Source organism: Caballeronia sp. DA-9 (assembly GCF_051615025.1).
In the GTDB taxonomy this organism is placed as follows: Bacteria; Pseudomonadota; Gammaproteobacteria; order Burkholderiales; family Burkholderiaceae; genus Caballeronia; species Caballeronia sordidicola.
This window is the reverse complement of the sequence record NZ_CP195134.1, coordinates 115,343-171,668: the sequence shown is the minus strand read 5'-3', so window position 1 is coordinate 171,668 and position 56,326 is coordinate 115,343. Positions and strand designations below refer to the sequence as shown.

Annotated in this window: 57 protein-coding genes and 1 pseudogene (2 of these 58 cut by a window edge); 18 read left to right on the top strand and 40 right to left on the bottom strand. The window is 55.5% G+C overall.

Features of this window, described 5'->3' with window-relative positions:
• From ACRWA7_RS34155 to ACRWA7_RS34125, 7 genes are all read left to right on the top strand, one after another.
• A protein-coding gene (locus ACRWA7_RS34155; RefSeq protein WP_438396961.1) for an SMC family ATPase crosses the window boundary here: on the top strand, positions 1-681 show its 3' end. It extends 1,641 nt beyond the left edge of the window; only the last 681 of its 2,322 coding nucleotides appear in the window; its start codon lies off the left edge, out of view; the stop codon is at positions 679-681.
• Positions 682-751: 70 nt separating this feature from the next.
• Positions 752-919, top strand: a complete 168-nt coding sequence (locus tag ACRWA7_RS34150; RefSeq protein WP_438396960.1) for a hypothetical protein — start codon at positions 752-754, stop codon at positions 917-919.
• Between the two features lie 317 nt (positions 920-1,236).
• The gene (locus tag ACRWA7_RS34145) at positions 1,237-1,788 is read left to right on the top strand and encodes a phospholipase D family protein (RefSeq protein WP_438396959.1); all 552 of its coding nucleotides are present in this window, start codon (positions 1,237-1,239) and stop codon (positions 1,786-1,788) included.
• Positions 1,789-2,151: 363 nt separating this feature from the next.
• Entirely contained in the window at positions 2,152-2,895 is a 744-nt protein-coding gene (locus tag ACRWA7_RS34140; RefSeq protein WP_438396958.1) for a hypothetical protein, read from the top strand.
• A 391-nt stretch (positions 2,896-3,286) separates the two neighbouring features.
• Entirely contained in the window at positions 3,287-3,625 is a 339-nt protein-coding gene (locus ACRWA7_RS34135) for a hypothetical protein (RefSeq protein ID WP_438396957.1), read from the top strand.
• Between the two features lie 1,612 nt (positions 3,626-5,237).
• On the top strand, positions 5,238-5,525 hold the full coding sequence (locus ACRWA7_RS34130) for an H-NS histone family protein (protein ID WP_438396956.1): 288 nt from the start codon (positions 5,238-5,240) through the stop codon (positions 5,523-5,525).
• A gap of 96 nt (positions 5,526-5,621) precedes the next feature.
• A complete protein-coding gene (locus ACRWA7_RS34125; protein WP_438396954.1) occupies positions 5,622-6,233 on the top strand; it encodes a hypothetical protein in 612 nt (203 codons plus the stop codon).
• Positions 6,234-6,407: 174 nt separating this feature from the next.
• Here the strand turns inward: ACRWA7_RS34125 and ACRWA7_RS34120 are convergent, their stop codons facing one another.
• From ACRWA7_RS34120 to ACRWA7_RS34095, 6 genes are all read right to left on the bottom strand, one after another.
• Positions 6,408-7,874 carry a UvrD-helicase domain-containing protein gene (locus tag ACRWA7_RS34120; protein ID WP_438396953.1) on the bottom strand — a complete coding sequence of 489 codons (1,467 nt, stop codon included), beginning with the start codon at positions 7,872-7,874 and terminating at the stop codon, positions 6,408-6,410.
• A 99-nt stretch (positions 7,875-7,973) separates the two neighbouring features.
• Positions 7,974-8,372: a VOC family protein gene (locus ACRWA7_RS34115; RefSeq protein ID WP_438396951.1), complete on the bottom strand. Its 399-nt coding sequence runs from the start codon at positions 8,370-8,372 to the stop codon at positions 7,974-7,976.
• A gap of 342 nt (positions 8,373-8,714) precedes the next feature.
• On the bottom strand, positions 8,715-9,800 hold the full coding sequence (locus ACRWA7_RS34110; protein WP_438396950.1) for an IS630-like element ISBmu8 family transposase: 1,086 nt from the start codon (positions 9,798-9,800) through the stop codon (positions 8,715-8,717).
• A gap of 100 nt (positions 9,801-9,900) precedes the next feature.
• Positions 9,901-11,601: a DUF4435 domain-containing protein gene (locus ACRWA7_RS34105; RefSeq protein WP_438396948.1), complete on the bottom strand. Its 1,701-nt coding sequence runs from the start codon at positions 11,599-11,601 to the stop codon at positions 9,901-9,903.
• Between the two features lie 585 nt (positions 11,602-12,186).
• Positions 12,187-12,528 (bottom strand): hypothetical protein, encoded by a 342-nt coding sequence (locus ACRWA7_RS34100; protein WP_438396947.1) that lies wholly within the window; start codon positions 12,526-12,528, stop codon positions 12,187-12,189.
• A gap of 169 nt (positions 12,529-12,697) precedes the next feature.
• Complete coding sequence (locus tag ACRWA7_RS34095) at positions 12,698-13,039, bottom strand: hypothetical protein (RefSeq protein ID WP_438396945.1); 342 nt, start codon at positions 13,037-13,039, stop codon at positions 12,698-12,700.
• 371 nt (positions 13,040-13,410) lie between these two features.
• On the opposite strand from ACRWA7_RS34095, the gene flhD reads away from it, so the two are divergent.
• Together flhD and ACRWA7_RS34085 are read left to right on the top strand one after the other, a co-directional pair.
• Complete coding sequence (flhD, locus tag ACRWA7_RS34090) at positions 13,411-13,710, top strand: flagellar transcriptional regulator FlhD (protein ID WP_438397170.1); 300 nt, start codon at positions 13,411-13,413, stop codon at positions 13,708-13,710.
• Positions 13,711-13,775: 65 nt separating this feature from the next.
• Positions 13,776-13,982 carry a hypothetical protein gene (locus ACRWA7_RS34085; protein WP_438396944.1) on the top strand — a complete coding sequence of 69 codons (207 nt, stop codon included), beginning with the start codon at positions 13,776-13,778 and terminating at the stop codon, positions 13,980-13,982.
• A gap of 212 nt (positions 13,983-14,194) precedes the next feature.
• Here the strand turns inward: ACRWA7_RS34085 and ACRWA7_RS34080 are convergent, their stop codons facing one another.
• The 9 genes from ACRWA7_RS34080 to ACRWA7_RS34040 all read right to left on the bottom strand — a co-directional run bounded on the left by ACRWA7_RS34080 (position 14,195) and on the right by ACRWA7_RS34040 (position 21,305).
• Positions 14,195-14,587 (bottom strand): hypothetical protein, encoded by a 393-nt coding sequence (locus ACRWA7_RS34080; RefSeq protein WP_438396942.1) that lies wholly within the window; start codon positions 14,585-14,587, stop codon positions 14,195-14,197.
• 94 nt (positions 14,588-14,681) lie between these two features.
• Positions 14,682-15,137: a hypothetical protein gene (locus ACRWA7_RS34075; RefSeq protein WP_438396941.1), complete on the bottom strand. Its 456-nt coding sequence runs from the start codon at positions 15,135-15,137 to the stop codon at positions 14,682-14,684.
• A 192-nt stretch (positions 15,138-15,329) separates the two neighbouring features.
• Positions 15,330-16,145 (bottom strand): exodeoxyribonuclease III, encoded by an 816-nt coding sequence (locus ACRWA7_RS34070; RefSeq protein ID WP_438396940.1) that lies wholly within the window; start codon positions 16,143-16,145, stop codon positions 15,330-15,332.
• Positions 16,146-16,197: 52 nt separating this feature from the next.
• Complete coding sequence (locus tag ACRWA7_RS34065; protein ID WP_438396939.1) at positions 16,198-16,623, bottom strand: hypothetical protein; 426 nt, start codon at positions 16,621-16,623, stop codon at positions 16,198-16,200.
• A gap of 20 nt (positions 16,624-16,643) precedes the next feature.
• Complete coding sequence (gene ligD, locus ACRWA7_RS34060) at positions 16,644-18,614, bottom strand: DNA ligase D (protein ID WP_438396937.1); 1,971 nt, start codon at positions 18,612-18,614, stop codon at positions 16,644-16,646.
• A gap of 3 nt (positions 18,615-18,617) precedes the next feature.
• A complete protein-coding gene (locus ACRWA7_RS34055; protein WP_438396936.1) occupies positions 18,618-18,917 on the bottom strand; it encodes a hypothetical protein in 300 nt (99 codons plus the stop codon).
• A 69-nt stretch (positions 18,918-18,986) separates the two neighbouring features.
• Entirely contained in the window at positions 18,987-19,205 is a 219-nt protein-coding gene (locus ACRWA7_RS34050; RefSeq protein WP_438396934.1) for a hypothetical protein, read from the bottom strand.
• A gap of 388 nt (positions 19,206-19,593) precedes the next feature.
• Entirely contained in the window at positions 19,594-20,865 is a 1,272-nt protein-coding gene (locus ACRWA7_RS34045) for a Y-family DNA polymerase (RefSeq protein ID WP_438396932.1), read from the bottom strand.
• Positions 20,862-21,305: a LexA family protein gene (locus tag ACRWA7_RS34040; protein ID WP_438396931.1), complete on the bottom strand. Its 444-nt coding sequence runs from the start codon at positions 21,303-21,305 to the stop codon at positions 20,862-20,864. The genes ACRWA7_RS34045 and ACRWA7_RS34040 overlap by 4 nt, the downstream gene beginning before the upstream one ends.
• Positions 21,306-21,395: 90 nt before the next feature.
• Between ACRWA7_RS34040 and ACRWA7_RS34035 the strand changes: the two genes are divergently transcribed.
• On the top strand, positions 21,396-21,689 hold the full coding sequence (locus tag ACRWA7_RS34035) for a hypothetical protein (RefSeq protein ID WP_438396930.1): 294 nt from the start codon (positions 21,396-21,398) through the stop codon (positions 21,687-21,689).
• 299 nt (positions 21,690-21,988) lie between these two features.
• On the opposite strand, the gene ACRWA7_RS34030 is transcribed toward ACRWA7_RS34035, so the two are convergent.
• The 3 genes from ACRWA7_RS34030 to ACRWA7_RS34020 all read right to left on the bottom strand — a co-directional run bounded on the left by ACRWA7_RS34030 (position 21,989) and on the right by ACRWA7_RS34020 (position 28,435).
• The gene (locus tag ACRWA7_RS34030) at positions 21,989-26,137 is read right to left on the bottom strand and encodes a CheR family methyltransferase (protein ID WP_438396929.1); all 4,149 of its coding nucleotides are present in this window, start codon (positions 26,135-26,137) and stop codon (positions 21,989-21,991) included.
• A gap of 598 nt (positions 26,138-26,735) precedes the next feature.
• Positions 26,736-27,692, bottom strand: coding sequence for a tyrosine-type recombinase/integrase (locus ACRWA7_RS34025; RefSeq protein WP_438396928.1), 957 nt, complete (start codon positions 27,690-27,692; stop codon positions 26,736-26,738).
• A gap of 29 nt (positions 27,693-27,721) precedes the next feature.
• Positions 27,722-28,435: a nucleoside 2-deoxyribosyltransferase gene (locus ACRWA7_RS34020; RefSeq protein ID WP_438396927.1), complete on the bottom strand. Its 714-nt coding sequence runs from the start codon at positions 28,433-28,435 to the stop codon at positions 27,722-27,724.
• Positions 28,436-28,549: 114 nt separating this feature from the next.
• On the opposite strand from ACRWA7_RS34020, the gene ACRWA7_RS34015 reads away from it, so the two are divergent.
• Positions 28,550-28,951: a hypothetical protein gene (locus tag ACRWA7_RS34015; protein WP_438396926.1), complete on the top strand. Its 402-nt coding sequence runs from the start codon at positions 28,550-28,552 to the stop codon at positions 28,949-28,951.
• 94 nt (positions 28,952-29,045) lie between these two features.
• Here the strand turns inward: ACRWA7_RS34015 and ACRWA7_RS34010 are convergent, their stop codons facing one another.
• Both ACRWA7_RS34010 and imuA read right to left on the bottom strand, forming a co-directional pair.
• Positions 29,046-29,270 carry a DUF3717 domain-containing protein gene (locus tag ACRWA7_RS34010; RefSeq protein ID WP_438396925.1) on the bottom strand — a complete coding sequence of 75 codons (225 nt, stop codon included), beginning with the start codon at positions 29,268-29,270 and terminating at the stop codon, positions 29,046-29,048.
• A gap of 34 nt (positions 29,271-29,304) precedes the next feature.
• Complete coding sequence (gene imuA / locus ACRWA7_RS34005; protein ID WP_438396923.1) at positions 29,305-30,021, bottom strand: translesion DNA synthesis-associated protein ImuA; 717 nt, start codon at positions 30,019-30,021, stop codon at positions 29,305-29,307.
• 65 nt (positions 30,022-30,086) lie between these two features.
• Between imuA and ACRWA7_RS34000 the strand changes: the two genes are divergently transcribed.
• Positions 30,087-30,347: a hypothetical protein gene (locus tag ACRWA7_RS34000; RefSeq protein ID WP_438396922.1), complete on the top strand. Its 261-nt coding sequence runs from the start codon at positions 30,087-30,089 to the stop codon at positions 30,345-30,347.
• Between the two features lie 1,216 nt (positions 30,348-31,563).
• Here ACRWA7_RS34000 and ACRWA7_RS33995 read toward each other — a convergent pair.
• The 5 genes and pseudogenes from ACRWA7_RS33995 to pstS (ACRWA7_RS33975) form a co-directional block, all read right to left on the bottom strand.
• Positions 31,564-32,181: a hypothetical protein gene (locus ACRWA7_RS33995; protein WP_438396920.1), complete on the bottom strand. Its 618-nt coding sequence runs from the start codon at positions 32,179-32,181 to the stop codon at positions 31,564-31,566.
• 384 nt (positions 32,182-32,565) lie between these two features.
• On the bottom strand, positions 32,566-32,706 hold the full coding sequence (locus tag ACRWA7_RS33990) for a hypothetical protein (protein ID WP_438396919.1): 141 nt from the start codon (positions 32,704-32,706) through the stop codon (positions 32,566-32,568).
• Positions 32,707-32,715: 9 nt separating this feature from the next.
• A complete protein-coding gene (locus ACRWA7_RS33985) occupies positions 32,716-33,159 on the bottom strand; it encodes a hypothetical protein (RefSeq protein ID WP_438396918.1) in 444 nt (147 codons plus the stop codon).
• Between the two features lie 160 nt (positions 33,160-33,319).
• Entirely contained in the window at positions 33,320-33,598 is a 279-nt protein-coding gene (locus tag ACRWA7_RS33980) for a hypothetical protein (protein ID WP_438396916.1), read from the bottom strand.
• A 1,401-nt stretch (positions 33,599-34,999) separates the two neighbouring features.
• Positions 35,000-35,851: pseudogene (gene pstS, locus ACRWA7_RS33975) on the bottom strand (phosphate ABC transporter substrate-binding protein PstS); the annotation flags it as partial.
• An 84-nt stretch (positions 35,852-35,935) separates the two neighbouring features.
• Here pstS (ACRWA7_RS33975) and istA point away from each other — a divergent pair.
• Both istA and istB read left to right on the top strand, forming a co-directional pair.
• A complete protein-coding gene (gene istA, locus ACRWA7_RS33970; RefSeq protein WP_438391857.1) occupies positions 35,936-37,003 on the top strand; it encodes an IS21 family transposase in 1,068 nt (355 codons plus the stop codon).
• On the top strand, positions 37,000-37,839 hold the full coding sequence (gene istB, locus ACRWA7_RS33965) for an IS21-like element helper ATPase IstB (protein WP_438391858.1): 840 nt from the start codon (positions 37,000-37,002) through the stop codon (positions 37,837-37,839). The genes istA and istB overlap by 4 nt, the downstream gene beginning before the upstream one ends.
• Positions 37,840-37,890: 51 nt before the next feature.
• Here istB and ACRWA7_RS33960 read toward each other — a convergent pair whose 3' ends face one another.
• Positions 37,891-38,085 carry a hypothetical protein gene (locus ACRWA7_RS33960; protein ID WP_438396915.1) on the bottom strand — a complete coding sequence of 65 codons (195 nt, stop codon included), beginning with the start codon at positions 38,083-38,085 and terminating at the stop codon, positions 37,891-37,893.
• A 406-nt stretch (positions 38,086-38,491) separates the two neighbouring features.
• Here ACRWA7_RS33960 and ACRWA7_RS33955 point away from each other — a divergent pair, with 406 nt between their 5' ends.
• Positions 38,492-39,256, top strand: coding sequence for a metallophosphoesterase (locus tag ACRWA7_RS33955; RefSeq protein WP_438396914.1), 765 nt, complete (start codon positions 38,492-38,494; stop codon positions 39,254-39,256).
• An 87-nt stretch (positions 39,257-39,343) separates the two neighbouring features.
• On the opposite strand, the gene trxB is transcribed toward ACRWA7_RS33955, so the two are convergent.
• From trxB to ACRWA7_RS33935, 4 genes are all read right to left on the bottom strand, one after another.
• Positions 39,344-40,348 (bottom strand): thioredoxin-disulfide reductase, encoded by a 1,005-nt coding sequence (gene trxB, locus ACRWA7_RS33950; protein ID WP_438396912.1) that lies wholly within the window; start codon positions 40,346-40,348, stop codon positions 39,344-39,346.
• Between the two features lie 137 nt (positions 40,349-40,485).
• Positions 40,486-41,577: a phosphate ABC transporter substrate-binding protein PstS gene (gene pstS, locus ACRWA7_RS33945; RefSeq protein ID WP_438396910.1), complete on the bottom strand. Its 1,092-nt coding sequence runs from the start codon at positions 41,575-41,577 to the stop codon at positions 40,486-40,488.
• Between the two features lie 67 nt (positions 41,578-41,644).
• Entirely contained in the window at positions 41,645-43,090 is a 1,446-nt protein-coding gene (locus ACRWA7_RS33940) for an MFS transporter (protein ID WP_438396909.1), read from the bottom strand.
• 327 nt (positions 43,091-43,417) lie between these two features.
• Positions 43,418-44,980, bottom strand: coding sequence for an acid phosphatase (locus ACRWA7_RS33935; RefSeq protein WP_438396907.1), 1,563 nt, complete (start codon positions 44,978-44,980; stop codon positions 43,418-43,420).
• Between the two features lie 210 nt (positions 44,981-45,190).
• On the opposite strand from ACRWA7_RS33935, the gene ACRWA7_RS33930 reads away from it, so the two are divergent.
• A complete protein-coding gene (locus tag ACRWA7_RS33930; RefSeq protein ID WP_438396905.1) occupies positions 45,191-46,504 on the top strand; it encodes a cytochrome-c peroxidase in 1,314 nt (437 codons plus the stop codon).
• Positions 46,505-46,746: 242 nt separating this feature from the next.
• Here ACRWA7_RS33930 and ACRWA7_RS33925 read toward each other — a convergent pair whose 3' ends face one another.
• Positions 46,747-47,994: an MFS transporter gene (locus tag ACRWA7_RS33925; protein WP_438396904.1), complete on the bottom strand. Its 1,248-nt coding sequence runs from the start codon at positions 47,992-47,994 to the stop codon at positions 46,747-46,749.
• A complete protein-coding gene (locus ACRWA7_RS33920) occupies positions 47,991-48,464 on the bottom strand; it encodes a hypothetical protein (protein ID WP_438396902.1) in 474 nt (157 codons plus the stop codon). Before ACRWA7_RS33920 ends, ACRWA7_RS33925 begins: the two co-directional genes overlap by 4 nt.
• 417 nt (positions 48,465-48,881) lie before the next feature.
• On the opposite strand from ACRWA7_RS33920, the gene arsH reads away from it, so the two are divergent.
• Together arsH and ACRWA7_RS33910 are read left to right on the top strand one after the other, a co-directional pair.
• On the top strand, positions 48,882-49,619 hold the full coding sequence (arsH, locus tag ACRWA7_RS33915) for an arsenical resistance protein ArsH (protein ID WP_438397169.1): 738 nt from the start codon (positions 48,882-48,884) through the stop codon (positions 49,617-49,619).
• Positions 49,620-49,624: 5 nt separating this feature from the next.
• The gene (locus ACRWA7_RS33910) at positions 49,625-49,954 is read left to right on the top strand and encodes an ArsR/SmtB family transcription factor (protein WP_438396901.1); all 330 of its coding nucleotides are present in this window, start codon (positions 49,625-49,627) and stop codon (positions 49,952-49,954) included.
• Between the two features lie 80 nt (positions 49,955-50,034).
• On the opposite strand, the gene ACRWA7_RS33905 is transcribed toward ACRWA7_RS33910, so the two are convergent.
• From ACRWA7_RS33905 to pstS (ACRWA7_RS33870), 8 genes are all read right to left on the bottom strand, one after another.
• On the bottom strand, positions 50,035-50,376 hold the full coding sequence (locus ACRWA7_RS33905) for an ArsR/SmtB family transcription factor (protein WP_438397167.1): 342 nt from the start codon (positions 50,374-50,376) through the stop codon (positions 50,035-50,037).
• Between the two features lie 72 nt (positions 50,377-50,448).
• The gene (phoB, locus tag ACRWA7_RS33900) at positions 50,449-51,180 is read right to left on the bottom strand and encodes a phosphate regulon transcriptional regulator PhoB (RefSeq protein WP_438396899.1); all 732 of its coding nucleotides are present in this window, start codon (positions 51,178-51,180) and stop codon (positions 50,449-50,451) included.
• 17 nt (positions 51,181-51,197) lie between these two features.
• Complete coding sequence (phoU, locus tag ACRWA7_RS33895) at positions 51,198-51,902, bottom strand: phosphate signaling complex protein PhoU (RefSeq protein ID WP_438396897.1); 705 nt, start codon at positions 51,900-51,902, stop codon at positions 51,198-51,200.
• A 9-nt stretch (positions 51,903-51,911) separates the two neighbouring features.
• Complete coding sequence (gene pstB, locus ACRWA7_RS33890; RefSeq protein WP_438396895.1) at positions 51,912-52,706, bottom strand: phosphate ABC transporter ATP-binding protein PstB; 795 nt, start codon at positions 52,704-52,706, stop codon at positions 51,912-51,914.
• Entirely contained in the window at positions 52,699-53,487 is a 789-nt protein-coding gene (gene pstB / locus ACRWA7_RS33885; RefSeq protein ID WP_438396893.1) for a phosphate ABC transporter ATP-binding protein PstB, read from the bottom strand. The genes pstB (ACRWA7_RS33890) and pstB (ACRWA7_RS33885) overlap by 8 nt, the downstream gene beginning before the upstream one ends.
• Positions 53,474-54,331, bottom strand: a complete 858-nt coding sequence (gene pstA, locus ACRWA7_RS33880; protein ID WP_438397165.1) for a phosphate ABC transporter permease PstA — start codon at positions 54,329-54,331, stop codon at positions 53,474-53,476. Before pstA ends, pstB (ACRWA7_RS33885) begins: the two co-directional genes overlap by 14 nt.
• Positions 54,331-55,302, bottom strand: a complete 972-nt coding sequence (gene pstC, locus ACRWA7_RS33875) for a phosphate ABC transporter permease subunit PstC (RefSeq protein WP_438397163.1) — start codon at positions 55,300-55,302, stop codon at positions 54,331-54,333. The genes pstA and pstC overlap by 1 nt, the downstream gene beginning before the upstream one ends.
• Before the next feature lie 120 nt (positions 55,303-55,422).
• Positions 55,423-56,326, bottom strand: the 3' portion of a protein-coding gene (gene pstS / locus ACRWA7_RS33870; RefSeq protein WP_438396891.1) for a phosphate ABC transporter substrate-binding protein PstS. Its footprint extends 116 nt past the window's final position; the window shows 904 of its 1,020 coding nt (coding positions 117-1,020); its start codon lies off the right edge, out of view; its stop codon occupies positions 55,423-55,425.

The window sequence follows — 56,326 nt, the reverse complement described above, 5'->3', positions numbered from 1 at the left end:
GATATCGACCGCCAACTATCGGTCAATCGCGAAGGTGTCGTGGCGTTGGATGCCCGAATTGAGGATCTGATTCGGTCGCAAACGACGTTGCAAGCTGAATGCGAAAGACTGAAGACGGAATTGATCCCGTTTGTCGCGACAGAAGTCCGCGCCAGTCGTCTCTCCAATGAGATTGCACATTGGAAGCTGCTGGCAAAAGGTCTTGGCAACGATGGTGTTGTTGCTCTGACGATCGACGACGCGGGGCCGGCGCTGACGCATACCGTGAACGAGCTGCTGTTGGCGTGTTACGGCAGGCGCTTCACGGTTGAGATTCGTACGCAACGAGCGTTGGCCAGCGGTGAAATGCGCGAGGGGTTTCAAATCCTTGTGCACGACGCCGACAACGACAGCACCAAACTGGTCGAGGTGATGTCGGGTGGCCAGAAGGTATGGATTAACGAGTGTTTGACGCGTGGCATTGCGTTATACCTCGCCCAAAACACCGGGCAGCCGTACCAAACCCTCTTTAGCGATGAATCGGACGGCCCGCTTGATCCGCAACGAAAGCTGCAGTTCATGCGCATGAAGCGGGAAGTGTTGCAACAGGGCGGGTACCAGCGGGAGTTCTTTATCTCGCAAACATCCGATCTTGTTGCCGAGGCTGACGCGATTATCGACGTCCAGGCGCTTGCGGCCTGATCCATCTTCTTAACCCTCGCGGGGAGCTTCCCCGCATGGGGTGCTCCTCGTTTTCCTTAGGAGCACCCGCATGCAATCCCTTGAAGGCGACCGCAATCCGGAGCCGTCCCTTTCTAAAAAGGCTTCCGCCACCGAAACACCTTGCGTACGTGAGTACCGTTTGAACGGCTCTCTCCTGCGAGACGTGATGGTGCAAGGCCGATGGCTCACGGTCAGCGTGTTGTCGTTGCATAACTAACCGTCGGCGCATCGACGGCATAACCCTTCTGGCGCTCACTGAGCGCCATTTTTATTGGTGAAATCATGGCAAATCTTTTGATGCTGCTCTTGGCTGTGTCCAGTGGTCCCTCGCATTCGCATCCGCCGAAAGCGCCGCGTCCACCCGTTGTTTCGCCGCACTCGGATGCACGCGCGGCGGTACCGCTCCGACACACGCTGGAGCGTGCACATTCATTGGACATGCAGCGCCTTCGTCGCTGCTGAGATCTGCCGAAGCCCCGCGATCCATTTGGACGCGGGGCTTCGGCAGTAAACCTTCCACTTAAAGGAATTAATATGAAGAGCTTTCGTTCATTCTGCGTTGCTATCGCGCTTGCAGCCTGTGCGGTCTTTCCGGCTTCTGCGTTCGCGGGCGATGCGGATGTGCAGGTCGCCTTTTCTCCCGATGGCGGTGGCGAGGCACTTGTCCTTTCAACGATTCAAAGTGCGCGGCAATCAATTCGGTTACTTGCCTATTCGTTTACGGCAGCGCCCGTGGTTCGAGCACTTATCGCGGCTAAACGGCGAGGGGTCGATGTGGCCGTTACGGTCGACTATCGAAACAACATTCAAGAGGATCGCAGCGGCAAGGCGCGTGCTGCGCTCGGTGCACTGGCCAATGCCAGCATTCCAGTGACGGTGGTGAGCGCATACCCCGCTCAGCACAGCAAATTTCTGACCGTCGACCGCGCTGTGATTCAGACAGGTTCGTATAACTACAGTCAGCAGGCAGCTTTGTACAACTCGGAAAACGTGATGGTGCTTCGTGGCCGGCCAGACATCGTGCGTGCTTATCTCTCGAACTGGAACGATGTAACCGCTCGAGGACAGCGGTACAGCGCGCAGTAGATCAACCATACACCTTTTGACCCAGCGGGTTCGCAGCCCGTTGGGGCTGCTCCGCTTCTTTCATGGAGCAACAATGGCTTACTCGTGCAGTGATTTCGCTGATGACGTCCTCAACACGCTCATCAGCCTAGGCTTGGTTGATCGTGATGCGATCGCAGACAACGACCCGCGGGCGCAGGCGGAAGTCGCGCTGAGGGCGATCGCCGAGCTGGCTCGTAGGTCTGCAGGCGCAGATCGGATTCTTGACGCAGCGGGCAAGGAAGTTCCGCAAGGGGTCCCGCGGCTATGACAATCGAGCACTCTGTTCCGCAATGGCTTGGGCCCTACGCACGCGGTGAAAAAGCAGGCTGGTCGCAAAATCACATGGCGTACGCTGATTATGGAGTTGATGGATCGGCCGACGATGGCGAGTGCGATGAACGCATTGTGATGCATCGCCCGCCCATAGTGGGCTATGCGAGCCGTACGGGAACCAGACGGAACCTCAATGCGTTGCGCGATGCCGGATGGCGCCTTCTCGTTTCCGCCAAAGGCGAACTGCGCACCGAGGGCATGCGGTACGCGCTTGACAATGGCGCGTGGTCGGCGTTTGTCCAGCAGCAGCCATTTGATGAGGACGCTTTTCTCCTCGCCGTAGATCGGCTTGGTGAGCGTGCAGATTGGATTGTGCTGCCGGACATCGTAGCGGGTGGTCTCGCGTCGTTGGAGTTTTCGTTGCGGTGGAAGGAAAAACTACGCGGCATGCCGACGAGGATGCTGCTCGCCGTGCAGAACGGGATGCAAATCGACGATGTTGCTAGCCTGCTGTCACCGGCTATCGGCATCTTTATTGGTGGCACGACCGAGTGGAAGGAAGCCACGGCGCAAGCCTGTGGTTCTGTTGCGCGACGGCGGCACTGTTACTTGCATGTTGGGCGGGTGAACTCGGCTCGTCGGATTTGCATTTGCGCGGCCGCCGGCGCTGATAGCTTTGACGGTTCTGGCGTTAGCAGGTACGCGAAGGCATTGCCGCGACTCGACCGTGCTACACGGCAAGGCGATCTGTTCGCCGCCGCGGACGATTCGCTTGAGGGAGCATGGCGAGCAACTGCTCAGCTGTTCTTGTAGCAACTTTCGACGATCCCCAAGGCGCTTGCTTTGGGAATTTTTTTGGACTGCCGTAGGTGCGCTGCATGTGCCTCCAGGTACTTTACAAGGTTGCTTGCGAGACGTGCCGGCAGTTAGGGCCGGATAACGGCGGCTTGTCACGTGACAGCCGCTGATCAGATTCGAATCGCAGCGTATTGAGACGACCATCCCCGGGAACGTTCGGGTTTGATCCGGCGCTATTGTTTGCCGCGTTATCTGATTAGGGTCTGCTCTCAAGATTTCGACTGGTATGCCGATATCACTTTGATACTTCGTCGGTAGATTTTAGTTGGGTCGCAGTAACGCCCGTGACGGTGCCGCTTCGAGGGTGGCAATAGTCAACGGTAAGTTTTAGGAAAGGAGAAGCAACATGAAAACTAAATATAGAACCGTCTCATTGGCGCAGGCCACCGCAATGTACTCAGGCAAGCTTATCAACGATTTTTCTATTAATCGGGTCCGTAGCGGGTGGGCGATTTTTTTGTTCATGGTAGGTAACGAAGAAATCACCGTTCTGCGCGACGACGAGCCGAACGCCGAAGAACCCGGAAAGATTTTCGACACTGCTGACGCGGCGCTGATTGCAGCCTACAAGATTGGGTTTGAGGTATTCTCGATTGGACAGTTTCGGCTAGGATTCGAATCAAACAAACATCTTCTAGAGTCGACTATGAATAGCCTCCGCAGAGCGGCTGGGAAAATAGAGTGATTGCGCCTAATTCGCTAGCGTAGCTTTAAACAGCGCATTCTTTAATGAAAAAACAAGGATACGCATGGCTCGCCGACGATATCAACGAAGAAGGCACCTCGCAGAAGCTATCAATCAGTCAAGTCCCGGAATGCAGAAAGTTTGGGCTGCGGTTATCGCTATCGCATTCGTGGTTGCGGTGGTCGCGATGGTCTCGCACTAAAACGGAAGAGACGTGGCGCGTTAGGAACTAACTGACGCTATGGATCATGCGTGGGATTAGCTTCGGGCGCTTCCAATAGCTTCGTCATCACATGTTGCGCAGCCTTGGCTTTCTGTTCTAAACGCGATCGCGGTGGTGCAAAAGACGCTTGATGATGCAACCCGCTTCATGCCTAGACGCCGAACCGAAGGTTCTTAGTACGGACATTCTCTTGCCTTATCATGCGGGAGATGAATCTAAATGGGTTCGTCATAGTCTTCACGACGCGGGTACGGACATTAACGATTGGTAGGAAAACCATCTTGGACAAGAGCGCACTGCAGCTGCTCACGGTCCGCCTTGGTCGCACAGCGGTCGGCGCCCCCACGGAGCACAACATGGGGGCCGCCGGTACCCTCGAGGCAGCAAGAGGGTTTTTGCAAGAACTTGATGTGCGCGGATTTCGCGTTAATACGAAAGAAGCTTTTTTGAGAATAAGCGACGCTAAAACGAACGACCTCGCTGCTCCGGTGCCACCTTCCACGCGGCACAAGACTTAGGAAGACGTATGTTACCAACGCTGTATCTCGTTGTTCGGCAGGAGCAATTCGAAGAGATAGCCCGGGGGGCGATAATGGAGGTATTACGCATAGTCGATCCATACTGGGACGTCCGGATCGCTCGAAAGAATTTCGCTAGGATCCTAGTTGCTTGTGGTGCCGACCGTGATAAGACATTGGAATTCCCCTGGCGCGGTTACGTTATCAAGCGAATCGGTCGGTCAGCGTTTATCGAGATGACTGAACTCACGCCGATGAGTAGCGCGAGCACGCTTAGAGTCTTCGCGATTCCCGTCGTTTCCACAATATCAACCGTACTGTGACCGCAAATCTGTAATAAGCGTGCGAGGATAAAGTTAGATTAGCCGTGTCCACAACTCAGCCGCCGCCGTTAGCTAATCTTCAGTGTCATAGATTAATAACCGTTTTAACCAATACATCGACGGGGATAACACGCACGCGCCCGGCCACGTTGGATGTGCCGCATCGGACTACGTTTGCTACGTTTGCCACGAAAAGGGAAGTGGCAAGGCCGTGCGTGTTTAGCTCCGCGAGAGTCTGAGCATGCATTGAGCGATAATCTGCGCTACGGGCGGAAATGAGCTGCTATGCACACGAGGTCATAGGGCGTCGCGTCAGTTATTGCAGGCTATGGTTTGGAACGGGCGAGAATTGCGAAGGGAGCAAGCAAAAATGAGAAAAGTCGGGTGTTGGTTAGCGTTTTTGTCGGTGGTCAGCCTGTTGATTTCGTTGACGGGTTGCAACACTATCGCTGGAGTGGGTGAGGATATATCCGGCTCCGCGAGGGCTGTTCAGCACTCACTTTAGATTTGTGCTGTGTCGTGAAATACTCATTGATTAAGGGTAACGATTGAACTACAAAGAATTGTTGGCTCAAGCTGCGGAACTAGAGCGTCAAATTGCTGAGGCTCGTGAAATCGAAGCGGAAGGCGCGTTGGCTGAAGTCAAAGCGAAGATCGCCGAATTTGGCTTTACTGCAGAGGATGTGTTCGCCGCAAAAAAACCGCGGAAACAGCGCGAATCACGCGGCCCCAAATATCGCGATCCTGAAACGGGCGCGACCTGGTCGGGCATGGGGCGGGAACCTCTGTGGATCAAGGGCAAAGACCGGACGGCTTTCACGGCAGAGAGCAACTGACAGTCGGCCGATAAGCGTATCGAGCTGTCTTCGCAATTGCCGTAAGTTGCCGGCGCCGAGCGCCGTTTGATAGATGGGGTCAGACGAGGGAGATACATGAGCCGGCAGAACGAGTTTCAAATCGTGTGCGGTTTGTGGCTATCTCCGGACTTCTCTGACGTGCTCGCGGGAGGGAAAGAACCACCGTGGGTCAATCATTCAAAGGTGGACTTTTCTACCCTGCATCGTTCCTTGTTAGAGTTGTTTCCTGCAGGTCCCCGCGTTGGGATTCAAGTTCCAAACGACGCCATTGCTCAAGTCGCCGTTTACGTCCGTCAAGTCGGCAAACCAGGGCGAACAATCCGCTGTGAGGACTTCGCCGCGACATTGCTGCAAGCTGCGAAGAGCGACGACAAGCGCATTATCGATGTGAGTACTTCTTGGTCGCTGCTGCACGCCCTTTCCGATCGCTCTAAGGCCCCTCCACCGGTAATTCTCCCATTTGTCGTAACGGCTTCAGACTTTGAAGATTCGATGGTCTGGATGGCGAGCGCCCGCCAGTTGCTGGGCCTGCCTGCTTTGTCCGACTTTGATAAACACGTGAAATACAGTGGAACATTGCCGGCGGGTTTCGTGCAACAAGTAAGCGCAATCTTTGGCTTACCGTATGAGCCGATGTGCGTTCTCGATTGCATGTGTATGGACGAACCATCCGCGACCACGTATTAGCAAAATATCGCGTGCTATAGAATGCTCCCGGTGAGGCGTAGGGCAGCCTCTAAGTCGGGCGCGCCCGTGCTTAAGGATGGCTCCAATATAGACCGTCCCCACAATCGCGCTTTTCCGGACAGATGCGGCGACCGTTTCGCGCACGCATATCCAATGCCAAGAGAACGGCGGCGGTCATCTACCAGACTTAAATATGCGAAGTAAATCGTCACGCAATTCAGAAACATCCATGACGTGCTGCGCGCGAGTCAGGGCTACATATAGCAGGCGCGTCTCGTCCTCCTCGAGCATGAGCCGTCCATCATTGTTTTTAAACCGGAAGTCGTTCGTTATCTTGACGCGCTTCCATTGGAGCCCCTTCGCGCGGTGCACGGTGGAGATGACATAGTCAGCTTTTGCCTCTGGCGTTACACGGGCTGCGAGTGATCGGAGATACGCCGTACCAAGTTCGTCGATAATCCTCACGATAGGCAGCAGATCGCGACCCACGGCGCTCCGTGCAAAAGATTGGACCTCCTTCCACGTTTCAAATAGTGCGAACGCTGCGGGCTTATAAGCTCTCCTTCCACTCAATAAAAGGTCAGCACCATCTGCAAAAGCGACGATCTCAGTGGGGTTCATACGAATTGCCGGCTTGTGACCTGCCTCGACGCCAGCCGCGAGCTGCCAGATTGCAGTGACATTTTTACGGCACAAAATTGCATCGACTGCTGGCGACACGCTCGGATCCTCTACCAAGATAGACCCGATCTTGTCTTGGCCACGTATCGGTGCCTTTTCGCCGAGGAGAGACAGGATACGGCTAGCCAGCACAGCGAACGTTTCTCCGAATCGGAAAGATTCGGTCAGGGCACGCTCCGTCGCATTTATCTGAGACATCGCGTTGACGGCGCCACGCCATTCATAGATCTGTTGATACGGATCGCCGACGTAAACAATCTGGGCATGATTTTGGATAGCAAGCGTGGCAAGCATGACTGCGTCGCTATCCTGGGCCTCGTCAAACAGAATAAAGTCTGAGTCGATCCGTGGTTTCGTTTCTGCCCACACTTTCAGATATACGTCAGGCACGATAGCGCTGCGGCCGCGAGGGTCGATACTTTCGTTCCATAAACGCACGACGCTTGGTAGCAAGAACACACGTAGCGAGTGCGCAGCATGTTCGTGGACTTTTTCATCAACGGGAATGTGAAATGGTTCCGGGTGCGGCTCTGATGACCGACAGAAGCGGCCAAGCCCGTCGGCGATCATTCTGCCGACCTCAAACGGAGTGATCTCGACCATCTTGCCGGTGATTAGCTCGGCTTCGATCGACCCGAGGCCATAGCGCTCAGCTAACTCGTGGGGCGGCTCCGCCGGTAGATTCACGCGCGCCGTAAGGCTTGATGGAACCGAAGAGTAGGCGAGAGAGTGAACAGTTCGCGCGCTGACATTTGACGGAAATGCATGGCGGGCGTGATCAGCGATCTCTCTGTTGAATGCGAGGTAGCTGCCGCGTCGGTCTGACAACTCCTGGGCAATCAACCTCAGGGTAGAGGTTTTGCCAGCGCCTGCATATGCTTTAACCTTTAGGTCGTCGCCCGCGCGAACCGCGTCAACAACAGCGACTTGTTCGTTGGTTGGCGTGAACAACGATGGCATGGATAGATGAGAGGGTTAGAAGGTTAGGACAGTGTGCATGATTTTAAGAGTTCGCTATCGGTATTGAGCACGTTGCCCCTCGCAATAACCCCGCTGTTGTCAGCCTTGGACGGTGTGACATACAACCTCCACACGATTACCAGCCGGATCGAAAAGGAACGCTGCGTAGTAGTTGCTATGGTAGTGAGGCCGAAGCCCTGGTTCACCATCCGAACGCCCCCCAGCAGCGAGGCCAGCCGAAAAGAATGCGTCCACTTGTTCGCGAGACACTGCCTTGAAGCACCAATGGCGCTTGTTCACATCGACCCTGCTTGAATCTTGGTGGACAGCTAGGCACGTCGATTCCGTGTCAACCGCTGTGCAGCGCTCTCCATAACCGAGGGCGTTGGAGCGGTCGTAGACCTTAGTTGCCCCCAGTGCCGTCATGATCGAATCGTAGAACGGACGTGCTGCCTCAAGGTCGGGAACGCCGATCGAAACATGATCGAGAAGCTGCATTGATTTTTGCTCCAGTCATAGTTTAGGCAGTTACCATAATACTTAGCAGAGCGATTATCTCGTACTGGTTGGCATCGGCCGACGTTCGAATGTCCGAACTTGTGAAAGGCAAATGGCCGGAGTAGATCGCGCGGCATCAGTTCGTGCATCAAAACCAACGTCAAAAACCGGTCAGTGGGTTTCGCTTCTCTGTAGCGGCCAGGCGTCAATGCGTACTTCCGACCCTGAGCAGCCAATGGCTCATCCACGAGTCGTGCGGCCGCTCACGAGTTAGTATGAGACGTCCGACTGCGCGTGTCGTCTCTACCTTCAGCCCGCGAGGACGCACGCTAGTGGTGTGCGTCAAACGGATTGCATCTTATTAAGTTTGGCCCTGGCACGTGTGACTTTCGCGAGGATGTCGGAGGCTTTTGCTGTCCAGATGAATGGTTTCGGATGACGATTGTGCTTCTGCACGTACTGTTCGATGGTGCTGACCAATTCGGGTACCGAATGGAACGCCGCACGTCGCAACTGGTTCACTGATAAGTCACGAAAGAAGCGTTCGACCATGTTGAGCCAAGAAGCACTGGTGGGCGTGAAATGCATGTGGAATCGCGGGTGCTTGGCAATCCATGCCTGTACTTCTGGGTGCTTATGGGTTGCATAGTTGTCAGCGATCAAATGCAACTCGCGGTCCTTGGGCGTGTTGCGATCGATCTTGCGCAAGAAGCTCAGCCACTCCTGGTGACGATGTTTAGTCTGGCACTGGCCAATGACACTGCCATCGAGCGTGTTCATCGCGGCAAACAGCGTCGTCACACCATGGCGCTTGTAATCGTGCGTCATCGTTTGAGCGCGACCTCGCTTGAGCGGCAAGCCCGGCTGGGTCCGATCAAGCGCCTGGATCTGGGACTTCTCATCGCAGCACAGGACCAAGGCGTGCTCCGGGGGATCGAGATACAGCCCGACGATGTCCTCGAGTTTCTCGGCAAAGTGCTTGTCGTTCGATACCTTGAAGCTCTCTAACCGATGCGGCTTGAGGCCATGCGCCTGCCAGATGCGTCGCACGCTCGCCTCGCTTATGCCGGCCACCGCTGCCATGCTGCGTGTGCTCCAATGCGTCGCGTTATCCGGACGTTGCTGCGTCGTCAGTGCCACAACGGTCTTGACCTTGCGCGCGGAGATCTGCGGCTTGCGCCCGGGTCGCGTCTCATCCCGCTCGATTCCCGTCACACCGTCAGCTATAAAGCGAGCGCGCCAGCGTGCTACTGTGCCTCGCCAGATAGCCAGGTCCGCACCGATCTCTTTGTCTGTCTTGCCCTGCGCTGCGAGCAAAATCATCTTGGCGCGCTCAGCCAGTCGAACCGGAATCGTCCGGCCAGTAGCCCACGTCTTCAACTGTTTGCGCTGTGCTTCACTTAGCTCAACTTTCGCCGCGATTCGCATGAGTTCTCCCTCCGTATCAAGGAGACTCGTAAATCGCGATTAAGTTGCATTATTTGTAACGCACTACACTAGTAGCGTCTGCCGAGCAGCGGGGGACCTGTCAGACGATAGTGCTCGCAGGCTCCGCGCCCGCAGCGTCTTCAGTCGGCTTCACAGGTATCTTGTGTTTAAAATCGCCGAAGTACGGTCGCACGGCTTCCCGAATCGCGTGCACGCCATCACCGGTCGCCATTCGCAGCACGAGCGCCGGAAGCTCCTTATTTGCAAGGCCAATCGTGGCTCCGATTTGCGAGGCCAACGATTTTCGATTGTAATATTTAAGTAGTCCGTTGTAGTCGTTTTGAGAAATCAACGAAACAAACAATCCCTCTGTTTCGGAATATAGAACGGAAACATCAATGTCCGCTACCGTCTGCTTGACCGCGTCGTCGAGGGCACCCGGACCCTTCGCCTTAACGTCGAAAAGATTCAAACGATATTTGATCTCGGCGGCAACGCGCATCGAAACCTGCGTCTCGAGCTCCGCGTTCAGACGTTCGAAGGCGAGTTTGGCGATCTTATCGAAATCAATCTGTGCATCTCTTGCCAAGCGCGTTGAGCAGAGCGCTAAGACTTCACGGGTGCAAAAGAGATTTTCGACTTCTGCCACGTCGAGCACATGGATGCCGTCCTTTCCAAGTGCCTGTATTTCTTCATCGCCTCGCCGGTCACGGTCTATAACGCCTACTATGTCGAGGTGATGAAATTGCTTGTTATCTCGAAGCGCACGGACGCCTGCGATAACGGCACTGCAACTGCCTCGTGGCATTACAAGGCACTCAGGTAGAAGCGCACGATACAGAGCAACGTCGTGGCTGCCGTTGTCGCCTTCGACGAACACGACCGGTTTGCGACTTCCCATGATTTCAAGTAGCAGGTCGTCCGGCATGTCGTCAACGTCGTCGATTGTGGCCCAATCCCAAGATGCGCCGTCGAAGCCTTTCAGCCAGAGCTTCGTTGCCGCAACCTGCGAAGCAGCAAAGTCAACGTCATGTGTTATGTAAACGAAAAGACAATCTGCCCGCAAGTTTTCAATCGCATTCCATAAGGGCGATTGCAGCGATTTATGCAGATGAACTTCCGGCTCGTCTACGATGATGATTCCGCTCTTTGGAGCTGCCAGACATTGACCAACCAAATAAAATAGAACGCGCTCGCCGTCGCTCATCTGAGAAGCTTTGTAGGGCGTGCCGTCAGAGTTTGCTACCTTGGTATGTAGTTCTGCTCCGCCGAGCACCAGTTCGCGATGGGGTAAAAGCGTCTCCCACAAATTTTTGATCTGTTCAAGCTTCGTAACTGGCGGGGGTATTCGTTTTTTAGATAGCCGTGAGTCAGCTAGGTACTTCGCGCTCACGTCGGCCTGCTCGGAAAACAGGTAAACCATCAATTTAGGGAAATCGTTGAGCATGTGAACCGGCCCACTGCTGCCCCAGCGGTTGACCGATTTGTATCCTGCGGGATTTTGGTCCTCCGTCGCCTTGCCATAGCCGTAGATTAAATCGGACTCTGCAATCGTGAGAGAAATAAGCTGCGAGCTATCGGGCATGGTCAACGATCTTTGTGCAGATACACGAAGCGTTGATTCCTTCTGCGGCGAATATAGATCGATCCACGTGCCTAAACGGGTCTTCCCGCTACCGTTCGCGCCTACAATCACCACCGACTTCTGTACGTCAAGGGCCGTGCACTTATCGGCAGGCCATTCACTGTTTTGGTCAAACGCCACACCGGCTTTCGGCAAGACGAACGTCCGCGATTGCATCCGTATCTCCTCTGTGCTGTTTCGCATGGGCAGGAAAACTCTGGGGCTTCAATTTAATTCCCTGTAACGGAGGCATCGTAACCTCTTACCGATGTCCCAATGGGATCAGCAAGTCGAGAAAGCTCCAAGAGGCGATTTTCCTCCAGCCCGGGGAATGAATGGCTGGTTTTTCAGAAGGAGCAGTCCACACGAGCGACCTAGCAACGGCGAAGGAACGACTGTTCGTGGCCGGGTTGAGGCTGTGCCCTCGGCATTTCGCTCGCCGCGAAGCGGCCGTTGAGCTAGAAACAGCGGTAGCTTGGCTGATCACACTGAACTCCGACCTTGACCGGCAGCTCCTGGTCGCCCGTGTGAGTTCGGCGACGGCTGCTTATTCAACCTGAGTTCGCGAAAGGTAGATTCGGCTGACATCCGATTCCAAGAAAGTCATCTGACGGGAGCAGGTTGATTTCTCGAATAACGGTACCCCAGAAAAAAGACGATAAAAGCGGCACCGCACACAGGTCAACGGGAAAAGTGTCAGTGCGGCATCGGCATTGGACCATTGAACCCATTTGTTGGGCACAAGCCGGTTAATCCAACTTACTAATATGAGCACGCTACAGCATGGCGTGCCGCAGCCGCTCCTCGAACAAAGTCGCGAATTTCGATCCACTCTTGTTCGTCAAAATAAGTATCGCGGTAACCAGCGATCTTCACTGCATATTCAGCGAAGTCAGCCGCATCCGGCGGTGCCTCCGCATCAAGAGCTGCCAATGAGGAAGGATCGATCCGCAATTGCTGCCAACCATCCCTATCGAGATCGCGCTGCACATCGAGCCATCGTGCTGCTAAGCGCATCACCAAGAATGAAGCCGACGCGCTATTCAAACAAACAGTCGGTATTCGAGTTACGTAAAGCTTGCAAGTGGCTTTTTGTTCGCTCATTTTGCTTCGCTAAGGCTGGGATGGGATCAAAGCATCAGGTGGTAGTTGATGCCGTCGACGATGTGGCAACGTAAAGGCGCTAGGCGAGACCGTCGAAAGGCTTAAAGGGAATTTCGTGCTCACGTCTTAAGGCGGTTGTGGACTCAGACTTCTCCTTTCTCGGTTAGCCTTAAGCGTCGACAAGTTCTGGATCGGTGTGATCATCATCGCCGTCGCGTTTCGTTGATTGTTGCGAGGTCGCCGGCATTAATCCTTGTAATGCGCCCTGACGCAGCCTTTGTCCGACCAGCAGCAATCGCACCTTTTCTAGGGCGACGAGCTTACCTAGCTTTTCGGTGCTCCAAACGCGCTGGATACTTTCGAAATAATCCTCGATGTCATGGATCACGCGGCGGCCATACTGAATCTCGAGGAGAAGCCGCTCGATGTCTTTTTCGCCGCGGTGTCGCCGCCACAGCGCCCGCATCTCTCCAAGCCCGACCGGTTCAAAAGGAGGAAGACGTGCGGGCATTGGAACAATCCTAAAAACACTGTATGTAGTATCACATGAGAGTTTCAACTTCCACGTCTTGTGACGGCCGAGAGGTTTCCCTCGGTCTCTTTCGTTGCCAAGGATCGAACAATGTCACAAAGTCGTGACACTTTGACACTTCGATGCTATGACGTTATGACGTCATGAAATCAAAATGGCTATTGGGGTTACGGGAATAAGTAAGGGATACCGAACTGCTGGTCAGGATCGAAATATAGTTGTCAGGCCCGTTGCGAAACAATCAGAAGAAACTGAAAATGGCATCGTGTTACTAGTTGTAACTTGATTCCGGTATCATTTGCCGGTCGCTTCGATTAGGTTTGGTTTGATTTGGTTTGATGGATAAGGCTATGACTTTCGCAAATGATTCCGCCGATTCGATCCGGGAAATTAATCTTTCATACGTTCTGCTTGCGCAGAAAATGCTCCGTTCCGACCGCGCAGTTGGCGAGGCTCGGCTCGGACTCTCTGGTCAGGTGGCCGACATCCTTATTGATCTGTCGATGGCGCAGGTCGTGAAGCTTGCAGCCGCGCCACATTTGCTTTGTGCTTTCCGGTTCGATGACCAGTCCATGCTGTCGTCATTGTCTCGCGAAGACGGTCATCGTAAGGCTGAGCCTGCGGAGTCATTGCTGTCCCTGACTCATTAACAGCAATTCACAACACGGGATTCCGTGTGAATAGTTTGCGGTGGCGGCCAAGAGGCGGGGATGGAATGGACAGTGAGTTGCCGTTGTTTGGTGATGCCGACCTAAGCGCAAAAGCGAGCGCTCTTGCTCAAACAGTCATTTCAATCCGCTCCGCACAGGGGAAAAGCCTGCCTCGAGATCTACTCCTCGGCTCACTTGAATGGGAGACCGCCGCGCTCGAATTTGTTAGGGATGTCGAGCGTGTCTTAGCAGGCGAGAGCGATCAAACCTAATATTGATCATAGTAGGCGGTAGCCCACCGCCGAGCACATTCCACCGCCTCGTCACAGGTCGAGAAGGTTCCTAAATCCGACGCATACTTTTCTTGCTCGACGTTCTCGTCTGGCTCAAGGCGCTTGAGCCGAGCACGGGCCCGAAAACCCGTCGCGGTTACTTGAGGCGAAGCTTCAACGCTGGCCATCTTGTACAAAAAGTTCACAGATCATTAAATGTCGTCGTTTTGGGGCTGCAAGCCTAGCGCCTGCAGCGCTTTCGCATAATAGCGGTCCTGCTCCTCGCACAGCCGGCTAACTTCTTGAGGCGTTGTTGCGCGTCTCAGCACTCCCGCATCAATCTGAAAATACTGTGCCATCGCTCTATAAGCGGGTCCAGCCGGAAAATATACAGCTAAATATCGATCTTCTCCCTGCAGGTTATTCCAGACGATAATCGCAAGGTCCCATTCGCAGACACCACAAATATTTTCGATCGCGCGCGAGTCTAGTGCGGCCGCTTCAATTTTTTCCTTCGCGATGGAATGCAGAAGGGTTTTTTCGAATACGCGCACAAGGCCCCGCTCTGCAGTCATGAGTTCGACCGTAACAACGCATTGCTTCATTGAGAATTGTCCTTCGTTGTAGAGCGGCGAGGCAAATCGCCGCTGGATGGCCGGCTTGATAGACGTCGCGCCGGTAGGCTCGCGCCGAGGACGATTAACGCAAAGCGTTCTCGACGGCCGCGCTCAAGGCGTGACGTTTTGTGGGCAGCGCGAAGAAGCGGACCGAACTGCCGACGACGTCTTTAGCATCAATGCTGACGGCCTGATTCTTACCGGAACCCTGAAGCGCAGACCGGTTGCCACGCTGATGAAATTCGTTCGCATCGAAGTCGATCGGATATTCGAATACGCCGTCATTTGCCTCAATGACCAGATGCACGTGATCGATGCGAACACCGATGAAATGAACGTCGATGATCCGGTTAAGGGCAGCGTCGATTGCTACATCGATTTCCTGAGGGGACAAAGCTGGGTTGGTGAAACGAGCAAGATGAATGACCGCGCGCATGTCGGTCCCGTCGTCGAAACTTGCGATCCGGTAGCGAGCGACAGCAGGAGTGCGGTCGATCTTAGGGTAGATCAGGTCGATGAAGTTTCCTTGATAGATCATGATTCGCCTTTCGGTAATGCGTAAGACCCAAATGTCAGACGCACAACCCAAGCTACTCATGGTCACGCGAAGTCAAGGCAGCGGAGCGGCGATCATCATGGCGTTTTCACGTCGTCCCAGTGGGAGGGAATGCCGTCGGCATGGATTGCTCAGGCTCCTCGACAGATGCTCCGCATCCCGTGAACGACGACTTTATTTTGGGATTTCCGTTTTCCGAGCCGCCTCATGCGACATGATTTCGATCCAGGTCGGACCGTGGTCGCTGGCGTTCGGAAGGTCGCGAACCCAAACGTCGACGGATGCGTCGGCAAGGCGCGGCGCGAGCGCCGGACTAAGCAAGAGATGATCGATCCTTAAACCGAAATTGGTCCCGCGGTGCCGGCGGACATAATCCCAGTACGTATAAACTCGCTCATCCCCGTGCACGCTGCGCAGCGCGTCGGTCCATCCTTGATCCACGAGGCGCTGAAAGCATTGCCGGCTCTCGGGTTGTAGCAAAGCATTCTCACGCCACGAGCGAGGGTTATAAATATCCTCGTCTGTGGGAACAACGTTGTAGTCGCCGGCGAGTACAACGGGGTGACCGCTATCCATCAGATACTGCGCGTATTCGATCAGCCGTTCGAACCACGCGAGCTTATAGTCGAACTTGGGGCCGGGGCGAGGATTGCCGTTTGGCAGATAAAGGCACCCGACAAGAACGCCTGACACCGCAGCCTCGATATAACGGCTTTGCTTGTCAGCGCGATGCCCAGGCAGGCCTCGGCGGCTTTCGATGGGATCTGAACCCTTGCTCAAGATTGCAACGCCATTCCAAGCGCTTTGCCCGTGCCATATTGCGCCGTAGCCGGCGTCGTTGATCGCCTTGATCGGAAACGCGGAATCGACAGCCTTCAATTCTTGCAGGCAGACGATGTCGGGCGACGCCTCGGCCAACCAAGTCAGCAACGACGGAAGGCGCGAACGAACTCCGTTGATGTTGAACGTAGCGATCTTCATTTTCGGCACGCTCCCTATCACCTCAAGCGGATCGTGACATCTCGGTCAACGGCCAACATGATCAATGCGCAGTGAGCGGAGATACCGCAACGCTTTGCCCGGACGGCTCCTCAGGTACCTGATCCAAACCGTCGGCAAACCATGGCACTTGCTGTCGGAGCTCAGAGACGTAGCTTTCCCAGCCGCTTTGGTTTCCGTGAAAGAGATCGTGCTGCACCAGGTTCGCGAGCAGCGGCCGGTTGATCGATTCATCAAGCAGCAGCTTCGGCCAGAGGAAAAATGCGCTCGCGGCTCGTTTCGCGAACTCGTACGGGGTGATTTCCGCATCGACCATACGCAGGATCAAAAAGCTCATCAGGGATTCTTCTTGCCCGAATGCCTCGCCCACGGTGTTGAAACCGTTTGCGCATTTCATCACGCACGCAGATGCTTCCAGTACGTCGCCTAAATGGAGCAGCAGGGCGCGTCTCTCGATTCCATCGTCCATCGTTTCTCCGTTGTGCATTGCTATTTAAGGTCGATCGCTCTTTTCATGGCGACGGTCAATCCCTGCCGACAGCGGGCATATCCTTGCCACGGGTCGGCGCCCAAGGTTCGCTGGCGTTTGATCGCGCTGTGAATAGTCCACTGGTCGGCGGCCTTGATTTCTGGCAGTTCCTCCCAGGCGATCGGCATCGAGACGCCCATGCCGGAACGTGCGCGCGCGGAGAAGGCAGAAACCGTACTCGCGCCTTTACTATTACGCAGGTAGTCGATGAAGATTTTCCCAACACGGTTCTTCGGACCCAGCACAGCAGAAAATCGGTCGGGCATTACCTTGGCCATGTGTCGGGAGATCCCTTGCGAAAAAGTTTTCACTTCATCCCACCCTTGGCGCCGCGTAAGTGGAATGACGATGTGATAACCCTTGCCACCGCTGGTCTTGATAAATGACTTCAGTCCAACCTCATCGAGCAGCACTTTGACCAACTGGGCGGCCTCCGTCATCATTTTCCATGACAAGCTTGGATCGGGATCCAAATCGAGTACGAATCGGTCAGGATGTTCCAGGTCCGGTTGCACGGCATTCCAACTGTGAAGCTCGATGACATTCATTTGCGCCAATCCGATGAGCGCTTCGGGCACGTCAACGGCCAGCAAAGACGGATGATTCGGGTGCAGGGCGACGGGCAGCTTAGTGATCCCCGGGATGCGCATCCGTTCCTCGTGTTTTTGGAAGAATAGTTCGCCTTCGATGCCGTCCGGCGCGCGTACGAGCGAGACTGGCCTGTCTTGCAGATAGGGCAACGCCCACTCGGCAATCTCATCGTAATACCGGACCAGGTCGATCTTCTTCATGCCGGTCACCGGGTCGATCACGCGATCGGCGTTGGAGATTTTCTGGCCAGATAGCGTGACGTTGCCGCGGCGGCCCGGCTGAACACGCGTCGAGCCAGTTTGCTCCTCGACCGGCTCTCCGTTCTCAACGTCGACTACCGGCTCCTCGGTCACAGCGGCAGCAGGCTTATCCTCGCGCATTCCATGAAACACCGGGTGCCGAACTTCGCCGTTTGGTGTCCACTCGAGAAACGATAATTCTGCAACCAGCCGGGGCTCCAGCCATACGTGATCACGGTCTTTTTCGGGCGCAGGCGGGTTGTAACAGGCGCTTTTTTCGCGCACCAAGCCCTTTGCCTTTTTTTCAAGCGCGGCGATCTGCGAAGGGCGCAAATTCTGCTGTGCCGTACCAGCAAATCGGAACGATCCGTCCGGCTCGTACACGCCGAGCAACAATGCACGGATACCGGTTTTCGCGCCCCGCAGGCGTGTGAATCCAGCAACGACAAACTCTTGTCTGAGCAGGCACTTGAGCTTCACCCAATCGGTTGAGCGTCCAGAGCGATAGGGTGCGTCCGCCCGCTTTCCGATGATTCCCTCGAGCTTCATCTTGCACGCCGACGCCACGAGCGATTCGGGGTCTTGCGCGAAGTCCTCCGAGTATCTCAATGCATCGGTATGGACTTCGCCAAGTAACTTGGCCAAGAGCTCACGCCGTGTTTTGAGCGGCTGTCCTCTGAAGTCTGTTCCGTTCAGGTACAGTAGGTCGAAAAAGAACAACACGATTTCTGCAGTGCTACGACGGTCGAATGCATTCTGAAGCGCATTGAAATTGGGCATGCCTGCCGCGTCGAGCACAACTGCTTCGCCATCAAGCCACAAGTTGTCGACGGGAAGGGTCTTAAGCGCCGCACAAAGTTTTGGCATGCGATCGGACCAATCATGCCCATTGCGGGTAAAAAGCTGTACGGAACCAGTTTCGACGCGCGCAAGCATGCGGTATCCATCGAACTTGATTTCGTATGACCAGTCCCCGTCAGTAGGCGGGCGATTGACGAGCGTGGCCAGCTGCGGCTCGATCAGTAAAGGAGTTACGCCTGGCGGTTCCTTCGCGGCGCGTCTGGGCGGTTTCTTGTTTGCATTATTCCATCGCCCGGCCATGGACTAGCGCTCCGTGGTTTTGCTCATTCCGGAGTCTAACCAGGCGACGAGATCCGGGCGTAACGAAAATTCAGGATTTTCGAACCAATGCGTCAGATGCTCGTGGGCATCTCCGAGGAAGTGATCATCAAGTTCGAAGCGGCCCTCGAACCCGGGATGATCGGCGATCAAATGCGCGCCTACTACCTCTTGGCTATCCCAAAAGATTACGGTATGTTGGGTGATATCGGCAGTCGTGCCGAGCGGCCGATCTTTGAGGGTTGCCGTAAATTCGTCTTTAAGGTGAGCGAGATCCATGTTCATCGGTGGGCTCCGCAAGCAACAGAAACGATTGTTAACAATGGCTGCAGCAGAGACCCACTGCGATCGGGGTCACTTACCTTCGCTACCCTTCAAGTCGCCATGTCTGCGCGAATGTGTTGCGCCATATTTCAGCTCAAAGTGTGCGCCTTTGCCGCTTCGAGTGGGCGGAAAGTGCTCGCCTTCTACACACGTTACTTCAAACGTTCCCTTCCCGTCCTCGTGGACCACCGAGTAAATGCCGGAAACTTTCACGATATCGCCGGGCTTATAAGAATTGTCGCCTGCCATAATTTGTAACTCCGATAGTTGGTTCAGGGGATCAGCAAGCGCCGTTCCGAAGCCTGGCATTCATAGCGGACACATCATTGCGGGGCGGATCGAAACAGACAAAAAACTTAGCCGCCCGACTTTTCATATGCGGGCATGGAAGTCGCTTGGCTACAGCAAACTAAGTGAGGCTTCCATGACACTGTTCCACAAACGCAAAGCGGTTTCTCAGGGAACTGCTAACAGTCGGTCTGATCGATGGATTGCCGTTAAGTTGGTAGGAGCCGGCATGGCTGTACCGATCGCGGCTCTCGCAACGCGGGCCATCGGACACTTGTGCTAATAGTTAAATGCGGCAGATGAATACCCACGCTTTTATAGCCGCGTGAGGACGGCGGATTTAAGATCGTCATCGCACTTTCGGAAGCGCGGCCCAGTCGGTCGTATAACAGGGACTGCGCCGGTCTTGATTCATGTGCCACGTCCGGCGCTGCTCAATCGCGCCAATCTTCATGGTGCCTCGGCCATACTTGTCGTTGATCGCATCGAGCGCGACCATTAGCTTGGCCTGACGTGTCGCGTCCCGCCCAAAGAGCTGCCCTTGCTCGACCGACGTCGCCTGTAGCTCATGAAGCAGCACGCCTGCCTTCGCGTACCGGAATCCTTCGCGGTATATCTGGCGCAGTCCGAGAAGGGCAGAGTCTACGAGCGTAAGTGTGTCGGACGTCGGTGACACAAGCGGAACATTGATCGCGCGGCTGTATTGCGGGTCGTCTTTTTTGAACGGGCTCGTGCGAATAAACACCTGTACCTGGTTGGCCTTTAATTCTTGGCGACGCAACCGTTGCGCGGCTGTCGCGACAAATTGCGTCACTGCCTGGCTAAGCTCGTCGAACGTATAAACGACGTGGCCAAAGCTACGCGAACACAGGACCTGTTTTTGGGGCTGGCTAGCATCTTCGAATCCATAACACGCGATGCCGTTTAGTTCGAGCAACGTTCGTTCGAGAACGACCGAGAATTGCTTTCGGATGAAAGAAGGGCTCACTTGTTTAAACTGCAAGACTGATTCGATGCCCATTTCCTTCAGGCGCGCACCGATCTTACGTCCCACGCCCCAGACCTCATCGACATCAACAAGAGCAAAGATGCTATCGCGCTCCTCAGCGTTCAGCGTACCGATATCACACACTCCGTTCCAGGCGCGGCCGACGTTTTTCTTGGCTAGGTGGTTCGCCATTTTTGCCAGCGTTTTCGTGGGGCCAATCCCGATGCAGGTTGGGATACCCACCCATTGCAACACCTGAGCACGAATTTGAAGCGCGTAAGCGGTCAAGTCAAAGCGAAATCCGCCAAGGTCGAGAAAACATTCATCGATCGAGTAGATCTCTTGCACCGGTGAATACTGGCCGATCACCGACATCATTCGATCGCTCAAGTCTGCGTAGAGTGCGTAGTTCGAGCTCAATCCAATCAAGCCGTGGGTCCGCTCCAGTTCACGAAGTTGGAACCAAGGTTGTCCCATCGTTATTTTGAGCGCTTTGGCTTCTTGAGACCTAGCGACTGCGCACCCGTCGTTGTTGCTAAGCACAACGACCGGTTTTCCGATGAGCGATAGGTTGAAGCACCGCTCGCAGGAGACATAGAAATTATTGCCGTCAATCAAAGCGAACGTTGTCATCGTTGCTTCCGAGGATGAAGCAACTGCCGCAGATTCCACGTGACTACGCCCCAGACCGTCATCTCTTGACCTTCGACAAACGTAATCGGTGCATACGCCGGGTTCGCAGCGTGCAAGCGCACGATCCCCGCCCGTTTGTACAAGCGCTTCACCGTGAACTCGTCGTCAATGCATGCAAGAACGATACGTCCATGGGCTGCTTCGACCGATCGATCAACGATCAGACGGTCACCATCGAAGATCCGAGCATCGACCATCGAATCGCCTTCAACTTGAAATAGGAAAGTCGCGATTGGATTCAGGACCAGTACGTCATTCAGGTCGATACGCTTTTGCGTGTGGTCCTGTGCGGGGCTCGGAAAGCCCGCAGGCACCTTGGCCAGCACTTCAATAAGGTATGAGCCGTCAGCATCATCGGTAATTGGGATAGGGCGGCTCATAGACAGAAATAACTGTATGGATGTACAGTATTCTATAACGACGTTTTGGTGTTACGTTTTGGCCCTTTTATTGCGTATCGGAGATTCTTCATGAGTGGAACAGCGCAACGCAAATCACATCCCATGCCTGAGATGGCGGCGTTCGTTGCAAATCTGCGTAGCGCGTTTGGCGCTTCTATCGACGAGGCCGTAGCCCGAGGGAAAGCGGGAGAGCCGACGTTTTATGCGCGTGAGAATGGGCGTGTCGTGGGTACGCCATCGGTCGAGGAACACAACAAGTGGGCTGTCGGTACGGATGTGTTGAATCGCCGCTTCTGTAGAGGGTGTGACGGAAGCTGCGTCGGTACCTCCACGCGGTGCAGTCTAAGGAACACGGTCGTGTGATTGCGCTACCAACGGCTGTGATCGGACAGGTAACCCTTTCGTTCGCGATCTTGTAGAGTTGCAGTGGGCGACGGCATGGGTCCGCGCCGTAGCGGGAGAAGCCTGCCCAAGGGCGCTGACTGCTCTTTCAACTTCAGAAATGACGGGCACGGTTGACTGTTGCCGACCCGTTTCTGCCGTTCACCTTCCGGCAGTACGGATGGCCCTTTTTGCAATGCAGCGGTCATTCGGCGTCCCCGCACTGGGTCAACCGGATATGAAACCCGCCGCAAACAATACGCTGTCGCAGCGCCGACTTGCTATGGTTTCCGCGGCAAGTTCGTTCCGAGCACCCCCAGTAACGCACTCAACGTTACCGGTTTTCCAATATGCGCATCAAAGCCGGCACGCAACGCACGCGCAGCATCCTGATCACGCCCGAACCCCGTCAGCGCTATGGCTGAAACTTTCGCGGTATTGGGCTGCTTGCGCAGTGCTTCGATCAGTTCGTACCCGCTCATTTCGGGCATGGCGATGTCCGACAGGATCAGATCGAACTGACGATCCATCGCCAGGGCAACCGCTTTGCGCGCACTGGACTCCGCGGTGACCTCTGCGCCTTCGAGTTCGAGCAGCGCGCCAAACGCCTCGAGGCCTTCGATCGAATCATCGACTAGCAGGACCCTCAGCCCCTTGAGAATGCTCGGGTCGGGGACGCCCGTCGACTTCGCGCGCGTGGCATAAGGCGAATTCTTGGGTAACCACAAGCGGAAACAGGCGCCTCGACCGATCCCTGCCGATTCACCTTCAATCCTCCCACCATGCATTTCGGCCAGTTGCTTCGTCAGAGACAGACCGATCCCCAGTCCGCTGCTATCCCGTTTGACGCTCCCTTCCGCCTGACTGAACATGTCGAAGACCTTGGGCAGGAACTCCGGCGCAATGCCCTTGCCCGAGTCTTTCACCTCGATACAGGCGAAGCGATTATCTTCGGTCAGCACCACCCTGACACTGCCCCCACGAGGCGTGAATTTCAGAGCGTTGCGAAGAAGATTCCATAACATCTGTTCGACGCGCACGGAATCAGCCTGGATGACAAGCGCCGTGTCGATCCGCGACGTACTCAGGGCGATGCCGCTATTCCTTGCATCGTTGGCGCAGGCTTCCGTTACAGAGCGAACGATGGCCGCAAGGTCGACGTCGGCGAAATTCAGCGCGAGCTTACCCGTGCGCACCCGAGACAAGTCGAGAAGATCGTCGATGATCTTCGCCTGACTGATCACCGAGCGCTGAATGGCCTCAGCCGCACTCTGTACCAGAGGAATGCGCCGTGCATCCGGCGCACGACTGAGCAGCTCAGCCTTTACGTGGATGAGGTTCAGCGGATTCTTGAGTTCGTGTGACAGTACGGCGAAGAACTCGTCCTTCTGGCGATTGACCGATTCGGCTTGTGCGCGCGTCGCACGCTCCACCTCGAGCTGCAACTGCTGCTGACTCTCCACGCTCTTCCTGTCGGTCATGTCACGAACGATCTTGGCCAATCCGGTGAAGCCTTCGCTAGTGATCGTGGTCATTACCCCGCTGCAGTAGATTCGCCGGCCGTCTTTGCGTTGATGCCACCGTTCGTCTTCCGCCCGACCAATCGTCCTTGCGGTCTCCCGTTCCCGGAGTGCGACATCTTGTGCTCGATCCTCCGGCGTGAAGATCAGATCGACGGGCTTGCCCAGCACCTCCTGTTCGTCATAACCAAACACTCGCTGCGCGCCCCTGTTCCAGCTCACGATCCTGCCGTCCGAGTCCTGCACGATGATCGCGTAGTCGTCGGTGGCGAGTGCGGCAAGCTTAAGCCGTTCCTCTCCCAGGCGCACCTCGTGCTGGGCCGCGCGTCGTTCCGTGATGTCGATCAACGTCAACACCATGCCGTCAATGCGGTCTTCGGCGGTACGGTAAGGCAGCAGCCGAATTAGATACCATTCGCCGCTCGTCGTGCCGACTTCGCGCTGCGTGATCTGCAGACTTTGGAAAGTAGCGCTCGCGTCGGCGGCCAGTTCCGGATAAATCAGGCGATGCGTCAGGTCGAACAGGGAACGTCCGATGTCCGTTTCGATCAGGTTGAACAACCTGACAGCGGGTGCCGTAAATCGCTTGATGCGCATGTCGCTGTCGACAAAGATCGTGGCGATGCCCGTCGACGCAATGAGGTTTTGCAAATCGTCGTTGGCCTTCGCCGTTTCTTCGACCTTGAGCTGAAGGGCGCCGTTGACGGTGATAAGTTCCTCGTTGACCGACTGGAGCTCTTCCTTGCTTGTTTCGAGTTCTTCGGTCGCCGAGCGCATCTCTTCGTTGATCGCCTGAAGTTCTTCGTTCGAAGCCTTCAGTTCCTCGTTCGATGCGTTGGATTGCTCGATGCTCAGTTGCAGCAGTTCCTTGGTGCGATGCAATTCGCCCTCGAGATGTGCGACGACGGGATCCCGATCCGCACTGTCTTGCGCCGCCGCGTCGGGCCGGGTCGTCTCATCGACCTCATCGAAGAAAATCGTGCAGAACACGGTCGAGTTCGTCGCGTCGTTGAACGGACGAACCGTCATGTTCACGTAGGAATGCGCGGCGCCGCGGGAGAACCGCACCCGCTCGGCGTCGACGCTCCTGCCGTTCTGCAGCGCTTGAAAAAGCGCGGTGCGTAATTCGAGCCCCAAGTCGGGGTTGATGAGCGTGAGCAGATTATGCGAGGGCTCGCCGCCGACATATCGCAGGAATCGCCCGACGTCGTCGGACATGTGCAGGATCTCCGCGTTGCGGTCCACCAGCACGCTCGGCGGTGCGTAGCGTTCGATCGCCTGCTGATGAAGGCTCGCGAAAGTCAGGCTGGTCGAGTCGTGCATGGGTGTCGGTGCGAGCGCACGCGGCGCGGTTGACTGGTTGCCGGTCACAGCCGGCGACGAGATCACGGGGACTCTCGTGGGCAGCGTCCTCGCCCGATAGATTCGATTTTTCTTGTCGACCGTGCTGAACAGATCGTCCGCGGTGTCGACCGACTCCGAGGTCCCCAGAAACAGCAAACCGCCAGGCTGAAGCGCGAAATGGAAAGTTTCGAGCACCTGACGCTGCACGGTCCGGTCGAGATAGATCAGCAGGTTGCGGCACGACACGAGATCGAGATGCGAGAACGGCGGATCGCGCAGCACGTTGTGAGGCGCGAACAGAACACTGTCGCGCAGCGCCTTGTTAACGATATAGCGGCCGCGCTCGAGCGTAAAGAAACGCCGCAGGCGCGAGGGCGGGATGTCGGTCAGAATCGACTCCGGGTAGCTGCCCGTGCGCGCGAGTTCGATCGCCTGCTGGTCGAGGTCCGTTGCAAATATCTGAAGTCTCGGTAACTCAGCACCCTCCGCCTTGCGCTCGCTAAACAGCATGGCGAGCGAGTAGGCCTCTTCACCTGTGGAACATCCAGCCACCCATACGCGAAGGGGATCGGCCTCCACCTTGCTCGTTATGATTGCAGGCACGACTTCGCGCTCGACGGCCTCGAACGCCTCACGGTCGCGAAAGAAGTTCGTCACGCCAATGAGCATGTCGCGAAGCAGCGCGCCTGTTTCTTCCGGATGCGTTTCGACGAAGCGCTGATAGGCCAGCAGGTCCGGCAGGCCGTTGACCTGCAAACGACGCTCGATTCGCCTCAGTACGGTTGCACGCTTGTAGTGCCGGAAGTCATGGCCGGTGCGAATGCGCAGCGTTTTCAGAATGCGATGCAGCGCGTGTTCTGCCGAGGCCGTTCCGTCCTCCGTTGCGTCAAGTACCGCCTCTGCTGGCTCGCCCTCGGCTAACGGCAAGGTAATCGAACGGGCGTTCTCATTCAATTCGATCAGCTTCTGCGGGATGTCGGCAACCGGAAGCACGATATCGACCTGGCCGGTTGCCATCGCATTGGCCGGCATCTCTGCATACTCGGCATCTTCCGGCGACTGGGCCAGCGTGACTCCGCCACACTCCTTAATGCGGCCAATGCCTATCGCGCCGTCGCTGCCCGACCCGGACAGAATGACGCTGATCGCACGCTCGCCGTGTGCCTCGGCGAGGCTGCGGAAGAAGAGGTCGATCGCAACCGCCCCCCCCCCGTGCCTCCGCTCTGCTGGCGTTGCGGACAAATAGCCATCGGTCATCGACAGCGCGGTCGCCGGGGAAATCAGATATACATGGTTTTTTTCGATGGGCGTGGCCTCGGTCACCTGCGAGACCGGCATCCCTGTGACCCGCCGCAGAACATTGTCGGCCTGGCTTTCGTGCGAAGGCGAGAGGTGCAGCACGACCACGAACGCCATGCCTGGATCCCGTGGCACGTGTTCAAAGAATCGGATCAGGGCCTGAATGCCGCCTGCAGATGCACCAATGCCGACGACGGGAAAATCGAGCGCCGAAGCCGCACGAGGCGCTGCCGTCTGATTGCCCGCAGCATGAACTGGCTTTTTCATCTGACGAAGAAATTGAGGTAGGTTTGATGTTAGTTTAAGCCGATCTGACATACGTGGGAGCCGACAAGATTCGCCCCGCCGGTGCCGTGCTCGCTCCGGTCGAGGACGTACACCGAGCCAACGTCAGAGCGTCGACATACTATCTTGCGCAAGGGCTTTGCCATGAACGAAAGAGGGCGGCTGACGCGGGAGTGGAAATCGATAGGACCGGCCATTCCATCTTGGTGAGTCGGAACGGCTCGATCATCAAACGAGTTGGCAGCGACAGTCCGAAGACAAGACATTGGCTAATACAGCGGCCGATCCGTTCGCGGCGCATTCGCCCCGACGCCAACATGAGCGTTCATGTCCACCTTAAGGTCGAAGTGGACCGACACACGACTAGGCAGGAAAGAAGACGAATGACCGGTTGCTGCGAGGAACAGGCATTAGGAAGGCCGTGGGCTTCTCTTTTTGAACGTCCGAAAATGGCCGCAAGCAGCCGCACGCTACCGGAGCAGTGCGGGCCTGCCAGTCCCACCAATTCCTGTGTCCGTGGATTAAGCCGGGCTCTGTCCGCGCCTTCGCGCGGCTCTGTAATGCAACGAACACACTCGATCTAAAGCCGGATTGACCGGTCTACGCCTTCATCGAGACGCTGCTCCAGGGATAGGTCTAGCGTCTGGCGCAATCTTGCAGCGGTCCGATGGCTCGACAGCCCGAGCAGATTACTGACTTGCTCGTTGGTGCCTCCCATTGCGATATGCCGACGCCCATACGTGTTTCGAAGAAGGCGGGGGCTCATATCAGCCGCTGTTACGTTGATCTTACCTAGCGCGCTTCTGACGCACTTTCCTAAGGTGTCGTCTTTCATCGGTTTGCCCGTTGCTGTTGCCACGAACAAGTAGCGAGTCGAGCATGCAAGCAACCGCCGCGCTGAAACGTACTCGCGAAGAACATCGACGCAGAATGGCTCGAGTGGCACACGCCGAGCGATGCGCGGTCCACGTTTCTCGATGTACACATCAGGTCGAAGACCCGCAACGTCCAGGTCATCAAGGTCAAGTTGCCTGCATTCGGCCGACGTAATACCGGTACCTAAAAACAGGGCGACGATCGCCACGCTTCGAAGCGTTTTGAACGGAGCATCTGCTGGAGCGACACACACATCTTGCAGGCGTTTGTCGTCGTCCTCCGATAGGAAGACCGGAGTGGGCTCGTCGTCTGGCCAAGCCTGGCCAACGAGCATCAACGAAGCGGGGTTGTCTTTGCGAACCTTCATTGCTACAAGGTGACGTGAGACGCGATCAATCAGCTTGAGGTAACGGAGCTGCGTCGTCGTATCTGGGCGCGCTTCATGGACAAGCGCGTTAAAGAAATTGTCGATCTCTGCCGAGCCGAAGGTAGCCACCGTCTTGCCGTGGGTCGCAAGGTGTCGGTGGAATCGCGCGAACATAGATCGATGTTGAGTGATTGACTGTTCAGCAAATGGCCGCCGGTCCGCGCCGACAGCGTCGTTTCGCTGCCATTCGTCGTACGCGGCTTGGGGGTCGTCTAGCCAACCGAAGTCGTTCATAAAATAGATATACTGGAATTGCCCTTTCCCTAATATATACGAAGCTCCGCTTCGCTAACCCCGTCAGCAAAACAAGGGCGTCCGCCATTGTTGAACTTCTTCATCTCGCGCAGACAATCGGCCGGGCCACCTACTACCAAGCGAGCCGAACTGGCCAACATCAGATTGACGCTTAGACCAAAATCTTCAACGACGTATCCAAGCGCGCACATGGGGAGAGAGGAGAGCGCATCGGACGTTTCAGCGATCTGTTCCACAAGCGATCGAGCGTCGGATCGATACGCCCATATAGGCTTTTCCAGCGCGGCCGCAAAACCAACTTCAAACGCCGTGCCGCTGTCTGACTCGCCTCGTCCCCGAAAATCGTTCAGGTTCGCCATGACCATGTCTGCCGATCGGATGGCCTCGATGTTCGCGCGACAGATCCATGCCGCTTTGTCAGCAGGGCCTAAGTTTGACGGTGCTTCGTTGTCAAACGGATACATGCCGACATAACCTGCTTTTCGACACAGATCTTTTAGGTAAGCGCCGTGGTCGACTGCATCGATCCGAAATACGTCGAAACCAGCGAGATACACGCGCAGGGCGCCCGCTGCCTTTTCGATAGGAAGCGGTGCCGGGCGGATGTGGCCAGCTTCAATTCGTTTTCGCAACCGCGCAATCTGCTGCCGAACAGCCAATACGCTTTTGCCAAGGTTCGAAGCGATCACGTCGATGTTGTGGCCGGCGTCGAGCTGCTGCATGAGTGCCTGCTGTGCCTTCGTGGGTTTGGGCATTTGCTCCCCGTTTTGTTTTGATCAAACATGTCAGTGGTTAGAATATCGCCAAGAGGGACATGTCAAGTCCGTGGAGTTCTCATGAGCACGCAGTTAAGCGATCGATGCAGGACATCTCTCTACCGAGTCATTTTCGGAAAACCGAAGAGCAGCGATGAGAGCGTGGTCTTTTTATTGGCAAGAAGCAGGGAAGCGGCGAACCGCCGTGCGGTGAGAACGCTCGCGGTGCTGTTCGACATTCCGGAAGCGGACGTCTATTTATACAACCTCGCATCGTTTGCTGATTTGGTCGGATCGGGCGTGAGCGACGATGAAGACGTGCGCGTCTTCGAAACCGGCTGGAAGGGGGCGGAAGTGAGCGCCTGGGTTGAGCATCCTCTGTTTCTCACAGACGACACGTCGCTTATCGGAAAGTGGGCCGAGCTATACGCAGATATTGCTCGATCGCAAGCGCTGGCTGCTATCAAGCGAGCAAACGGGTGATGCTAAACCAATCTGTTTCGCACGCACCAACGTTTTAGCTCGTTAGACCGGAGAACGAACCGCCACGCAGCTCGTTATAAACCGGGAATCAAGTTTATAGTGCAAGTGGATGCTGATTGAGCGCCAAGCTGAGTGATTCATTCTGTGCAGCCGATAACGTGTTGGCTAAGACGGTTTCGTTGCGGTAGTAGATCATTGCGCCGTAGATGTCGGCAAGCACGCGTGCGCGTGGGCAGAGTGCTGCGTCCTCACCCGACGCTTGATGCTCACGCCAGTAGTTAATTGCGTCTTCAATCTGCCCAATGGTGTAGGTATTCATCGCGATGTGGTTAAAAATAAACTGCCGACAAAGATTAGGGTGCCGAAACGTCGGCTGGCGTTATGACTGTTGACTTGCCTGGCTCCCTAACAAACAACTTCCGAGACCTTCGTGCGAACGGGCTGATCAGTGACGGCGCCGGACCCACCGGCACCACAAAGCTTCCGTTGCCGATAGGACCTTTGCGTTTGATCACTTCTACTGCAACACCGTTCTCGGCCGGTCGTAGCGCGAGCCGTAGCGATGCCGGAGAACTATCTTGTGCGCTCGCGAGAGGCCTCATCAATACAAACAAGGTCTCATTTGACTGTGCCGCGAGAGTTAGGCGACGCAGTGACTCGCTGCGAATGTGCTGCTGCCAAAAAAGCACCGCACCAAAGCTGCCTGCTCTCAGGATTTGCTCAGCAGCCCACAGTGAATCCGCTGATTTTTCCGGAGAGATCCACACCAGCTTAGCTGGATCGATTCCCATATAGGCAAAAGCGTGCATGTTTGGCACTTGGGGAGGCTGGATTAACGCAATTGATTTGTTTGCGACCGAAGCAAGCGCTGGCCGCAAAATGCGCAACTCGCCGATGCCCGACTGAGCCGTCAAAAGTTCAATCAGCGCACTAATCGGCCAGCCCCCACCTGGGAGCTCGGCAGACAGCGCCTTGTAGCCCGTATCGATGACCCTACCCGCGGTGCGGGCGAGTTGGGATCCTCTCCACAACGACGGGTGGATTTTTTCGAAATCTGGGAGCGCTGACATGGGTCATACCTGTGTTTTTATACAGTATAGTACGTCCGACGACACATCGCGCGAGGCGCTTCGTGATGCAACAAGTTTTCGTTCTCGAATTCGGCGAAGCCAGCGCCAAGCTGCTCAAAACTGCTGGCGTTTCGCACGAGCGCATTACCGGAGCTGCAGGGAATGGGAGCGGACCGTTTCTAATGCTGACCGCAACAGATTTTTCAGAAATCAACCATTGGCGGCTCTTTCTCAATCGGGAGGGCTGCCCTTATCGATATGGCGAAGTCGAAGCCAACGGAATGCGAGAGATGGGCCGCTCACGCTCGCCGGGTTGGGTTGGGTAGCGGACTTTTATGTAAGCCGCCGGGTTGCGTCCGGGACCAATCTTTACCGGCCGCAGCCAAATAATCTTCTAGTTCGTAAGTCTCAAAATTATCGAGCCAATTTGTTCTTATGACTGGGCGTCCGACTTCGAAGCATTGCTTCGAAGATGCTTAACAAGTAACGAAAAATCGTCACTCGTTATCTTTGGGTACGCTCTTTTGTAGCTCACCGCTTCTTGGACGACTGCGTCGTCATACGACAGCAACATCCGAAGCTCGGTCCAAGAAAAAGTTTCTAAAACTTCATGATCGTTTCCGAATCTCTCTGCGACCCGCATTAAGTGCCGCGCAGTCCCCGGAGCAATTCGATGTTTTTTGTGAAAGTAAGCTAGTGCTCTAGAGGCTGCCTGATTTCTTACGAAAACTGAGTCTCTTCTTTCTGCGACGAAAACATCAGCCACAAACTGATAAACCTTTGCCAGTTGTCTGCCTAGCCCAACTCTATCCAAGTTGTTGGGCCGCCCGATGTTGATGACTCGGGAAAATCTTTCCAACAATACATCGTGTTCAGCTTCTAGAATTGGTTCTTTAGTTACGCTCATTGGTCTTCCTTTCTCAGTTTTAGCGATGATAAATGCATCGATAGGAAGTCAAGCGTCCGCGCGATTCGCGCATTAATTATTTAATGCGGATCGCCGAAGCGCGACGATCATTGCGACGATTTCATCCCCGTCGATCGTCGGATCAATGTTCACTGCTCGTGCCGCAATCGCCAGTTCACGCCTAGTTGGTCGTAGTAGTGCAATCTTGGTTAAAGCGCTGTACGGCAACACGCTTGTAAGGTCTGCGCGATTCGCGAAAACATCGCTGACCTGGTGAAGAATTCGCAATGTCGGATGAGTGTGACCTGTCTCGTGCGCCAACTGGGAATACAGTTCGATCTCAGCCGATTCGGGCACTTGCTCGTTAAAATGTGCCTCGAGCTTCAGTAACCGAAGGCTAATTTGGTTACCTGCATATAATAAATCCCACGGTAATCGCAGCATTTTCTTGGTGCTTGCAGCCTAAAATCGGCCCGCTTGGGAAATTTGGGGCCGCTCCATCCAATATCGGTTAAATGAAGCGAATCTTTAACCTACCGCACCCATCAATAAATCAGCGCAGGCCAAGAGCTAGAACAGTTGTTCCAACATCCTTCGATAGTCGGCCGCGCTTCGACGGAGGGGCGTCGTATTTCCTAATATGCCGCCGTCCATCCGTCCTTGGTAAGTGCGATTGACATCTGCTGGTATGTGGTCTGACTCATCGCTCGTAGATTTTGCGAAAACGCTTTTTGCATTTCGTCGTTGCGTGCCCATGCCGGAGCATCGGTCACAACATAACCGAAGCGGACGATTGCCAGTGACCCAACGTTAGTGCCCGTGGGCGGTGTGATAACAGCGAGTTCCTTTAAATCCGCTTTGCCGCCGCAAAACGAAGGATAGATGCTGACTTTCCCTGCCGGCACTAGAAATTTATTGCCAGTCTCCGTTATCACGTAGTGAGCGCCCTCAACCATCAGACTTTTATCCCCGCGAAACGCAACTTTTCCGGGGCTAGCTTCAAGGAGACCGGCGGAACTCATTGCTTGAGCACGATCAAAGTCGTCAACGCCCCGATGCGTGCTCTTCGGTGCGTCGAACGGGATATCGGCAGACGGTGATTGCACGCATACGGCTGGCTGCTTGTCGAGGTAGGCCTGGACCGCCGCCTTGAAATTTTCCTGAGTAGGTGCGGAATGGGTCCCGCAGGCCGCAATAGTGAAAGCCGTAACAGTCGAGGTAAGGATGGCGGCTGCGCTTCGGGTAGATAGCATGGTCTTATGATATGACGAAATGCTTATTATCCATTAATGATGCAAGCGTGTTCACAGAAAGCCGCCCGACACCCCAGGTGTCGCTTTTCGGTTGGATGCGCAATTTGGCTTCGACGATACAGCGTCGGACTTCCTTAAAGATCCACTCGCCCTTCCGCGTTTTCAGGCGACGGCTTGCATCTAAGCTTCGCGCCACGCACGACCCTTTACCCCGGCTGACGGAACATATCGTCGCAGGATCTCGTGTCGGGGTGAGCAAGATCGGCTTAGCGCTAGATTCGCCTTGGTTCATAATCTGCAGGGGCGATTGCTTGTCAATCCGCCCCCTGTAGACATAAAAAAAGCCCCGTTTTTAAGACGGGGCTTTTTTTGAGAAAAAGGACCTTAGTGGTTCATAAATAACAAGGCGGCCAAACCAACGACGCCGGCGGCGAACGCTGCGTACCCGCTGACGCGCGAAACAAACGTGCGTGCCTGCTCCCGCGTCCAGGTGTTCGCGTGTTGCTCTTTCGTCAAAATCGACATCGCAGCTCCTCAGCGCAGGGTTTTCAGGTGGGTCGCGATGAACAACATCGCAGACATCGTGGCAACTATTATAGACCCGCTCAACCTCGTTGAGCGATTGGTCGACGTGTCGGCGGTGACCGCACCGCCGGCGGCAATGAACATCGCGGTGAGCACGACGACGATTTCGGACGCCAGCAGGACCGCAACCCACGCGAAAACATGACCCTTCGCTTCCATATACTCCCATGCCTCGTAGATGGTGGCGGCCGACCACGCGAGCGCGAGCCAGCCGAGCTGACCGTCTTGAATCGTCGTCACGATGCGGGTGCGTTCCCGTTCGGCTTGCTGAAGAGGCATCAGCCGAGCCAATAAGAGACCTGCGGGCGGCAAAATCACGGGCACTGCAATGTTAATCAGGACCCAACCGATATTGTCGGTGAGCAGGCCCAGTATGGTTAGAAGTTCGGTCACTTAGTGTCCCTGATGCGGCGGAGTGGTCTGATCAGGGTCTATTTTATCGATCCTATGCCCAAGTCAAGAACCGATCGACATTGCTCCATGCGGCGCGATCCGTTAATGGAGGGAATTTGGCTATTAGTGACACACGGTCGCATTCGCCGCAGCTAGGCACTCAACGGCTTCTCATTGATGCTGCCTCTCGGGGAGTGTCGAGGATCCGGTAGATGTCAGCGAGACATCGCTCGCTAATATCGGCGTTGCCAACCGCACTACGCGCAAAGCGCGGCGGTATCAGTCGTAAAAAGCGGCAAATCGCCGACAAATACGGTTTTCCGCCAAACGTCGCGCTTTGGGTTGACGCGTTGATGATCGCCGCATCGCCAGCCTGGCTGCGTAGCCACGCGAGCACCAAGCGATCGCGTTCGTTTTGAACTCGCACCCACTGTTCCATATGACCTCCAAATACTGTATGTATGTACAGTATTCTTACAATATTCCAGTTTGGGAGGGGCGCAAGCGCGCTCGACTAGGTCAGTCTGCCAATACGGGACTGGGCGGTCGGCTGAATCAGTCACAGGCACGTACGGACAGGCGGATGCGGCCGGTTCGAAGCGCCCTCCTCCAGATGTGTGTCAAATGAAGGGGATGATAGCTCTAACTATCATGGTGCTTCGAATTGTGCATAATTCATGAAAACGATACTTGGTAAAATTAAGTGCCGATTTTTTTCTAATTTTTGTTATCTGAATACCAAATCTCTAACCCTTTAGGAATTTTATTCGACATTGATAATTCTATTTATGTAAAGTCTTGGCCACCTCGTGTACGTATATTCCACCTCGGGTACGAATCTCCACATCTAGCCGTCCCAATCGCTAGTAGCATCTCTGGGAAGCGTGAGTTCCCGCATTCCTTGGTACCGCCGTTTTTTTATAGTCGGGTATTTTGGTTGCGTAACAAGTGTCCCTTTACTCCTTTGGGATCTCGGTCTCTCAAATTGACGCACAAGTTACCCCGCTTGTAATCTCATCACCATACTTGCGCTTGGCCAAGTTGACCCTGTCAGTCGCCATGTTCGGTCTGTTAGTCAGACGGCGGGATATTATTACGCTGATAGCCGGATGTTGCCGCGCAAATATCTTGTGGCCAGCCAAGGGTGGTTCTATGACTACTTCGGCCGCGCTTAGTGCGAACGAAGATCGGTTACCCTGCGATTCGCCTAGCGACACTCGCCTTCCAAGTTCTCTCAGTCGGTCCAGGAACCAACATCATCAACGGTAAAGCTCTCGAGGGTGCTCAGTTCATGCAGTTTCTGTGACGATCGACAACTCATCGAGAGAAGCCTACCAGTTGAATCCGACATTGCTAGACATCAACGAGTCCTCTTCGACCGCGAAACAATACCCGACTCCCTAACGTAGCAATCGTTGCAACGGCCGCACAAATGAGGGCGTCACGCGATAGCCCGGTATAAATCAGGCGAAGCATCGCTGCAGCCGCAAATGCCATTTGAATAACACCGAGGATAAGTCGGAGAATTCCCCAGACGAGGGTGTGCTTTTCACGGGAGGCAGTAACTGACCCGGTTGCGCGGGAAGTTGCGTCCGACTCACGCTTCTCCTCACTCTCCAAGTGCTTACGTGGTCTGACAGATTTCATGTCGCGCCCACTCTTTTGTTTAGTATGCCTATGCCTCGGCAATGGCCACGCGATAGACCGCTAAAAGGACGCCGCGGCGATGAGGAACGGATAGCCATATTGAAAAAAACCAAACCGAGTCTTTTAAGCAAAGCTGCACATTACTTTTTATCGCCGACCTGTCGATTCCGTATCGTCTTTGGTTGCAGCAGTATCAAAACTTGAAGTTGGTAGACCAATAGACCTCGATTTGTTTGACGAGCACGTCCGGCAACGGAACGTAACCAAGGGACTGTGCCTGTTGTTGCCCTTTTTCCAGTGCCCACCTGAAGAAGTCGATGGCGGCCTTCGATTGCGCAGCGTTCTTCGGCTGTTTATACATAACAACGAAGGTCGCGGCAGTCATTGGATACGCTTCCGACCCTGTTGCATCCGTCATAACGAGGTCAAAGTCTTGCGCCTTTGTCCAGTCAATAGTCGCGGCGGCGGCTTGGAATGATTTTGCGCTCGGTTCAATGAAGTTGCCGGCTTTGTTCTGAACGGAGCCGTACGTCATTTTGTTCTGCAGGACGTAGGCATACTACACAAAGCCAATGGAGTTTTTGACGTGGTTCACATACGCCGCGACACCTTCATTGCCATTTCCGCCTATGCCCGCTGGCCATGTGACAGATATACCTTCACCGACCTTGTGCTTCCATTCCGGACTAACTTTTGAAAGGTAGTTAACCCAATTGAATGTCGTACCCGAACCATCGGAGCGATGTACTACCGTGATGTTCGCATTCGGAAGCTTTACTCCTGGATTGATTTTGGTGATCGCCGGGTCGTTCCATGTCTTAATTTTGCCCAAGTAAATGTCTGCAAGAACCGACCCAGTGAAACGAATATTACCCGCGGTCACACCGTCTATATTGACGACCGGCACGACTCCACCAATGACGGACGGGAACTGTCCCAGCTCCTTTGCCTTTAGGTCTTTACTTGACAGGGGCATGTCTGTCGCGCCGAAGTCCACTGTTGCAGCCTTGATTTGGGCGATACCTGCGCCTGATCCAACGGACTCTGTCACGCGCAGTTGTAAATTAATACAGCAACGCGTTTAGGAATTGATACACCTCGTTGTAGGGTTGCTCTTTTTGGGCGGCCCGTGATCAGCTACGAGGAGTACATGGAAATCGAGATTCTGCGTCGCCAAGGGAATAGCCTGCGAGACATCGCGGTAGAGACTGGCATGGCCGTCAACACGGTTCGGAAATATCTGGCATTAGGTCCTCCGCATCGCAAAGTGCGTGAGCCCGTCGTGAGTAAGCTTGCGCCGTTTAAGTCGTATCTTCAGGGCCGGGTCGAAGCAGCAAAGCCAGACTGGATCCCGGCGACGGTGCTCAAGCGAGAGATTGAGGAGCGCGGCTACAAAGGCGGATTGCGACAGGTTCAGGACTATCTGCAGAAACTTCGACCCGCTGCGCGTCCCGACCCAGTAGTCAGATTCGAGACCGAGCCGGGCCAACAGATGCAGATGGACTGGATCGAGTTTCGTAAGCCGGGGCACAAGCTCGGCATGCTCGCCGCGTTCGTCGCGACGTTGGGCTACAGCCGCGTAAGTTACGCGGAGTTTGTCACCGACATGCGTATTGAAACGCTGCTGGCTTGCCACGTGCGGGCATTCGAGGCATTTGGAGGCGTCACCAGAGAAATCGTGTATGACAATATGAAAACGGTAATCCTGAAACGCGATGCATATGGCAAAAAACAGCATCGATATCATCCAGGATTCGCCGACTTCGCTAAACATCACGGGTTCGTGCCTCGCGTCTGCAAACCATACCGTGCAAAGACGAAAGGCAAAGTCGAGCGTATGAATGGTTATTTGCGCTACAGCTTCTGGGTCCCGTTGGTCTCAATGCTTAAACAAGCCGGGTTGACAGCGGACTGTGGCCTTTGCAATGAGCGTGTCAGGCGGTGGCTGCGCGACGTTGCCAACGTTCGTCTTCATGGCACCACGAAACGCGTACCAGCTGAGGTATTGCTCGAAGAGCGCCCACATTTGCTGCCGCTGCCGGCACCGTACGTGGGACGGTCGGTCCGAACTGGAGCGACGCCGCATGAGCAACCGAAACCGGTATCGCGGTATGCAACGTCGGAATGGGAAAAACCGCTGCAGCATCCGTTGTCGGTCTACGATGCCTTCAGCCGAACGCAGGAGGTGAACGCATGACGCCGCAGCTCGAGCGACTGACCGTGTTGTGTAAGCAACTCAACCTCCTGCATTTGCCGACGCAGATTGCGCACCTTGGACAAATGGCTGCGAAGCGCGAGCTTGGCTATCTCGACTTCCTCGAACACGCGTTAAAAGATGAAGCAATGGCTCGCACGGAACGAATGCGCCGGATGCTGACCCGTCTCGCCGGCTTCCCGGCGATCAAGACGCTTGATGATTTCGATTTCGAGTTCGCACTCGGCGTACCCAAACCGCTAGTACTCGAGCTAAGCAGCCTAGCCTTTGTGGAGCGTGCGGAGAATGTCGTACTGCTCGGACCTAGTGGCGTGGGTAAAACTCACCTCGCATTGGCACTTGGATATCGTGCAACGCAGGCCGGGTTCCGCGTTCGCTTTATCACCGCCGCCGACCTCCTGATGCAATTGACGACCGCGTTGCGGCGTAACCAGCTCGAGGAAACCATCAAGCGCATCACGAAGCCGTACAGACTTCTGATCATTGATGAGATGGGGTACCTGCCAATGGATCGGGAACAGGCGAACTTACTCTTCCAGGTCATTGCCAAAAGATACGAAACGGGCAGTCTCGTCCTCACCAGCAATTTGCCGTTCGGTCAGTGGGATCAGACCTTTGCCGACGACGCGACGCTGACTGCGGCGTTGCTTGACCGGCTGCTTCATCATGCACACGTCGTACCGATCTCCGGTGAATCGTATCGGCTAAAGGAAAAACGTCAGGCTGGGATGATCAACAGAATTGCGCCGCCGCAATTGCACGACGGGGACGACATCAAACGCAGACGCAGTTCAAAGGAGGTAGCACCCAGCCAATAACCGCGTGAGTAGGTGTATTAATTTCCAATTGCGTTTGCGTACGAAGCTGTATCAACTTGAGATTGCGTTTGACAACTCGTAGTTAACCTTGTTACCGGACGCGTGGTTGTAGTCCGCCGCCCATTTCCAAAGAACGGGATACACGAACGTCGAACCAGCCCCGGTGATATCGGTTGCATAGACAGTGGCAGTGACTGTTGCAGCCACAACAGCACCCGCGAGGCGTTGCACGAACTGCTTGTTCATGTTTGATCACCTTCGGTAGACGAATATCGTTTCTATGATACTAGATATGTCGTGTATATCGAGAGATAATTCTGGTCACGGTGTTCGTTTGATGGGCAAACAACTTAAGGGGCTCTGGTCCGTTCGTGCGCGGGCGTTCTAACGCTTATCCTGCGTGCGCGGCAGCCCAAATAAGCTCAGCATCCTGTGCCACCATCATCGCGTTTCGATGAGGAGTGAGAGAGAGGTTGGTAACCGCGGTCATGGTTGACGGTCGACCTGAAGCCTAGAAGCGCAGCGGCGTGAGGACCGTGCCAACGATCACATCGCTCGATACAATCGAGCTTGCTCGCGCCCTACTGTACGTCTACCACCGTGAACGCCAGTCAAAGTTCTTACGTGCACGGAACACTTGTGGAGTCGTCCTATGAAGCTTCTCTGGATCACCGATCTGCATCTGATAAACGCGGGGGCATCCCATAAAAGTGGTGTCAACCCAGGTGAACGGCTCCGTCGATGCATTGACCACATGATCTCCAATCATTCGGATGCAGCACGGCTCATTGTCTCTGGCGATCTGATACAAATCCGGAATTCAGAAGGGTACTCTTCGTTGGAGAGGCTACTCGCTGATGTCAACATACCGGTGCGCCTACTGGTTGGCAATCACGACGATCGGGCTGCCTTGACAGCGGCGTTTCCTGACGTGAAGCGTCGCGATGGATTTGTCCAGGACGCGGAACGGTTGGATGGCTTCGAACTCATTTATCTCGATACCCTTGCGGATGGCAAGCATTTTGGCGAGCTCTGCACTCAACGACTCGCTTGGCTAGAAAAGACGTTGGCCGCAACAGACGACCGGGCGCTGGTTTTCATGCATCACCCACCGGTAGGTGTGGGCATCCCTGCACTCGACAAAGCACAACTTTCAGCGGGTGATACCGAATTCGCGGCTATCCTTAAGCGCTACCGATATCGCGCCCCCCTTCTTCTCTGCGGGCACCTGCATCGAAGCGTCTCAGGAATTTGGAAGGGAACGCCGTTCATCGTGATGACTACGCCTCATCTAGGTTTTGCGCTGAAAATGCACGAGCAAAAGCTGGTTCCCGTGGATGAGAACCCCGGTTATGGCGTCATTCTCTGCGAGGAAGACAGCGTGATCGTCCATACTCAGTCGCTTCCGCGAGAATGAACTCGCGCTGACTTTCCCCACGAAATAGGAACAACGGACCTACGCGGTAACCGGTTTGTTCAACCACGCCGCAACGCATTCATGAAGTCACACACCGATTCGCCCGGCTTCGGCGCTCATCGAGTGCACGGCGGGGTTTTCGTTGATGCTTTCAAGGTAGCGCTGAGCATCGAGTGCGGCCATACAGCCCGTGCCGGCACTGGTGACAGCCTGGCGGTAGATGTGATCCTGTACATCGCCCGCCGCGAATACGCCCGGAATGCTGGTGCTCGTCGCGTTGCCTTGCAGCCCGCCGGTCGTGATGATGTAGCCGTTTTTCATCTCGAGTTGGCCGACAAACAGGTCCGTATTCGGCTTGTGGCCAATTGCAACGAACACGCCTTGCAGCGGCACGTCGCTGGTCGTGCCGGTGTCGGTGCATTTGATACGCAAGCCGGTCACGCCGGAAGCATCGCCGGTGACTTCGTCGAGCACATGGTTCCACTTGATGTCGACCAGACCTTCCTTTTCCTTCGCCAGCAAGCGATCGATCAGGATTGGCTCGGCGCGGAACTTGTCGCGCCGATGAACCACCGTCACCTTCTTGGCAATCCCCGCCAGATACAGCGCTTCTTCCACCGCCGTGTTGCCGCCGCCGATCACCGCGACTTCACCGTTCTTGTAGAAGAAGCCGTCACACGTCGCGCAAGCCGACACGCCCTTGCCCATGAACGCTTCTTCCGACGGCACGCCCAGATATTGTGCCGATGCGCCCGTCGCAATGATCAGCGAGTCGCACGTGTACTCGCCCGAGTCACCGATCAGGCGAATAGGCCGTTCGGTCAGCTTGGCGGTGTGGATGTGATCGAAGACAATTTCAGTGTTGAAGCGCTCGGCGTGCTCCAGCAAACGCTGCATCAGTTCCGGGCCTTGCACGCCCAATGGGTCGCCGGGCCAGTTTTCGACGTCGGTGGTGGTCATGAGCTGACCGCCTTGCGCCAGGCCCGTGATCAGCAATGGCGACAGGTTGGCACGCGCCGCGTAGACAGCGGCGGTGTAGCCGGCGGGGCCGGAACCGAGAATCAGCACTTTTGCGTGTTTGGGCGATGACATGGCGGAGTCTGGGCAGAAGTGTTATCGGCGTTAGAAGGTTGGTCGGCTTCGCTTGCTCCCGAAACTTCCCCGTTTGGCGGTGTGTGACGCTCGGCTCGACATCGTCATCGTGAGTCGCGCTCGATGCCACTATGTGGTTATTTGATTGACTGGATCTGTGCCTGACTCAGTTCCCAAGTGTGCGGCGGCAGAGGAATAAAATGAACTGTGTCCAGATAGGATTCTATAGTCTCCGACGGCACAATCGACCAAAGAAGGAACCTGCGGACCGCCGACGCTGTTTTTGCGTCAGGCTGCTGCGTTGAAACAACCGCATACTCATAGTTGACCATCGGATATGAGCCGCTTGCTGGAGCGAACACGAGACTCAGGCGTTCGTCAGCGGGCGTGCGTGGGCCGAGCGACGCAGCCCCGGCGGTGATGGTCTCCTTGCTTGGCAAGACGAATTCGCCTGCGCCGTTTTTGAGAGCCGCAGTGCCCAGCTTTGCGCTTGCTATGCTGTCTGTGAAGCTGATGCCAACATAGCCGATCGAATACGGGGTTGCTTGGATCGACTGCACCATCCCCGTGTTACCAACTGCGGATGCACTGTTCGGCGCAGAAGGCCACTTGATCGTGGTGCCATAGCCGCGGTCGCCCTCCCAGGACGGAGTCGAAAACGACAAGAACTGGGTGAAAACGAATGTATCGCCGGAGCCGTCGGCTCGGTGAATCGGAACAATTGAGTGATGAGGTAAGGCTACACCGGGATTGAGCGCTGCGATCTGCGGCGCATCCCATTCAACAATCGTTCCCATATAAATTGCCGCGAGCACCGGACCGTCAAGCTTGATTGAAGTCGCGTTGAGACCTGGCAAGTTGTAGTTGATCGTCTGAGCGGCAATGCCGAGGGCAACGGTGATGATTTGCGGGTGTTGCCGGGCGTCGTAGTCGGACATGTATGCGTCCGAGGCGCCGATCCTGACCTTGCCGGCGATGGCCTCCCGGATTCCGGCTTCTGAGCCGGTCGAAGCAGTAGTGATTCGAACGCCCGAGTGGGACTTGGCGTATGCGGCGACCCAAGTATTAAACAATGGAAATAACAAGGTCGAGCCAGTTTCGGTCAAAGTAATATCGTCCGCGCGCACCGACGCGCTCAGCATCAGGGCGACCGCGGACGTACACAGCGACGCGACAACGAGCCATCGACGTTTCAACGAGGGTACTGGGTCATTGTGAGGATTCGTCATGCACGTCTCTCCGTCTCGCAACTGGAACTCAATGGTTCGCCAAGCATCCTGCTCAAACTCGGCGCCATTAGCGGCCGATTTCATCGAGATTGACGCCGGCCGTCTCGATGCGGAACATCCAAGTAATCACTGCGCCGAGCAGCGATGTGGCAACCAGAATGTAGAGAAGCGGACCCGTGCCGATACCTGTGAGCAGAATGGGAAATAGAAAAGCGGTCGCGACCGCGCCAATCTTGCCTACGGCCGCGGCGAAACCCGCGCCCGTGCCACGGATAGCAGTGGGAAAGACCTCGCCCGCCAGCAGGTAGGTCTGCGCGTTGGGGCCGAGGTTAGTCATGAAGTTGAAGAGCATGAAACCAGCGAAGATCACTGCCGTCTTCGTGGAGCCCTCAAAACCATCGGAGAACGAGGCGATCAATAATCCTGCTGCGCAACCGGTAAACCCAATGACCTGCAGCCATATTCGCCCGACCCTATCCGCAAGCGCGACCGCGAAGACGATGCCGACAATGAGCAGGGTCGTGATCAACGCGGAGCCTTTGGCGGCCAGGATGCCATTGAGGATCAGGTCGCTGATGCTGCGGACATGATCAGGCTTGTTGCCGAACGCGGCCGCGAGAATCGTAGGCGTGAAGATTCCGATACCGTAAGTTCCAAGATCCTGAAGGAACCACGGAAAGGAGGCCAAGATCGTCGCGCGCAGATTGCGCTTTCTGAACAACGCAATAAAACTTTGTGTGCCACCATGCCCTCCGCCGGCGAGCATGACATCGCGCGACAAGGCGATGCTCGTCGGATATTGCGGCTTACGCACAAGAAGTCTTCTTGCTGCTTCTTCCGCTCGATCTGTCGCGCCTCGCACGTGAAGCCAATTCGGGCTCTCAGTGATGAAAAAACGCCCGATCGTGACCGCTAGCGCGGGAATGATCGCGGTGCCATACATCCACCGCCAAGCATTCAAATCCGGGACGAGAGACAGGACCAAAAGGCCTACCGCTGTTCCTCCGAGTGCGCCCAACGCCTGGAATCCGAACGCGCCCAAAACAAGCTTGCCTCGGCTCGTGCTCGGAATACTTTCTGAGATGATCATGTGCGCGGTCGGATAGTCGCAGCCCAGCGCAACACCCAAGCCGAAAAGACAAATGACAAGCGAGATAAAATTGGTGCAAAAGATAAGTAGCACCAGAAACGCGACGAAGATGATCATCTCGACAATGAACATCCGTTTTCGTCCGAAGAAATCAGACATGCCGCCCAGCCCCACGGCCCCAACGAGGATACCCATGAGGCTCGCCGCGCTGATGAAGCCGTCCTGTGCGGCACTGATGCCGAACTCACGGGAGATAAGCGGCAGCGCGACACCGGTCATGAACACGACGAAGCCTTCGAAGAACTTCCCTGCTGTGGCCAGAGTCCAGATGCGCCATTGCATCGATGTCATTGGTGCTGACGGTAGATGCGTTCCATCGGGCCACATTGGTCGCTCGTCGATATAGTCCTGAACTGACTTCACGCTCAGCCGTCCCGAATTCTCCGCATCTGTCACGTCATGCATGGCGTGCTCCCTGTGTGATCCTTGCGATTGCGTTGCCGATGTAAGCTAGGCCAAATACTGACGAGCGTACGAATCACCACCTATCCACGCGGCCGGCTTCGTATCGGAAAGACATAAACAAGCACAATTTCAATCGATGTAAGGTATCGGTCAGTTGATGTGGAAACAAACATCTCAGCTAAGCTAACCTTTTTTGTACCGAGAAGGACGGTCGCGACTACACAAACGCGCGGTGACCTCGAACGTATCGAGGTCACCGCTGAGTTCTATATTAGGCTTCAGTTTCTACTGTGAAAAGTCCAACGCGTTAGTCAGGTCCCCCATTGGCTTGCCACCGTTTGCCACCAGCGCGGCGTCGCGTGTCGTCAACCCGGCGAGAGACGGCAGAGAGAACCGATGCGTGATGAGCCTGAGGATTGACGTTGTGTCGTATTGCGTGTGATCGACGAAACCCTTCTTTGCATATGGCGAGATGACCAGCGCCGGGATACGGGTGCCGGGACCCCAACGATCACCCTTGGGGGGGGCGACGTGATCCCAGAAGCCGCCATTCTCGTCATAGGTCACCACGACGACCATATTCTTCCACTGCGGGCTCGCCTGAAGATGCTGAATGACGTTGGCGATGTGCGCATCACCCGACGCCACATCCGTGTACCCTGCATGCTCGTTTAAATTTCCCTGCGGTTTATAGAAAGCAACTTGTGGCAACGTACCTGCGTCGATAGCTTTAATAAATTCGGCGCCGTCCGTTCCACCATCGAGCAAATGCTGCGCGCGATTAGCCGTGCCAGGCGCCAAGTCCGCAAAATAATTGAACGGTTGATGGTGGGTCTGGAAATCTGGCACAACATTCACTGCTCCGTTGATCTTTGTACGGTCAGCCAAAGCTGCTGCCCACGACCCTCCATACCATGCCCAAGAGACGCCAGCGTTGTTTAAGAGGTCGCCGATGTGTTGCTGAGTTTGCGGCGGCAGCGTAGTCGCAACGCTGGGATCAGCAAGGGTAGGATCGCCCCCTGCAGCGGGAGGATTGCCACTTGGCTGGTACGGCGGTTGCATGGTGTTGATGGCGTAAAAGTCGGGTGAAAGATTGCCCGAATTTACGAACTTTGGAATGCCAGTCAGAGCGGACACTGGCGAGTTAGCCGCAAGTTGCAACGAGACTCCGTCGCTATTGACAGCCGATATGGAACCCGCAGCCGGGCTTTTGTCGGCGTTCGGATACGTCGGCGTACATGCGCATGCGAGCCACTGATGGTCGAGGAATGATCCCCCGAAAGCGCTCATGAAAAAGTTGTCAGCAAGCGTGTATTGCTGAGCGATCTTGTAAAGCGGGAGCTTGTCCGCGTTTGTGCTGTAGTGACCCATAACAAGACCGCCCGAGTCAGCCCACGCTGCGAACTTGTCGTTCTTTCCGCCGTCAATCTGCATTTGATTTTCGTAGAACCGGTGGTACAGGTCCCGCGTGGTGACCGATAACGCGGTGTTGAATCCGGCCGGATCATCGATAGCGAATGGGGTATTCGGAAGATTGACAGTCATCGCTTGGGTGATGGCGGGCGTCACGCCCGTGGCTGTCAAACCGCCCCAAACGGCTGGCAGAATGGGCAGCACGCTACCATTGCGGTCAAGCTGTTGCGTGTTGACCGTCGTCGCATTCTGGATGCCGTTCGCACCCGGAAAGGTGCCGTATAGGTTATCGAAACTACGGTTCTCAGCGTAGATGACTACGATGTTCTGCACGGACGAAAGGTCGGCGTGATTGCTATCGTGGCCGCCGCAGGCGTATAAGCCGAGGGCGGTTAAAGCCGCAAGCGGGATGGCACACACGAGTTTCTTGTTCATGAATTTTCTCTTGGGTGGGGGGCCGGCGCCTCACAGGTATCGCACAGCGCCAAATCGTCGGGCGTCGCAAGTCTCCCAAACTACGTTGACAGAAAAGAGCCGGATTACTTACGTAAACGAAAGCTACAAGAAAGATTTTTTGGACGCCGAATCGTCACGGAAAAGACATCTACGAGACATACGCTGCGGCTTTCTTGATGCGGGCTCGCCATGCTTTTTCCGCGCTTTTCGCTTGCAGCAGTTCCTGTTATCAAATCGATCGCACTCGGCGCAGCTTGCGCGTTGGTGTGCATCGCTTGGCTCAGGGGTTGCGACTCTCATGCAGAGGCCCAGAAAAGCGTAACTGAGCCTCCAAAGGTGAATGCCGTACCAGCTGGCGGGCAATCGAGAGCGCAGGTGTTCGCTGCCGTCAAAGTGATGACCTCAGTCGGCGAGAAGATATTTCTGGATCCCTCACTGTCTGGCTCTGGCTTGCTTGCGTGCGCGTCTTGTCATAGCCCCTCTCACGCATTTGGGCCACCGAATTCCCTGTCCGTACAACTCGGCGGAAACGATATGCATCGCTCAGGCTTTCGGGCCGTCCCGTCGTTGACGTACTTGGAGGGTGTGCCTCAGTTCACTGAACACTTTCACGACTCAGACGACGAAGGAGATGAGAGTGTCGATGCGGGACCGACCGGAGGACTGACTTGGGATGGCCGCGTCGATCACGGTGCGGATCAAGCGCGCATACCCTTGTTGTCCTCATTCGAGATGGGTAGCACACCCGCGAAGGTAGTATCTGCCGTAAAGGCCGCTCCATATGCTGGTGAATTCAAGCTGGCGTTTGGGCCTGACATCTTTAACAATGATGATAAGGCGTTTGCAGCAGTCCTCAAGGCACTTGAGACATTCGAGCAACTACCTGCGAAGTTCTATCCGTACACAAGCAAGTTTGATGCGTATCTTGCCGGGAAAGCAACGTTAAACGCAGCAGAACTGCACGGTCTCGAGCTTTTCAATGATGAGCGCAAGGGCAATTGTGCGTCCTGTCACATCAGTCAGCGTGCGAAGGATGGAACACCTCCGCGATTCACTGACTTTGGGCTAATTGCGATCGGCGTGCCGCGAAACCGAGCATTACCCGTCAATAAAGATCCTCATTCCTATGATCTGGGTGCTTGCGGCCCCGAACGGACTGATTTAAAAGGACGTGCGGAATATTGCGGTATCTTCCGCACACCGTCGCTTCGCAACGTCGCGCTGCGCAAGACGTTTTTTCACAATGGGATCTATCACTCACTCGATGAGGTCGTGCGCTTCTACGTTCAGCGAGATACGAACCCAGAAAAGTTCTATCCAGTTTCGAAGAGCGGTGTCCAGAAATTCGACGACCTACCGAAACGATACTGGGCGAACTTGAACACCGACGCCCCGTTTGATCGCAAACGCGGCGAAAAACCGGCGTTGGATGAGGCAGAGATCAGGGATGTCGTCGCGTTTCTCAACACGCTGACTGATGGGTACGAAACTGCAACGAAGTGAGTGCAGTCGTGGCCATGCATCGTGCGGGAGAGCGTGATCCTCTCTCAATTTTGACGCGCTTCGATCGCCGCAATATTGGTTGAGCGTGCGCGCTCGATCTACATCATTCGCAGCTGCGAACTTCTCGGATCAGGAATAATCCTAATGCCGCTATCTTCTCTTGATCGGAAGTAGCGACGCCGCACTCGAGCGCCAGTAAAGTACCGAGACTTTGATCGATTTTCGCATGTGCTCGTCGTCTCTCAAGCGTTTCTCCGTGTCGCACGGCCGTCGCGTGACAGCCACATTGCGATCACAAATGCAAAAGCCGAAATGCACGACACGACGAGGATCACCGTGCCTGCGAGGAGGTAATTCTGGTGGATAGTCCACAACGCGGCAGCCGAAATGGGTGCGACCCCTTTCGCGATATTGGATGGTGTCGACAACAGGCCGCTGACCGCGCCGTAACCTTCGGTCCACATGACATCTTGCACGATCGTTCCGCGCAGAATGGTCATCATCCCATTGGCGCCTCCGTAAATAAGGGCAAACAGCATTAGGAGGCCGGGCGACGCTCCCGCGCACAAAAGAACAACGACTGAGACAGGGAAAGAAATGGTAACGATGATGCCGATGAGCGCTGGACGTACATTGCGGCCAACCGCAAACCACAGCGCGCGTGCCGCAACCTGGGCCGGCCCGATGACTGCCATAGTCGCCAAGATTAAACCAGAGCCGACATGCCGTTCAACCAGAAGCGGGACTAAATGAAAGGTCAAGGCAGCGAACGCGGCGTAGTAGGCAGTGAAGCACACGCTCAAGCCCCAAAATGTGGGCGTGTGCAAGGCCCGAGCTGCCGAGGCCTGCGCCTCTGATTTAAGGCGTGCTTTCTCGACGGGGGTCCGCGCTTGGCCGGGGTTTCCCTTGACTGCGGTGAGGTGGATAGGCAGGCACACCACAAGGTTGATTGCCGCCAGCGCGATGAGGGCGTGCCGCCAGCTGAGCCAACTCACAAGACCTTGTGTCAGGGGAATGAAGAGCGTGCTAGCGAAACCGGCGACGAGCGTGATCAGTGTGATCTTGGTGCGAAACGTTGTCGGGTAGTCTCGCGTAACAACTGCGAACACCGGGTCGTAAAGTATTGCGGCCATGGCGACGCCCAAACCGATCCAGACGACAAACAGGCATGCAAGACTTTCCGCTTGTGACCACAGCAGCAACATCGCGGTAGCGAGGATCGAGCCGGCAACCATCACAAATCGTCCGTGACCTCTGTCGATCCAGGCTCCGATCGGGTAGGCTGCGAGGCCCGAGACAAGCAGCCCGACCGAGAGTGCGCCATTCGTCCACGTGCGACTCCAACCCATTGTGTGCTCCATCGGCACGACGAATAGGGAAAAGCCGTAATACACCGAGCCCCAGGAAACGAGTTGAGCGATCGCGAGCGCCCAGGTGGCAACATTTTCGGGCTCGGCGTACCTGCCCCGACGATTTGACAAAGTATTCACTTCGAGCCCGCCCCCATTACGGCCGTTCGCGCGCTTGTCGGAGTGATCCGGAAGGCATTGCAGCAAAAAAACCGAGCCGACATCAAGTCGCTCGCGATGGCGTTCGCAAGGCGCTCCTCGCGTGGCGGTGTATCAAAGTCATCACTTTCAAGCGACCCAGATAAGCTGCCGGCGGACAGCAGGCCGATTCCTTCCCGAGTGCAGAATGCAGTGAGTTCGTTGATCTTATAAAAATTGCGAGCGGCCGCTAGCATATTCAGTCGTAGAAAAGACCGGCGGTTGACCAGCGCCACGTAGAACGTGACGCCCTCTTCGGCTAGTTGATTGCGGGTTCGCAGAAACGCGGTCTGCCAATCACAGGGAGGTAATCGGAACAACTCGGCCGCGTCGAGCAAAAGCACTGCTGCGTTCGCCGCACCACCTCTCACAAAGCGCACAAGTTCAAGCCGGCCGACGCCGGTCGTGATCATTAATGAGTCGGCCGGCCTTCCCGCCACATGACCGAGCGACCGCGATAACGCGGTTGCAAGAGCACGGGAATCCGCCGCCCATCGACCAGACGCGGAGCGGCCGGTGAGAAGGTCACAACGGATGTCTAAGTCTTCGTTCGCGGCGCTCAGGGGTGGGTTGAGTCGAATCGCAACGAACGCTCGCATCGACCTGCATTCAATATCGCCGGAACTCGGCAATAATTGACAGACAGCTTCTCTATCATGTGTCATGGTTCACTCCCTGATCCCTCTCACGCCGCGGTGCACGATCTGTCGGATGCCGAGAAGCTCGGCCCCGCACTTGCTAAATTACTACACTTCCATATAATTGGAAATATGAAATTTTCGCCTGGATACATCGCTATGTCATCAAGATCGCGCATCACTGATAATTCAATGCCTGCTGCAAAGCCTGACTTCCTCGACGGCAACATTGCTAAACGCCTTGGCATGCCGGACGCGTCGCCGCCAAAAATCTTGCTGCTCTATGGTTCACTCCGTGAGCGATCGTTCTCGCGTCTGGCTGTCGAGGAAGCCGCGCGCCTGCTTGAGTTCTTCGGTGCCGAAACCCGAATCTTCGACCCACGCGGGTTGCCTTTCCCCGATGACGTTGAGTGCAACGAGCACCCTAAGGTAAAGGAGCTTCGCAACCTCTCAATCTGGTCAGAAGGCCAGGTTTGGTGCAGCCCCGAGCGGCATGGCACCATCTCGGGCATCATCAAAACCCAAATTGACCATCTGCCGCTGGCGATGGGCGGCGTCCGCCCCACCCAAGGCAGAACGCTCGCTGTCATGCAAGTGAGCGGCGGCTCACAAAGCTTTAACTCTGTAAATCAGCTTCGTCAGTTGGGGCGATGGATGCGTATGTTCACCATCCCCAACCAGTCGTCAGTAGCAAAGGCGTACGAGGAATTTGACGAACATGGACGGATGAAGCCGTCTGCTTATTACGACCGCATTGTTGACGTCATGGAGGAGTTGGTGAAATTCACGCTCCTTTTGCGGGGTAAGGCGGATTACCTTGTTGATCGATACAGTGAACGGGTTGACGAAGGTCGTCCCATAGATCCCCGGACCGACCTCGCGGCATTGGCGGGCGCGGAAGAGATTGAAATCACGGACCAAAGGGAGTGAGCGTCATGAAGACGATGGACAGCAAGCTGGCGGTGAAGGCGCTTGCGGCGCTCGCGCAGGAAACGAGACTGGCCACATTCCGATTGCTGGTCACCGCAGGGCCCGAAGGGATGAGCGCGGGAGCCATTTCGGAAAGTTTGGGCTTGGCCGCGCCTACCCTATCCTTCCATCTGAAGGAATTGGCCCACTCTGGCTTGATCGAGGGTAAAGCACACGGGCGATTCGTGATGTACCGCGCCCAATATGGGCATATGCAGGCGCTTATCGACTTCCTGATGGAAAACTGTTGCGCAGCAGAAGGACTGGGCTGTGCAGCCAAGGATGCGGTAGCGTAGGGTCTCTTTTCCCGCAGCGGCTTTCGAGACAAACCCATCGATCGACCCAGCTGCGGCGCGAGCGCACCTCGCCAAATCGTTCAGGCAGGCACCGGCTTGCACTTCACCTTTTTGCGAGGCGTGCAGTTCGCTGAATCTACTCCCTCACAGCAGTTCTCGGTCAGAAAGCCGATCAGGTCGTTCACGTGGTTGATCTCAGGGGCATAGTAAACAAAACGGCCCTCTTGACGAGAACTCACCAAGCCCGCATGCGTAAGTTCTTTCAGGTGGAACGATAGCGTCGCGCTGGCCAGTTCCAGCTGCTCTTGAATGACCCCCACGCTCACCCCGTCCGGACCTGCTGTTACCAGCAGGCGAAAAATCCCCAAGCGCGTAGATTGTGCGAGCGCCGATAGTGCTTTGATTGCGTCTTTTTCCTTCATCATGCCATTGACTCGTCGGATCCAACCAACGATTCTACAGCTATCGAGATGTCAATTGCACGACACTTTTGTTTAAGCTGCTTTTGCAACACTTGCAGCCACCGGGAGCGCTGCTGACAGTCGATATCCGGAGCCTCGCACGGTCTCGATCAGCGCTTCGCCGTGCGCTGGCCGAAGCGCGGCTCTCAAGCGTTTTATGTGCACATCGACCGTGCGTTCTTCGATGAAAACGTGGTCGCCCCAAACCTGGTCGAGCACGAAGGATCGCGAGTGAACCCGTTCCGGATGCGTCAGGAAAAAATGCAGTAGCTTGAACTCTGTCGGGCCAAGCCGCAGCGGAACCTCAGTGCCATCTATTACTCCGAAGACCCTACGTGTTGCCGGGTCCAATCTGATCCCGTGCATGATGACCGGATCGTCGGTCGATTGTGGTGCCCTTCTTCGCAATACGGCCTTGATCCGCGCCAGCAGTTCTTTCGGCGAGAACGGTTTCGATATGTAGTCGTCGGCGCCCGCTTCGAGACCTTCCAGGCGGTGGTATTCCTCTCCCCGGGCAGTGAGCATAATCACCGGTAGATCGCGTGTTCTGGAATCGTTGCGGATATCTTTCAAGAACGTCAGACCTGATTGGTCCGGAAGCATCCAGTCCAAAATAATGATATCGGGAAGCACGTCCGAGATAATCTCGTTGGCTTTGGCCACGGTGAACGCCGCGAGCGGAAGATAGCCCGCATGTCGAGCATTAATCGAAAGTATTTCGGCGATCGCCGGTTCATCTTCAACAAAAAGTATAGTTGCGGGCACTACCTTTCCCCTTATCCTTAGCCCAACGCTTCGCGCTCCAACTTCTCACGCGACACATGGCGCACGTCGGTGCCTTTGACGACATAGATGATGAACTCCGCGATGTTCGTCGCGTGGTCACCAATCCGCTCAATTGCCTTCGCGATAAACAGATAGTCAAGTGCGACCGAAATTACACGCGGGTCTTCCATCATGTAGGTAATCAGCTTCCTCACAAACGCTTTGAATTGCTGATCGATCGCGTCGTCCTCACGGATGATGTGGGCTGCTGCGACGGTGTCCAAGCGAGCAAACGCATCGAGCGCACGGTGAAGAACGGAAATTGCCATCTCACCAGATAGTTTGATTTCGGCAATGTTGATGGCGCGGGCCGCTGGCTCACTCGAGATACGTCGGGTTCGCTTGGCGATTTTCCTCGCCTCATCGCCCGCGCGTTCGAGATTTGTGATCGTCTTCGAAACGGCCATTAGTAGACGCAAGTCCCTCGCGGCGGGCTGACGACGTGCAATGATGTTGTTGATCTCTTCGTCAATGTCAATTTCCATCGCGTTCAGTCGCCGCTCGTCGTCCATGATTCGCTCTACCAAATCGAGATCGAAGTCGTTCAATGCCTGCATAGCGAAACCGATTTGTGATTCAGCCAGTCCTCCCATTGCAAGCAACTTGGTCGAAACTTGATTCAAGTCGGCATCGAACTGGCTCGACAGATGTTTATCGGTCATGGTGACTCCTTAGCCGAAGCGGCCAGTGATGTAGTCTTCGGTCGCACGTTGGTCTGGCTTCTTGAAGATCTTTTGTGTCAGCCCGAACTCGACGAGCTCCCCCATGTACATGTACGCGGTGTAGTCCGAGCAACGTGCGGCCTGCTGCAGGTTGTGCGTGACAATGACCACCGTATGGTCATCCTTCAATTCGAGAACCAGTTCTTCGATACCCGCAGTCGATATCGGATCAAGGGCCGAACATGGCTCGTCCATTAACAGTATGTCCGGACGCATGGCAATGGCGCGCGCGATACACAGCCGTTGTTGCTGGCCACCAGATAGGCCGTATCCACTCATGTGGACTTTGTCTTTCACCTCCTTCCACAAGGCAGCTCGGGTCAACGCCCACTCGACGCGCTCGTCAAGATCTGACTTGGAGATGGACTCAAATGCTCTCGGTCCAAAGGCAACGTTTTCGTAGATCGACATCGCGAACGGAGTGGGTTTCTGGAACACCATTCCGACGTTAGCCCGGTGAAAGGTCACGTCCGCTTTCGAGGTAAGTACGTTCGCACCGTCTATTCGAATTTCGCCGTCAGCTCGTTGCTCTGGATAAAGGACGAATATCTTGTTGAACGTCCTAAGAAGTGTCGACTTTCCACATCCCGACGGGCCAATGAAAGCGGTCACACGCTTCTCGGGTATAGAAAGATTAACGTTCTTGAGCGCATGAAATTTGCCGTAGAAGAAGTTAAGATTTTTAACTTCAATCTTCGTGGCAAGCTCTGCATCAACGCCGGGTGCGCTAGCAAGCTCAGCCATAGAGACCTCGGACGTAGCCTTCGGTAAGCTTCTCACGGGGTTTGGTGAAAATTTGCTCCGTCGCTCCAAATTCGATCAGCTTACCCAGATGCATAAATGCCGTGTTTTTCGACACCCGAGCGGCCTGCTTCATGTTGTGTGTGACCATGATGACCGTGTAGTGTCGTTTCAACGTCTCTAGCAACTCCTCGATGCGGCCTGTGGCGATTGGGTCCAACGCCGAGGTTGGCTCGTCCAGCAGAAGCACTTCGGGATCCACTGCGATGGCGCGGGCGATGCACAGGCGTTGCTGCTGGCCACCCGATAAGGCCAGAGCGCTTTGATCAAGCTTGTCCTTCACTTCGTCCCAAAGCGCACCTCGGCGCAGAGCGAACTCCACTCGCTCGTCCATTTCCGCGTGGTTGAGTGACTCGTGATGGTGGATGGCCAGGGCAATGTTGTCGTAGATAGACATCGTGAAGGGCGTCGGCTTTTGGAACACCATGCCGACCTTCAGACGAAGCGCACTCAGTTTGAAGGTGGGGTCAAGGATATTCTGGCCGTCAAGCTCCACTGCACCTTTTGCGGCCTGGCCAGGGTAAATCGAATACATCCGATTCAGCACTCGCAGCAAGGTTGACTTCCCACAACCGGATGCTCCGATGATCGCGGTGACCTCTCTGTCGGGAAAGTCGACGTTCACGTCGAATAGCGCCTGACGGTGGCCGTAGTGGAAATCGAGGTTGCGTACGCGAATACGCGTCGTGTTTGTACGGGCTGATGGCATCTTAACGGGGGGCATGACCGCGGCCGAAGAAGGTGCGCGACAGGATTGCCAGCGCAAGAACGAAAATCGTCATCAAGAAGGCTCCTGCCCAGGCTAGAGCGTGCCAACTGTCGTACGGGCTCATCGCATACTGGAAAATGACCACTGGGATATTGGCCATGGGGCCGTTCGGCGTGGTCGTCCAGTACTGGTTGTTGAGCGCCGTGAACAGAAGCGGCGCCGTTTCACCGCTGATGCGCGCTACCGCAAGTAGAACACCGGTGACAACGCCCGAACTTGCTGCTTTCAACAATATGCGCGAACTGATCTTCCAGCGGGGGATGCCGAGTGATAGTGCCGCCTCTCGCATGCTGTCCGGTATTAACTGAAGCATCTCGTCGGTGGTCCGAATGACAACCGGGAGCATGATGATCGCAAGCGCCACTGCCCCCGCCCATCCCGAGAAATGCCCGACTTGCCTGACGATGATCTCGTACGTAAAAAGACCAATGACAATCGACGGCGCGCTCAGCAAAATGTCGTTCACGAAACGGATGACCGCGCCGAGGCGGGTTCCGCGCGCGTATTCGGCCAAGTAGGTACCGGCCATCAATCCAAGCGGCACCCCGATGACGGTAGCGATGCCAATCATGGTGAAACTGCCATACAGCGCGTTGAGCAAGCCACCATCTTGGCCGGGAGGCGGTGTCATTTGCGTTACCAAGCTCGGCCGCAAGGCAGCGGCACCGTTGATGACCGTCGTGACAAGAATCCAGGCCAGGAAGAAGAGACCAAAGAGCGTCGAGCCGACCGACAACAGAAACACCACATTGTTGGTAAATCGCCGCTTGCGAAGTTTTCTCATGTCGAAGCCTTGCATCATTTAGCTCCTTCCATTCGGTTTAATCTCAGCAACAGCAACTTCGCGAACGCAAGCACGATAAAGGTCACAACGAAGAGGACAAATCCCAGCGCGATGAGGGACGACAAGTAGATCGGAGAGTCGGCTTCCGTGAACTCGTTGGCAAGCGTCGCTGCGATCGAGTTGCTCGGGTTCAGCAAGGACACGCTCAGATCGTGCGCATTACCCAAGACGAACGTGACCGCCATGGTTTCTCCCAGCGCCCGCCCCAATCCGAGAAAAATCGCGCCAATGACCGCCGAGCGCGTGTACGGCAGAATCACTTTGCGCATGACCTCCCAACGTGTCGAACCGAGGGCAAATGCCGACTCTTTCAGTACCTGGGGTGTCGCCGAGAACACGTCGCGCATCACAGCACTGATAAACGGGATGATCATGATGCCGAGGATGATGCCGGCCGGAAGCATGCCGAGGCCAATAGGCGCGCCCGAAAAAAGCGGCCCGATGAGCCACTTGTTACCGAGGTGATCAATGAGCCAAGGCTCCACATGGTCGGCCAGGACGGGCGCGAACACAAATAGGCCCCACATCCCGTAGATGATGCTGGGGATAGCGGCGAGTAATTCGATCGCCGTGCTGATTGGATTTTTCATCCAGGTCGGCGCAATCTCAGTGATAAAGATCGCGATACCGAAGCTGATCGGCACCGCGATAACGAGTGCAAGCAAAGAGCTGACCAAGGTCCCGTAGATGGGAATGAGCGCGCCGAATTTATGCGCTACCGCGTCCCAGTCAGTACTCACGAGGAAGTGCCAACCGAAAGTCTGGAAAGCCAAGCGCCCACCCCACAACATCGAGATGGCAACTCCGGCCAGCAGGGCCAGCACGAAAATCGCTGCTGCTGCAGCCGTATAGCGGAATAAGCGGTCCGCCAGCTCGTCGGGAAGACGCCGCACGCGGGTTCGGAAGGTTAATTCGGTGCCTATCATGTCGCCGGCGCGACGCTGGCGAGGGACGTCGTTTGCTAACTCTTCAGCAGTCGGGGGCATGGCTCATCCTTGACGGCCAGCGCCGAGCGAGCAGCCGGCACTGGCTGAGTTCACTAGCAATTAGAACTTGAAGTTCGTAGACCAGTACGTTTCAATTTGCTTGACGAGCGGAGGGGGAAGCGGAACATAGTCGAGCGACTGCGCTTGGGACTGCCCCTTCTCCAGAGCCCATTTAAAGAACTCAATTGCAGCTTTCGACTGCGCAGCATTCTTCGGCTGCTTGTACATAATGATGAACGTCGTGGCCGTGATTGGGTACGCTTCCGGCCCGTTCGCATCGGTCATAACGAGATCGAAGTCGGTCGAGGTCGACCAGTCGGCAGTCGCGGCGGCAGCCTGAAAACTTTTGCCGTTGGGTTCAACGAAGTTTCCTGCCTTGTTTTGAACTGAGGCGTAAGTCATCTTGTTCTGAACGACGTACGCGTACTCAACATATCCAATCGAGTTTTTCAGCCGATTCACATACGCAGCGACCCCCTCGTTGCCCTTGCCACCGACACCCACAGGCCATGAAACCGACGTGCCCTCACCTACCTTCGATTTCCAATCAGGACTGACCTTGGACAGATAGTTCACCCAATTGAAGGTCGTGCCTGATCCGTCCGAGCGGTGGACCACCGTGATGTTCGCACTTGGGAGGGTCACACCTGGATTTACCTTCACGATCGCCGGATCATCCCACTTCGTAATCTTTCCGAGGAAGATGTCAGCCAACAGTGCCCCCGTAAAGCGGAGCTTTCCTGGGGCAACGCCTGCGATATTTACGACTGGCACTACGCCACCGATGACGGAGGGGAACTGGCCCATCTCCTTCTCCTTCAGGTCGGCCACCGACATAGGCATGTCACTCGCACCAAAGTCGACAGTCGCCGCCTTGATCTGCGCGATACCGCCGCCCGAGCCGATCGACTGGTAGTTCACCTTGTTGCCAGATGATTGGTTATAGTCGGACGACCATTTGGAC

Bases quoted from the DNA above. Each gene is read 5' to 3' on its own strand.
- ACRWA7_RS34035 (WP_438396930.1), top strand. From the start codon at position 21,396: ATGAGTGGAACAGCGCAACGCAAATCACATCCCATGCCTGAGATGGCG.
- ACRWA7_RS34085 (WP_438396944.1), top strand. From the start codon at position 13,776: ATGGACAGTGAGTTGCCGTTGTTTGGTGATGCCGACCTAAGCGCAAAA.
- ACRWA7_RS34020 (WP_438396927.1), bottom strand. From the start codon at position 28,435: ATGCAGCAGCTCGACGCCGGCCACAACATCGACGTGATCGCTTCGAAC.
- pstC (WP_438397163.1), bottom strand. From the start codon at position 55,302: ATGATAGGCACCGAATTAACCTTCCGAACCCGCGTGCGGCGTCTTCCC.
- ACRWA7_RS33990 (WP_438396919.1), bottom strand. From the start codon at position 32,706: ATGTCGATTTTGACGAAAGAGCAACACGCGAACACCTGGACGCGGGAG.
- ACRWA7_RS33995 (WP_438396920.1), bottom strand. From the start codon at position 32,181: ATGCTATCTACCCGAAGCGCAGCCGCCATCCTTACCTCGACTGTTACG.
- ACRWA7_RS34080 (WP_438396942.1), bottom strand. From the start codon at position 14,587: ATGAAGCAATGCGTTGTTACGGTCGAACTCATGACTGCAGAGCGGGGC.
- ACRWA7_RS34000 (WP_438396922.1), top strand. From the start codon at position 30,087: ATGCAACAAGTTTTCGTTCTCGAATTCGGCGAAGCCAGCGCCAAGCTG.
- ACRWA7_RS34010 (WP_438396925.1), bottom strand. From the start codon at position 29,270: ATGAATACCTACACCATTGGGCAGATTGAAGACGCAATTAACTACTGG.
- ACRWA7_RS33910 (WP_438396901.1), top strand. From the start codon at position 49,625: ATGAAGACGATGGACAGCAAGCTGGCGGTGAAGGCGCTTGCGGCGCTC.
- flhD (WP_438397170.1), top strand. From the start codon at position 13,411: ATGACTTTCGCAAATGATTCCGCCGATTCGATCCGGGAAATTAATCTT.
- pstS (WP_438396910.1), bottom strand. From the start codon at position 41,577: ATGACGAATCCTCACAATGACCCAGTACCCTCGTTGAAACGTCGATGG.
- ACRWA7_RS34050 (WP_438396934.1), bottom strand. From the start codon at position 19,205: ATGGCAGGCGACAATTCTTATAAGCCCGGCGATATCGTGAAAGTTTCC.
- ACRWA7_RS34105 (WP_438396948.1), bottom strand. From the start codon at position 11,601: ATGCAATCGCGGACGTTCGTCTTGCCGAAAGCCGGTGTGGCGTTTGAC.
- ACRWA7_RS34100 (WP_438396947.1), bottom strand. From the start codon at position 12,528: ATGAGCGAACAAAAAGCCACTTGCAAGCTTTACGTAACTCGAATACCG.
- ACRWA7_RS34120 (WP_438396953.1), bottom strand. From the start codon at position 7,874: ATGCCATCGTTGTTCACGCCAACCAACGAACAAGTCGCTGTTGTTGAC.
- ACRWA7_RS34095 (WP_438396945.1), bottom strand. From the start codon at position 13,039: ATGCCCGCACGTCTTCCTCCTTTTGAACCGGTCGGGCTTGGAGAGATG.
- pstA (WP_438397165.1), bottom strand. From the start codon at position 54,331: ATGCAAGGCTTCGACATGAGAAAACTTCGCAAGCGGCGATTTACCAAC.
- ACRWA7_RS34065 (WP_438396939.1), bottom strand. From the start codon at position 16,623: ATGGACGATGGAATCGAGAGACGCGCCCTGCTGCTCCATTTAGGCGAC.
- ACRWA7_RS33935 (WP_438396907.1), bottom strand. From the start codon at position 44,980: ATGAACAAGAAACTCGTGTGTGCCATCCCGCTTGCGGCTTTAACCGCC.
- ACRWA7_RS33905 (WP_438397167.1), bottom strand. From the start codon at position 50,376: ATGAAGGAAAAAGACGCAATCAAAGCACTATCGGCGCTCGCACAATCT.
- ACRWA7_RS33980 (WP_438396916.1), bottom strand. From the start codon at position 33,598: ATGGAACAGTGGGTGCGAGTTCAAAACGAACGCGATCGCTTGGTGCTC.
- ACRWA7_RS34145 (WP_438396959.1), top strand. From the start codon at position 1,237: ATGAAGAGCTTTCGTTCATTCTGCGTTGCTATCGCGCTTGCAGCCTGT.
- ACRWA7_RS34125 (WP_438396954.1), top strand. From the start codon at position 5,622: ATGAGCCGGCAGAACGAGTTTCAAATCGTGTGCGGTTTGTGGCTATCT.
- phoU (WP_438396897.1), bottom strand. From the start codon at position 51,902: ATGACCGATAAACATCTGTCGAGCCAGTTCGATGCCGACTTGAATCAA.
- ligD (WP_438396937.1), bottom strand. From the start codon at position 18,614: ATGGCCGGGCGATGGAATAATGCAAACAAGAAACCGCCCAGACGCGCC.
- ACRWA7_RS34110 (WP_438396950.1), bottom strand. From the start codon at position 9,800: ATGCGAATCGCGGCGAAAGTTGAGCTAAGTGAAGCACAGCGCAAACAG.
- ACRWA7_RS33955 (WP_438396914.1), top strand. From the start codon at position 38,492: ATGAAGCTTCTCTGGATCACCGATCTGCATCTGATAAACGCGGGGGCA.
- ACRWA7_RS34150 (WP_438396960.1), top strand. From the start codon at position 752: ATGCAATCCCTTGAAGGCGACCGCAATCCGGAGCCGTCCCTTTCTAAA.
- ACRWA7_RS34030 (WP_438396929.1), bottom strand. From the start codon at position 26,137: ATGAAAAAGCCAGTTCATGCTGCGGGCAATCAGACGGCAGCGCCTCGT.
- pstB (WP_438396895.1), bottom strand. From the start codon at position 52,706: ATGGCTGAGCTTGCTAGCGCACCCGGCGTTGATGCAGAGCTTGCCACG.
- ACRWA7_RS34045 (WP_438396932.1), bottom strand. From the start codon at position 20,865: ATGACAACGTTCGCTTTGATTGACGGCAATAATTTCTATGTCTCCTGC.
- ACRWA7_RS34115 (WP_438396951.1), bottom strand. From the start codon at position 8,372: ATGCAGCTTCTCGATCATGTTTCGATCGGCGTTCCCGACCTTGAGGCA.
- ACRWA7_RS34025 (WP_438396928.1), bottom strand. From the start codon at position 27,692: ATGAACGACTTCGGTTGGCTAGACGACCCCCAAGCCGCGTACGACGAA.
- ACRWA7_RS34040 (WP_438396931.1), bottom strand. From the start codon at position 21,305: ATGAGCCGCCCTATCCCAATTACCGATGATGCTGACGGCTCATACCTT.
- ACRWA7_RS33920 (WP_438396902.1), bottom strand. From the start codon at position 48,464: ATGATCACGACCGGCGTCGGCCGGCTTGAACTTGTGCGCTTTGTGAGA.
- ACRWA7_RS34075 (WP_438396941.1), bottom strand. From the start codon at position 15,137: ATGATCTATCAAGGAAACTTCATCGACCTGATCTACCCTAAGATCGAC.
- arsH (WP_438397169.1), top strand. From the start codon at position 48,882: ATGCCTGCTGCAAAGCCTGACTTCCTCGACGGCAACATTGCTAAACGC.
- istB (WP_438391858.1), top strand. From the start codon at position 37,000: ATGACGCCGCAGCTCGAGCGACTGACCGTGTTGTGTAAGCAACTCAAC.
- ACRWA7_RS34015 (WP_438396926.1), top strand. From the start codon at position 28,550: ATGAGCACGCAGTTAAGCGATCGATGCAGGACATCTCTCTACCGAGTC.
- ACRWA7_RS33960 (WP_438396915.1), bottom strand. From the start codon at position 38,085: ATGAACAAGCAGTTCGTGCAACGCCTCGCGGGTGCTGTTGTGGCTGCA.
- pstB (WP_438396893.1), bottom strand. From the start codon at position 53,487: ATGCCCCCCGTTAAGATGCCATCAGCCCGTACAAACACGACGCGTATT.
- trxB (WP_438396912.1), bottom strand. From the start codon at position 40,348: ATGTCATCGCCCAAACACGCAAAAGTGCTGATTCTCGGTTCCGGCCCC.
- ACRWA7_RS34055 (WP_438396936.1), bottom strand. From the start codon at position 18,917: ATGAACATGGATCTCGCTCACCTTAAAGACGAATTTACGGCAACCCTC.
- ACRWA7_RS34140 (WP_438396958.1), top strand. From the start codon at position 2,152: ATGGCGTACGCTGATTATGGAGTTGATGGATCGGCCGACGATGGCGAG.
- ACRWA7_RS34135 (WP_438396957.1), top strand. From the start codon at position 3,287: ATGAAAACTAAATATAGAACCGTCTCATTGGCGCAGGCCACCGCAATG.
- ACRWA7_RS33930 (WP_438396905.1), top strand. From the start codon at position 45,191: ATGCTTTTTCCGCGCTTTTCGCTTGCAGCAGTTCCTGTTATCAAATCG.
- imuA (WP_438396923.1), bottom strand. From the start codon at position 30,021: ATGTCAGCGCTCCCAGATTTCGAAAAAATCCACCCGTCGTTGTGGAGA.